Annotated in this window: 53 protein-coding genes and 1 tRNA gene (2 of these 54 only partly in view); 21 read left to right on the forward strand and 33 right to left on the reverse strand. The window is 66.5% G+C overall.

Going from position 1 to position 56,288, the window contains the following annotated elements:
- On the reverse strand, positions 1–869 hold the 5' portion of the coding sequence (locus ArtHe_RS14295) for a calcium:proton antiporter (RefSeq protein ID WP_248317560.1). 295 nt of this gene lie to the left of the window's left edge; 869 of the gene's 1,164 nt are visible here — the first part of the coding sequence; it begins with the start codon at positions 867–869; its stop codon lies beyond the left edge, outside the window.
- Between the two features lie 251 nt (positions 870–1,120).
- On the opposite strand from ArtHe_RS14295, the gene ArtHe_RS14300 reads away from it, so the two are divergent.
- On the forward strand, positions 1,121–1,531 hold the full coding sequence (locus ArtHe_RS14300) for a VOC family protein (protein ID WP_248317561.1): 411 nt from the start codon (positions 1,121–1,123) through the stop codon (positions 1,529–1,531).
- 50 nt (positions 1,532–1,581) lie between these two features.
- Here ArtHe_RS14300 and ArtHe_RS14305 read toward each other — a convergent pair whose 3' ends face one another.
- The 4 genes from ArtHe_RS14305 to ArtHe_RS14320 all read right to left on the reverse strand — a co-directional run bounded on the left by ArtHe_RS14305 (position 1,582) and on the right by ArtHe_RS14320 (position 7,301).
- A complete protein-coding gene (locus ArtHe_RS14305) occupies positions 1,582–3,117 on the reverse strand; it encodes a GMC family oxidoreductase (RefSeq protein WP_248317562.1) in 1,536 nt (511 codons plus the stop codon).
- A gap of 28 nt (positions 3,118–3,145) precedes the next feature.
- On the reverse strand, positions 3,146–4,570 hold the full coding sequence (locus ArtHe_RS14310) for an aldehyde dehydrogenase family protein (RefSeq protein WP_248317563.1): 1,425 nt from the start codon (positions 4,568–4,570) through the stop codon (positions 3,146–3,148).
- A 37-nt stretch (positions 4,571–4,607) separates the two neighbouring features.
- Positions 4,608–6,113 (reverse strand): APC family permease, encoded by a 1,506-nt coding sequence (locus ArtHe_RS14315; RefSeq protein ID WP_349238358.1) that lies wholly within the window; start codon positions 6,111–6,113, stop codon positions 4,608–4,610.
- A 150-nt stretch (positions 6,114–6,263) separates the two neighbouring features.
- Complete coding sequence (locus ArtHe_RS14320) at positions 6,264–7,301, reverse strand: helix-turn-helix domain-containing protein (RefSeq protein WP_248317564.1); 1,038 nt, start codon at positions 7,299–7,301, stop codon at positions 6,264–6,266.
- Between the two features lie 188 nt (positions 7,302–7,489).
- On the opposite strand from ArtHe_RS14320, the gene ArtHe_RS14325 reads away from it, so the two are divergent.
- Together ArtHe_RS14325 and ArtHe_RS14330 are read left to right on the forward strand one after the other, a co-directional pair.
- A tRNA-Met gene (locus ArtHe_RS14325) sits at positions 7,490–7,566 on the forward strand.
- Between the two features lie 299 nt (positions 7,567–7,865).
- Entirely contained in the window at positions 7,866–9,275 is a 1,410-nt protein-coding gene (locus ArtHe_RS14330; protein ID WP_248317565.1) for an APC family permease, read from the forward strand.
- 7 nt (positions 9,276–9,282) lie between these two features.
- Here ArtHe_RS14330 and ArtHe_RS14335 read toward each other — a convergent pair whose 3' ends face one another.
- Complete coding sequence (locus tag ArtHe_RS14335; RefSeq protein ID WP_248317566.1) at positions 9,283–9,900, reverse strand: TetR family transcriptional regulator C-terminal domain-containing protein; 618 nt, start codon at positions 9,898–9,900, stop codon at positions 9,283–9,285.
- Between the two features lie 133 nt (positions 9,901–10,033).
- On the opposite strand from ArtHe_RS14335, the gene ArtHe_RS14340 reads away from it, so the two are divergent.
- Positions 10,034–11,968, forward strand: coding sequence for a primary-amine oxidase (locus tag ArtHe_RS14340; protein WP_248317567.1), 1,935 nt, complete (start codon positions 10,034–10,036; stop codon positions 11,966–11,968).
- Positions 11,969–11,977: 9 nt separating this feature from the next.
- Positions 11,978–12,415 (forward strand): hypothetical protein, encoded by a 438-nt coding sequence (locus ArtHe_RS14345; protein WP_248317568.1) that lies wholly within the window; start codon positions 11,978–11,980, stop codon positions 12,413–12,415.
- Here ArtHe_RS14345 and ArtHe_RS14350 read toward each other — a convergent pair.
- Entirely contained in the window at positions 12,412–12,612 is a 201-nt protein-coding gene (locus tag ArtHe_RS14350; RefSeq protein WP_246168375.1) for a hypothetical protein, read from the reverse strand. The two genes, ArtHe_RS14345 and ArtHe_RS14350, sit on opposite strands and share 4 nt — an antisense overlap.
- Positions 12,613–12,710: 98 nt before the next feature.
- Positions 12,711–13,826 carry a phosphate ABC transporter substrate-binding protein PstS gene (pstS, locus tag ArtHe_RS14355; RefSeq protein WP_248317569.1) on the reverse strand — a complete coding sequence of 372 codons (1,116 nt, stop codon included), beginning with the start codon at positions 13,824–13,826 and terminating at the stop codon, positions 12,711–12,713.
- 241 nt (positions 13,827–14,067) lie between these two features.
- Here pstS and ArtHe_RS14360 point away from each other — a divergent pair, with 241 nt between their 5' ends.
- Positions 14,068–14,451 carry a DUF1304 domain-containing protein gene (locus ArtHe_RS14360; RefSeq protein WP_248317570.1) on the forward strand — a complete coding sequence of 128 codons (384 nt, stop codon included), beginning with the start codon at positions 14,068–14,070 and terminating at the stop codon, positions 14,449–14,451.
- Here ArtHe_RS14360 and ArtHe_RS14365 read toward each other — a convergent pair.
- From ArtHe_RS14365 to ArtHe_RS14405, 9 genes are all read right to left on the reverse strand, one after another.
- The gene (locus tag ArtHe_RS14365; RefSeq protein WP_248317571.1) at positions 14,448–15,410 is read right to left on the reverse strand and encodes an AlkA N-terminal domain-containing protein; all 963 of its coding nucleotides are present in this window, start codon (positions 15,408–15,410) and stop codon (positions 14,448–14,450) included. The genes ArtHe_RS14360 and ArtHe_RS14365 overlap by 4 nt on opposite strands.
- Positions 15,407–16,093, reverse strand: coding sequence for an alpha-ketoglutarate-dependent dioxygenase AlkB (locus ArtHe_RS14370; protein WP_248317572.1), 687 nt, complete (start codon positions 16,091–16,093; stop codon positions 15,407–15,409). The genes ArtHe_RS14365 and ArtHe_RS14370 overlap by 4 nt, the downstream gene beginning before the upstream one ends.
- Positions 16,090–16,713 carry a methylated-DNA--[protein]-cysteine S-methyltransferase gene (locus ArtHe_RS14375; RefSeq protein WP_248317573.1) on the reverse strand — a complete coding sequence of 208 codons (624 nt, stop codon included), beginning with the start codon at positions 16,711–16,713 and terminating at the stop codon, positions 16,090–16,092. The genes ArtHe_RS14370 and ArtHe_RS14375 overlap by 4 nt, the downstream gene beginning before the upstream one ends.
- Positions 16,710–17,189 (reverse strand): sigma-70 family RNA polymerase sigma factor, encoded by a 480-nt coding sequence (locus tag ArtHe_RS14380; RefSeq protein WP_066302065.1) that lies wholly within the window; start codon positions 17,187–17,189, stop codon positions 16,710–16,712. The genes ArtHe_RS14375 and ArtHe_RS14380 overlap by 4 nt, the downstream gene beginning before the upstream one ends.
- Before the next feature lie 42 nt (positions 17,190–17,231).
- Complete coding sequence (locus ArtHe_RS14385) at positions 17,232–18,710, reverse strand: ATP-binding protein (protein ID WP_248317574.1); 1,479 nt, start codon at positions 18,708–18,710, stop codon at positions 17,232–17,234.
- A 14-nt stretch (positions 18,711–18,724) separates the two neighbouring features.
- Positions 18,725–19,927, reverse strand: coding sequence for an acyl-CoA dehydrogenase family protein (locus ArtHe_RS14390; protein WP_248317575.1), 1,203 nt, complete (start codon positions 19,925–19,927; stop codon positions 18,725–18,727).
- Complete coding sequence (locus tag ArtHe_RS14395) at positions 19,924–20,808, reverse strand: amidohydrolase family protein (protein ID WP_248317576.1); 885 nt, start codon at positions 20,806–20,808, stop codon at positions 19,924–19,926. The genes ArtHe_RS14390 and ArtHe_RS14395 overlap by 4 nt, the downstream gene beginning before the upstream one ends.
- A gap of 3 nt (positions 20,809–20,811) precedes the next feature.
- Positions 20,812–21,741 carry an SDR family NAD(P)-dependent oxidoreductase gene (locus ArtHe_RS14400; protein WP_248317578.1) on the reverse strand — a complete coding sequence of 310 codons (930 nt, stop codon included), beginning with the start codon at positions 21,739–21,741 and terminating at the stop codon, positions 20,812–20,814.
- 396 nt (positions 21,742–22,137) lie between these two features.
- Positions 22,138–23,091 (reverse strand): YafY family protein, encoded by a 954-nt coding sequence (locus ArtHe_RS14405; protein ID WP_248317579.1) that lies wholly within the window; start codon positions 23,089–23,091, stop codon positions 22,138–22,140.
- 95 nt (positions 23,092–23,186) lie between these two features.
- Here ArtHe_RS14405 and ArtHe_RS14410 point away from each other — a divergent pair, with 95 nt between their 5' ends.
- Positions 23,187–23,552 carry a VOC family protein gene (locus ArtHe_RS14410; protein WP_066300278.1) on the forward strand — a complete coding sequence of 122 codons (366 nt, stop codon included), beginning with the start codon at positions 23,187–23,189 and terminating at the stop codon, positions 23,550–23,552.
- Positions 23,553–23,600: 48 nt separating this feature from the next.
- Here ArtHe_RS14410 and ArtHe_RS14415 read toward each other — a convergent pair whose 3' ends face one another.
- Positions 23,601–24,146 (reverse strand): dihydrofolate reductase family protein, encoded by a 546-nt coding sequence (locus ArtHe_RS14415; protein ID WP_248317580.1) that lies wholly within the window; start codon positions 24,144–24,146, stop codon positions 23,601–23,603.
- A 120-nt stretch (positions 24,147–24,266) separates the two neighbouring features.
- Positions 24,267–25,778 (reverse strand): SulP family inorganic anion transporter, encoded by a 1,512-nt coding sequence (locus tag ArtHe_RS14420; RefSeq protein ID WP_248317581.1) that lies wholly within the window; start codon positions 25,776–25,778, stop codon positions 24,267–24,269.
- 189 nt (positions 25,779–25,967) lie between these two features.
- Here ArtHe_RS14420 and ArtHe_RS14425 point away from each other — a divergent pair, with 189 nt between their 5' ends.
- The 4 genes from ArtHe_RS14425 (at position 25,968) to ArtHe_RS14440 (ending at position 30,255) form a co-directional block, all read left to right on the forward strand.
- Positions 25,968–26,480, forward strand: coding sequence for a hypothetical protein (locus ArtHe_RS14425; RefSeq protein WP_248317582.1), 513 nt, complete (start codon positions 25,968–25,970; stop codon positions 26,478–26,480).
- A gap of 54 nt (positions 26,481–26,534) precedes the next feature.
- Positions 26,535–27,548 (forward strand): 1-aminocyclopropane-1-carboxylate deaminase, encoded by a 1,014-nt coding sequence (locus tag ArtHe_RS14430; protein WP_248317583.1) that lies wholly within the window; start codon positions 26,535–26,537, stop codon positions 27,546–27,548.
- 41 nt (positions 27,549–27,589) lie between these two features.
- A complete protein-coding gene (locus ArtHe_RS14435) occupies positions 27,590–28,510 on the forward strand; it encodes a dihydrodipicolinate synthase family protein (protein WP_248317584.1) in 921 nt (306 codons plus the stop codon).
- 95 nt (positions 28,511–28,605) lie between these two features.
- A complete protein-coding gene (locus ArtHe_RS14440) occupies positions 28,606–30,255 on the forward strand; it encodes a RecQ family ATP-dependent DNA helicase (protein ID WP_248317585.1) in 1,650 nt (549 codons plus the stop codon).
- Between the two features lie 8 nt (positions 30,256–30,263).
- Here the strand turns inward: ArtHe_RS14440 and ArtHe_RS17890 are convergent, their stop codons facing one another.
- Positions 30,264–31,724: an ornithine decarboxylase gene (locus tag ArtHe_RS17890; protein WP_282568691.1), complete on the reverse strand. Its 1,461-nt coding sequence runs from the start codon at positions 31,722–31,724 to the stop codon at positions 30,264–30,266.
- A 41-nt stretch (positions 31,725–31,765) separates the two neighbouring features.
- Positions 31,766–32,245 (reverse strand): CinA family protein, encoded by a 480-nt coding sequence (locus ArtHe_RS14455; RefSeq protein WP_248317586.1) that lies wholly within the window; start codon positions 32,243–32,245, stop codon positions 31,766–31,768.
- Between the two features lie 134 nt (positions 32,246–32,379).
- Between ArtHe_RS14455 and ArtHe_RS14460 the strand changes: the two genes are divergently transcribed.
- From ArtHe_RS14460 to ArtHe_RS14475, 4 genes are read left to right on the forward strand one after another with little or no spacing between them, the layout of a single operon-like run.
- Positions 32,380–33,501 (forward strand): glycosyltransferase family 1 protein, encoded by a 1,122-nt coding sequence (locus ArtHe_RS14460; protein ID WP_248317587.1) that lies wholly within the window; start codon positions 32,380–32,382, stop codon positions 33,499–33,501.
- Complete coding sequence (locus ArtHe_RS14465; RefSeq protein WP_248317589.1) at positions 33,498–34,565, forward strand: glycosyltransferase; 1,068 nt, start codon at positions 33,498–33,500, stop codon at positions 34,563–34,565. The genes ArtHe_RS14460 and ArtHe_RS14465 overlap by 4 nt, the downstream gene beginning before the upstream one ends.
- Complete coding sequence (locus ArtHe_RS14470) at positions 34,562–35,581, forward strand: glycosyltransferase (protein ID WP_248317591.1); 1,020 nt, start codon at positions 34,562–34,564, stop codon at positions 35,579–35,581. The genes ArtHe_RS14465 and ArtHe_RS14470 overlap by 4 nt, the downstream gene beginning before the upstream one ends.
- Positions 35,578–36,426 carry a galactosyltransferase-related protein gene (locus ArtHe_RS14475; protein WP_248317593.1) on the forward strand — a complete coding sequence of 283 codons (849 nt, stop codon included), beginning with the start codon at positions 35,578–35,580 and terminating at the stop codon, positions 36,424–36,426. Before ArtHe_RS14470 ends, ArtHe_RS14475 begins: the two co-directional genes overlap by 4 nt.
- Here the strand turns inward: ArtHe_RS14475 and ArtHe_RS14480 are convergent.
- Positions 36,398–37,459 carry a glycosyltransferase gene (locus tag ArtHe_RS14480; RefSeq protein WP_248317595.1) on the reverse strand — a complete coding sequence of 354 codons (1,062 nt, stop codon included), beginning with the start codon at positions 37,457–37,459 and terminating at the stop codon, positions 36,398–36,400. The genes ArtHe_RS14475 and ArtHe_RS14480 overlap by 29 nt on opposite strands.
- 151 nt (positions 37,460–37,610) lie before the next feature.
- Between ArtHe_RS14480 and ArtHe_RS14485 the strand changes: the two genes are divergently transcribed.
- Complete coding sequence (locus tag ArtHe_RS14485) at positions 37,611–38,492, forward strand: manganese catalase family protein (RefSeq protein ID WP_248317596.1); 882 nt, start codon at positions 37,611–37,613, stop codon at positions 38,490–38,492.
- 52 nt (positions 38,493–38,544) lie between these two features.
- On the opposite strand, the gene ArtHe_RS14490 is transcribed toward ArtHe_RS14485, so the two are convergent.
- From ArtHe_RS14490 to ArtHe_RS14500, 3 genes are all read right to left on the reverse strand, one after another.
- A complete protein-coding gene (locus ArtHe_RS14490) occupies positions 38,545–39,894 on the reverse strand; it encodes a diaminopimelate decarboxylase (protein WP_248317598.1) in 1,350 nt (449 codons plus the stop codon).
- Positions 39,895–39,962: 68 nt separating this feature from the next.
- Entirely contained in the window at positions 39,963–41,531 is a 1,569-nt protein-coding gene (locus ArtHe_RS14495) for a D-aminoacylase (RefSeq protein ID WP_248317599.1), read from the reverse strand.
- Positions 41,532–41,538: 7 nt separating this feature from the next.
- Positions 41,539–43,014 carry a Na+/H+ antiporter NhaC family protein gene (locus ArtHe_RS14500; RefSeq protein WP_248317601.1) on the reverse strand — a complete coding sequence of 492 codons (1,476 nt, stop codon included), beginning with the start codon at positions 43,012–43,014 and terminating at the stop codon, positions 41,539–41,541.
- 250 nt (positions 43,015–43,264) lie between these two features.
- Here ArtHe_RS14500 and ArtHe_RS14505 point away from each other — a divergent pair, with 250 nt between their 5' ends.
- Positions 43,265–43,864 (forward strand): response regulator transcription factor, encoded by a 600-nt coding sequence (locus tag ArtHe_RS14505; protein ID WP_161599329.1) that lies wholly within the window; start codon positions 43,265–43,267, stop codon positions 43,862–43,864.
- A 23-nt stretch (positions 43,865–43,887) separates the two neighbouring features.
- On the opposite strand, the gene ArtHe_RS14510 is transcribed toward ArtHe_RS14505, so the two are convergent.
- The 6 genes from ArtHe_RS14510 to ArtHe_RS14535 are packed head-to-tail and all read right to left on the reverse strand — an operon-like array spanning position 43,888 to position 50,171.
- Complete coding sequence (locus ArtHe_RS14510; RefSeq protein WP_248317603.1) at positions 43,888–44,727, reverse strand: ATP-binding cassette domain-containing protein; 840 nt, start codon at positions 44,725–44,727, stop codon at positions 43,888–43,890.
- Positions 44,724–45,521: an ABC transporter ATP-binding protein gene (locus ArtHe_RS14515; protein WP_248317604.1), complete on the reverse strand. Its 798-nt coding sequence runs from the start codon at positions 45,519–45,521 to the stop codon at positions 44,724–44,726. Before ArtHe_RS14515 ends, ArtHe_RS14510 begins: the two co-directional genes overlap by 4 nt.
- A gap of 2 nt (positions 45,522–45,523) precedes the next feature.
- Positions 45,524–46,378, reverse strand: coding sequence for an ABC transporter permease (locus ArtHe_RS14520; protein WP_248317605.1), 855 nt, complete (start codon positions 46,376–46,378; stop codon positions 45,524–45,526).
- Positions 46,375–47,325, reverse strand: coding sequence for an ABC transporter permease (locus ArtHe_RS14525; protein WP_248317606.1), 951 nt, complete (start codon positions 47,323–47,325; stop codon positions 46,375–46,377). The genes ArtHe_RS14520 and ArtHe_RS14525 overlap by 4 nt, the downstream gene beginning before the upstream one ends.
- Before the next feature lie 3 nt (positions 47,326–47,328).
- Complete coding sequence (locus ArtHe_RS14530) at positions 47,329–48,984, reverse strand: ABC transporter substrate-binding protein (protein ID WP_248317607.1); 1,656 nt, start codon at positions 48,982–48,984, stop codon at positions 47,329–47,331.
- Positions 48,981–50,171 carry a C45 family peptidase gene (locus tag ArtHe_RS14535; protein WP_248317608.1) on the reverse strand — a complete coding sequence of 397 codons (1,191 nt, stop codon included), beginning with the start codon at positions 50,169–50,171 and terminating at the stop codon, positions 48,981–48,983. The genes ArtHe_RS14530 and ArtHe_RS14535 overlap by 4 nt, the downstream gene beginning before the upstream one ends.
- A gap of 118 nt (positions 50,172–50,289) precedes the next feature.
- On the opposite strand from ArtHe_RS14535, the gene ArtHe_RS14540 reads away from it, so the two are divergent.
- Positions 50,290–51,174 carry a MurR/RpiR family transcriptional regulator gene (locus ArtHe_RS14540; protein WP_246168370.1) on the forward strand — a complete coding sequence of 295 codons (885 nt, stop codon included), beginning with the start codon at positions 50,290–50,292 and terminating at the stop codon, positions 51,172–51,174.
- Between the two features lie 114 nt (positions 51,175–51,288).
- Positions 51,289–52,884, forward strand: a complete 1,596-nt coding sequence (locus tag ArtHe_RS14545; RefSeq protein ID WP_248317609.1) for a long-chain fatty acid--CoA ligase — start codon at positions 51,289–51,291, stop codon at positions 52,882–52,884.
- A 25-nt stretch (positions 52,885–52,909) separates the two neighbouring features.
- On the opposite strand, the gene ArtHe_RS14550 is transcribed toward ArtHe_RS14545, so the two are convergent.
- Complete coding sequence (locus ArtHe_RS14550; protein WP_248317610.1) at positions 52,910–53,836, reverse strand: cytochrome b/b6 domain-containing protein; 927 nt, start codon at positions 53,834–53,836, stop codon at positions 52,910–52,912.
- 160 nt (positions 53,837–53,996) lie between these two features.
- Entirely contained in the window at positions 53,997–55,013 is a 1,017-nt protein-coding gene (locus ArtHe_RS14555; RefSeq protein ID WP_174522134.1) for a DMT family transporter, read from the reverse strand.
- Between the two features lie 158 nt (positions 55,014–55,171).
- Between ArtHe_RS14555 and ArtHe_RS14560 the strand changes: the two genes are divergently transcribed.
- On the forward strand, positions 55,172–55,729 hold the full coding sequence (locus tag ArtHe_RS14560; protein WP_066300314.1) for a CGNR zinc finger domain-containing protein: 558 nt from the start codon (positions 55,172–55,174) through the stop codon (positions 55,727–55,729).
- Between the two features lie 164 nt (positions 55,730–55,893).
- On the forward strand, positions 55,894–56,288 hold the 5' portion of the coding sequence (locus ArtHe_RS14565) for a trypsin-like serine protease (RefSeq protein ID WP_248317611.1). The gene runs 2,134 nt beyond the window's last position; only the first 395 of its 2,529 coding nucleotides appear in the window; the start codon lies at positions 55,894–55,896; its stop codon lies off the right edge, out of view.

A 56,288-nucleotide genomic window follows, 5' to 3' on the forward strand; every position in this document is an offset into this window, starting at 1 on the left:
AGGAAGACAATCATCGCGATCAGGGTCCCCGCCAGCGCGGCTGGCGCTCCGACCCGCCCCAGCCCGTCGTCCAGCAGTGTAGCCATGTCGTGGGAGAGCAGCACGATGGGCAGGACCGTCACCAGCAGCACGGCAACGCGCAGCACCAGTTCGGTCCGGTGCCTGGCGATGACCTGTGTGACTCGGGGGCGGGCACTATCGTCCGCGGAGCGCTTTTCACCTGCTGCCGGGGCCTGATCCGGTGCGGTGGTGACTTCCCGGAAGTCAGCTGCCTGCCGGCCCATCTGCCGGAACAGGAAGAACACGTAGAGGGCCAGGGTCAGCACGATGATCGGAATTTCCTGCCCGGCGGTGTAGGACCCCCCGGTGCCGATAAGGGCGGGCAGGGCCAGCGCCAGCGCGGACAGGACAACCAGCAGGGATAGATAAGCCGAGGTGCCTGTGCGGTTGTGCCGCATGCCCCCATGTCTGAGCCCTCCCACAAGCAGGGACAGACCGATGACGGCGTTCAGGATGATCATGGACACGGCCATCACGGAGTCACGGGCGATGGTGGCGTGCTCACCCGGGCCGAGCATCACGGCCGCGATCAGGATGACTTCGATCATCACGATCGACAGTGTCAGGACCAGCGAACCGTAGGGGTCGCCGAGCCGGCGGGCCAGGTGCTCGGCCTCGTGGACCACGCCGAAGGCGCAGACCAGGATAACGCCGACAATGACCGTGAGGGCGGTGATCAGCACCGGAGCCGGAACCGGCGGTTCGAGCAGGGGCCCGGCGGCAACCAGGCCAAGGAACGTACCCCACCCCAGCACGATGCGGAGGATGGCGGAGGGGGTGATGATGGAACGGAGAGGAGCATGGCTCACAGCGGCGTCCTGTTCAACGGGGCCGTCCCCGTATCAAAGGAAAAGAGCGGGTCGTCCCGCCCATCAAGTTCGCGGCTGCTGTCCAGTCGTGCCGGTATCCGGTGTGGCGGCCGGACAGCGCGTGGGTGTTCCCAATTATAGCCAACTTCCGGCTGCCAGCTCGGGGCTCCCCCCGCAAGGGCCTTGACCCGGGAGGCTGGGCCGTTAGATTTGGGGCCATACACACGCCGTCCACCTGCATGGGAGCAGCCATGGAACGCATGATTTTCCCCAACCTGCCGGTCAGTGATCTGGCCGCGTCCACCAACTTCTACCTGGGACTCGGTTTCGAGAAGAATGATCTGTTCAGTGACGAGCGGGCCACTGCCGTCGTCATCTCGGATGCGATCGTAGTGATGCTCCTGGAAAAGAGCTTCTTCCAGAGCTTTTTGGCCGACGGCGATGCGGTCCATACGGATGCGTCCAGCAAGGCGGTCATCAACGGAATCAGCTGCGGCAGCCGCGCTGAGGTCGACGCCCTGCTGGCGAAGGTCGAGCCCGGAGGCGGGGCCATTTACTCCCCCGCCCGGGAAATGATGCCCGGTATGTATTCAGGCTCCTGCACCGATCCGGACGGGCATATCTGGGAATTCATGTGGATGGATCCGGCCAGCGCGCAGTGAGCGCGCCGGCCGGATCCGCCGGTTAACTGTCTGCCTCAGTCTCAGGACAGCTAGCCGGTGATCATTCCCGCGGCCCGCTCGGCGATCATCACCGTGGGTGCGTTGGTGTTGCCGGTGGTAACCATCGGCATGACCGAGGCATCGGCGATCCGGATCCCCGCCAGCCCGTGCACGCGGAGATCCGCGGGGTTCACCACGGCCAGATCGTCAGTGCCCATCCGGCAGGTCCCCACCTGGTGGTGGTAAGTCACCACGGAGTCGCGGACGTATTTGGCCAGGTCCTCATCGCTGTCCGAGACGGCCGGGCCGGGATGCAGTTCCTTGGGCTCCCAGCCGGCAAGTGCCTCCGACCGGCCGATTTCCCGGCACTGCCGCACGCTGGCGACCAGGGCATCGACGTCGGCCTGCTCACTCAGTGCGCCCAGATCGATCCGCAGCGGGTCTTCCGGCGAGGGGCCGGTCAGGGTGATTTCGCCGCGGCTCGCCGGACGGACCAGGCCGCCAAGCATCGAGAAGCCGTTCGCCGGGCCCGTCATCTCCCCCATGGCGTAGTCCTGCGAGTACATCGGCACGGAGAAGAAAATGGGCTGGGTGTCCGGCACCGGCAGCTCCGGCCGGGACTTCCAGAACAGGTGCACCTCCGCCGGTGCCACCTCGCCGTCCGGCACCGGCCGCGATCCGGAGGAGAAGACCACGGGGGCAAGCAGGTGGTCCTGCAGGTTCTTGCCCACGCCGGGCAGGTCCAGGACCGGTTCGACGCCGGCTGCCTCCAGTTCCGCGGCCGGCCCGATGCCGGAGCGCAGCAGCAGTTCGGCCGAGTTGATGGCCCCGGCACACAGGATGGTTTCCGCGGCCCGGACGCTGCACAGGGCACCCTCGTACTCGAATTCGACGCCGGCGACGGTGCCGTCCTCGAGCAGCAGCCGGCGCACGTGGGCGCCGGTGAGCAGGGTGAGGTTCGGGTGGTCCATGACCGGCTTGAGGTAGGCGTGCCAGGTGTTGAACCGTTTGCCGTCCCGGACGTTGAGCTGCATCCGGGAAACACCTTCGACGCTGCCGGAGTTGTAGTCCGGGTTCAGATCCAGGCCGATTTCCTGCGCTCCGGCCAGCATGTCCTCCTGGACCGGGTTGCGCGGGAAGTCCTGCACCACATCGAGCAGTCCGCCGGTGCCACGCGTGTCGGAGGCACCGCCGTCGTAGTCTTCGATGGCCTTGAAGACCGGGAGCACCTCGTCCCAGGACCAGCCCTCGCAGCCGGCCTCGGCCCAGGAATCGTAATCCCAGCGGTCCCCGCGCACCCAGATGGAGGCGTTGAGGGCGTGCGAGCCGCCCATGACCTTGCCGCGGGGCAGGTGCATGCGCCGCCCTGAGGCGCCGGCCTGCTCGGTGGTGTAGTAGTTCCAGTCCTGCGGACTGTGCCAGAGGGCGCCGAGGGTGTTGAGGTGGGCGATGTCCGGGTTGGTGTCCTGGTCCCCGGCTTCCAGGACCAGGACCTGTTTGCCGGCATCGAGCAGGCGGCGCGCGACGACGTTGCCGGCAGAGCCGGCTCCAATGACCAGATAGGGGGTTTCAACCGGAAGCTTCATTGCTCAGGCCTTTCGATCTCTGGGTGGATTAGTAGCTGATAACCTGCGGAGCGCCGAGCTGCTTGAGCCCTTCCACCCCGAACTCCAGGCCGTAGCCGGACTGCTTGGCACCGCCGAACGGCAGCCGCGGGTCCACGTTCCCGTGCTTGTTGATCCAGACCGTGCCGGCCTCGATCCGCGCAGCCACAGCCAGCGCCGCGTCCTTATCCGCAGACCACACCGACGCGCCGAGCCCCACATCCAGGCCGTTGGCCATCTCCACCGCCTCATCCACGGTGGAGTACTTGATGATCGGCAGCGCCGGACCGAACTGTTCCTGCGCCACCAGCGGATTATCGTTTCCGATGTCCGCCACCACGGTCGCCGGATAGAAATACCCCGGCTGGTTCTCCTCCGGGTTCCCGCCGGTCACGATCCGCGCCCCGGCATCCTTCGCCGCCTGCACCAGGTCAGCAACGATCCGGAACTGCGCCTTGTTCTGCAGCGGACCCAGGACATTGGCCTCGTCCAGGCCCACACCCATCGGCATCGCCGCCGCGACACCGGCCAGCGCGTCAACCACGCCGTCGTAAATGTCCTCATGCACGTACAGCCGCTTCAGTGCCGCGCAGGTCTGCCCGGTGTTGATGAACGCACCCCAGAACAGGTCCTCGGCAATCGCGGCAGGATCAGCATCGGGCAGCACAATGCCGGCGTCGTTGCCGCCGAGCTCCAGGGTCAGGCGCTTCACCGTGTCCGCGGAGGACCGGATGATCGCCTTGCCCGTGGCGGTGGAGCCGGTGAACATGACCTTCGCGATGCCCGGATGCGCAGACAAAGCCTCGCCTACGTCCCGGCCGCCGGAAACCACGTGCAGCACATCCGCGGGGAGGACCTGGTTCAGGACCGCGGCCAGGGCCAGCACGGACAGCGGCGTGTATTCGGAAGGCTTCATCACCACGGTGTTGCCCATGCGCAGCGAGGGGGCGAGCTGCCAGATGCTGATCATCATCGGCCAGTTCCACGGGCCGATCGCTCCCACCACGCCCAGGGGCCGGTAGTGCAGTTCGGCGCGGCCGCCGCCGTCGTCCACCAGCACCTCGGGCTCGAGCTCGAACGACGCCGTGGCCCGCAGCCACGACGCGCACGCCCCGACCTCGAAGCGGGCATTCGGCCCGTTCAGGGGTTTACCCTGCTCACGCGAGAGCAGCTCGGCCAGCCCTTCGGCAGCGGCCTCAACGGCGTCGGCGGCCTGGTTCAGGTACGCGGACCGCTCGACATGGCTCAGGCCGGCCCACGCCGGCTGGGCCTGCTCGGCAGCGGTCACCGCGGCTTCCAGGTCCGCGGTGGTATGCACCGGGGCGGCGGCCACTACCTCGCCGGTAGCCGGGTCCAGGATGTCCCGGGAATCACCGGGCGCCTTAATCGCGGCCAGCAGGTCCTGAAAGCTGATGAGGGTCACGGGGGTCTGCATGTACTGCTCCTTTTTTGAAGGGATGGACGGGAAAGTATCAGGGCCGGTTTCCGGCAGCTGCGGTATCGGCAGGCTCGGGGACGGAGTCCGCGCCGCCGATTCCGGCGTAGACCGCCGGGCGGGCCGAGCGGAGCCACAGCGCCCAGGCAATGCCGCCCAGGCCCGGCAGCACGCCGATCGCCGGCAGCAGCCAGCCGAGGACGCTTGCTTCCTCCAGGCCGATGAGGACGTCGAAGTTCACGACGATCAGCAGCCACAGCACGGTCAGGGCGAGGCCGGCGGCAGCCGGGGCAACCGTCCGCGTCCAGGTTCCGTGTCCGTGCGGGCTGCGGCGGAAATAGCCGACCACGGCGAAGGACGTCAGGGCCATCAGCAGCACCAGCCCGAACGCACCCAGGTTGGTGAGCCACGTGAACATGGTCAGGACCGGGAAGAGCGGACCGTACTCGTGGCCGGTCCCGGCGGCGGCAAACACGCCCAGCAGGACCAGGGCGAGAGCGGACTGGGCCAGGGATCCGGCCACCGGTGCCTGGCTGCGGGGATTGGTCCACGACAGTGCGGCGGGCAGCACCCCTTCACGGCCGAGCGAGAAGAAGTACCGGGCCACCACATTGTGGAAAGCCACCAGGGCGGCCAGCAGACTGGTGATGAAGAGCAGGTTGGCCAGGTCCACGAACCAGCCCGGCGCGTGTTCGCCCAGGAAGACGAAGATCAGGTCCGGCCCAAACTCGGCAGAGCGTGCCACCACCTGGCTGTCGCCCTCGCCCACGGCCATGGCCCAGGCGGAGAACGCATAGAAGCAGGCGATGATGAGGATGGCGATGAAGGTGGCGCGGCGGGCAGTGCTGCGCGGGTCCTTGACCTCTTCGTTGTAGATCGCTCCGGATTCGAAGCCCATAAACGCCGCGATGCTGAAGGCCAGCGCCGCGCCGACGCCGGCAGCGAAGAGGCTGCCGGGTTCCAGCGACTGGCCGCTGAGTCCTTCCGGCGCAACGTTGAGCGCGAGGACGTCATAGACCACCACGATCAGGAACTCGAGGACAACCAGCACGCCCAGGACCTTCGCCGAGAGGTCAACCTTGTTGATTCCGAGCAGGGCCACCACGATCCAGCCGGCGCCGGCGCACAGCCACCACGGCACTTCCGCCCCGGTGGCTCCGCCCACGAAGGAGGACAGGGCAAAGCCGAAGAGGCCGTAAATGCCGATCTGCATGGCGTTGTAGGCAATCAGGGCGACGACGGCGGCTCCCACCCCGGCGGGCTTGCCGAGTCCCCGGGAAATGTAGGCGTAGAACGCTCCGGCGTTGTGCACGTGCTGGCTCATGGCGGAGTAACCGACCGAGAACAGCACCAGCACCGCTCCCAGGATGACGAAGGACAACGGGATGCCCAGCAGCCCGGTCACGGCGTAGTTGCTGGTGACGCCCCCGGCTACGACTGTCAGCGGCGCGGACGCAGCGATGATCATAAAAACCAGGGCGGGAACGCCGAGCCGGCGGCTCCCAAGCGCTGCGCGCTGACTGCTCTGCTGGGTCAGTGACACGTGAGCCTCCAAGATTCGGGGCCGGAATCCGTGGGACGGACACGGGACCGGACGGGGTGCCTTCCCACTGTGTCCTGGAACACAGTGCCGGAGCTTGGCTTTGCGCGAGCAGTTGTTGACGAACCGTGCAGTGCTGTTTTCCCGGCCGGCTCAGCGGTGGAGGCGGTAGGCCGAGGGAGAGAGTCCGTAGGCGGCGCGGAACACCCGGCTGAAGTGCGCCGGATCCGGCAGCCCCCAGCGGGTGCCGATGCCTCCGACCGGAATGTCTGCCTGCAGCGGATCGGCGAGGTCCCGCCGGGCGCCTTCCAGCCGCCGGCCGCGGATCCAGGCAGCCACCGTGGTGCCCGAGTCCTCGAAGAGTTTGTGCAGGCTCCGCGTGGACATGAAGTGGGCCGCGGCAATGTAACCGGGCGACAGTTCGGGGTTGGCGAGCTGGCCGTCAATGAAGTGCTGGACGCGGCGGAGCAGCCGTTCATGGCCCCCGCTGTCCGCGCCTGGGCGGGCGTACGCCTCATCGGCCAGCAGGGTGGAGAGCAGGTCCACGGTGTTCAGGGCCAGCCGGTGGCCGATCGGGCCGTCCAAGTCGGGCAGCATCCCGGCAATCTGGGTCAGGAACGGCACGACGGCGCGGCCCAGCCGGTGCCCGCCGCCCAGGCGGACGGCGGTCAGCTCAGCCATGTCCTCCGCGGAGAGGCCCAGCAGCTGTTTGGGGAACATCAGGACCAGGGTGGTGAAATCCTCCTCGAAACTGAGCGTGTAGGGCTGCCCGGTGTCGTAAATCGCGAGGTCACCCGCCTCCAGGACTGCTTCCCGGCCGCCCTGCACCAGCACCCCGCACCCGGACATCTGCAGGCTGAGCTTGTAAAACCCTTCTCCGCCGCCGCTGATCAGCCCGGGGGTGCGTTCGACGCGGTGCGCCATGGCGTCAATCTGGACGATCGCCAGCTCGCGCAGGCGCCGGCCGGTGAGCCTGCCGGCGAAACGGGGGATGCCGGGACGCACGGGGGTGGCTTCAAGCGGGACAAAGGAATCGGAGACCAGCGTCCGCCATTCCGCGAAGCTGGCCGCTTCGGAGGTGTCCGGGCCCGGGCCGGAAACTGGCGGGCCATCCGGAACCTTGGTGCCCGCCGGCAGGCCGGCAGGTTCCGTGTCCGTACCGGGAGCCGGGGCGGCGGCTGCAGGACTCATGCTTCTCCCTCGAAGTAAGGTGCGTCACACGAGCCTGAATCTACGCCACCGAAACCGGAAAGTCATTATTTTTCTCCCCGCGTCGAACAACCTTCACCGATCGGTGAACGGCTGCAGGCGGAGCCAATTGTGACCGGAACCACGTGATTAGCAGCTCCGGCAGGGGTGCTGTAGAGTTCTAAATACGACGCGGGGTGGAGCAGTTCGGTAGCTCGCTGGGCTCATAACCCAGAGGTCGCAAGTTCAAATCTTGCCCCCGCAACCACTATGGAAATGGTCCTGAACCGGCATTAGCCGGCTCGGGACTATTTTTTTGCCCGGGCAGCGCATCCTTTCCGCTGATGCGGGCTCCCGCTACACCCGGCGGTTTCAAAAGCACCCGGAATCGGAACGCCACGAACGAAGAGATGTGACGTAGGCATTAAGGGCCGGTATCCAGGATTGACTATTATCAGCGGTGAGCCGACGGCATTCTGTTGCTCACCATTTAGGCAGTTCAGCGGTGCAAGCGTGCGCTTCGGCTAAGCAAGTGCGTCCATTCACCCCGTAGCAGTAAGGAACGTTTTGGAAACCACTCTGAACCGCCGGCTTGGGGTGCCCGGCATCGTCTTAATGGTGATTGCAGCGGCCGCTCCGATCACCGTAGTCGCGGCGAATTTTCCCATTATTATTACCGTTTCGGGGTCAATCGCGGTGCCGTTGATGGCTCTGACGGCAATGGTTATCCTGTTGCTGTTCTCGGTCGGATTCTCTTGGATGACACCCCATGTGCCGGACGCAGGCGCCTTCTACTCCTATGTGGACCGCGGGCTGGGCAGACGGGCAGGCCTTGGCACAGCTGCAATAGCCCTGTTCGCCTATGTACTGCTGACCGTCTCCATGACCTGTTACCTCGGCGTGCAGGCGGGAAACCTGATCCAGCTCTGGACGGGAATGGAACTGCCGTGGTGGTTAATCTCGGCCGTGATGCTGGTCCTTGTCGGATTCCTCGGATACCGCGACATCAATCTTTCGGCAAAGGTCCTCGGCATTGTCCTGGTGCTGGAAGTTGTCGCCGTACTCGCTATTGACCTCGGTGTGCTTTTTTCCGGGCGGGAACTGACTTCCACTCCGTTTAGCCCGGTGGAAGCGATGTCGGGAGCTCCGGGACTGGGCGTGCTGTTCGTCTTCCTGGGATTCTTCGGATTCGAAGCGACTGCGGTTTTCCGCAATGAAGCCCGCAATCCGGAACGCACCATTCCGCGCGCAACCTACATTGCCGTCCTCTCGATCGGAGGCCTGTACGCGCTTTCCTCCTGGCTGGTAATCAGCGGGCTCGGCGAAGGCAATGCGGTGACTGCCTCCAGCGAGAACCCGGACCAGGTGGTGATCGGCCTGGCTGGGCAGGTGGTGGCTCCCATCATGGCCGATCTAGTCCAGGTGCTGGTGGTCACGAGCATGTTCGCCTGCATGCTGGCGTTCCACAACATTGTGACCCGGTATCTATTCACCCTCGGCCAGCGGGGCGTACTGCCCGGAAGCCTGGCCCGGGTGCATCCCAGGCACCACGCACCTTCACGCGCGTCACTGTGGGTAAGCGCAGTGACATCGGCCGTCGTCGTCGTATCGGCGCTGGCGCAGCTGGATCCGGTGCTACAGATCTACACCTGGTACTCGGGAGCGGGGGCAATCGGAGTCATCGTGATGATGGCCCTGACCAGCTTCGCTGTGGTGGCGTTCGGTTCACGGGCTCGGAAGTCAGCCCGCCAGGCACCGTCCGGACTGGTCACGGCGGCAGCAGTACTGGGAGGCATCGGCCTGCTGCTGGTCCTGGCGCTCTCGATCTGGAACCTCCCGCTGCTCGTGGGCGGCAGCGTTGCGGCAATCGTCTGGGGAGCCGCCCTCGTTATCGTGTTTGCCGCAGGCGCGGCCCTGCCGCCCCGGGCCGGCACGGCGGCCGCTGAGGAACCAGCCGTCCTCGCACCCAAGGCCTAGGAACCCGTTAAGGCTCCCGCCCCGCACCCGGGGCGGGAGCGGCGCCGAGCGAGGCAAGCCAGCCATCCAGCTGTGCAGTCAGCTCGCGCGGCGAGCTGCCGGCGGGCAGCAGGACGGCGGCAACCTGGGCACCCAGCAGGTAATTCAGCAGGGCACCAGCCGCCTGCTCCGGGTCCGCCTGCCGCCGGGCATCACCGGATAATGCCTCTCCCACGTGCTTTTCCAGCGTCCGCCTCCACTGCTCCATCGACCGGGCGTGGATCCGGGCTTTCTCCGCGTCATGGGCTGCCGCCTGCCAGAACGGGATGACAATCCGGGCCTCATCCAGGCGCTCATCATCCAACGGCAGGACTTCCAGTCCGAACGCGCGCAGCGCCGCCATCCCCCGCAGCCCCCCGACAGCCTCCGCGATGCGGGCATTGGTCTGATCAAATACATAGCCGAACGCGTAGGTCAGGAGTTCGGACTTCGCCGGAAAATACGGCTTCAACGCTCCATTCGCGAACCCGGCTTCGGCAGCGATACCGCGCATCGTGGCGCGGTCGATTCCCTCCCGGGCAATAATCCGCCAGGTCGCCTGCACCAGTTCAACCCGGCGCTGGTCATGGTCAACAACTTTTGGCACCCGGTGATCCCCCATTTGTCCGTATCCGCCGGGCCCGGACGGGCCCAAACAATACAGCCCGGCCAAACCCTTGTGACCCAGCTTACTTCCCGCTATTCTCTACAGTCATAGAAAAACGACGCCGAGGAGCAGCATGAGTACGATCCCCACCGAGACCGCATCCGCCTATGCCCTGGCCACGGCAGAGGAGATCCAGGAGGTGCGCCGCCTCCTGGAGGACGCCGGCCTCGCGACCGGGAGCACCCGGTTCGCCTACCTGGGCCTGCTGGATCCGCAGCGCAGCATCAGCCCGGACACAGCGGCAGCGGTCCCTGCCGCCGACCGCCGCTTCCGCGCCTTCCTTCTCGACACCGCCGGCGCCGCACCCCGGGACGTCACGGTTTCCCTGACCCAGGGCGCCGTTCTGACCTCGGTGGAACTGGATACCTCGGCCACCGGCGAACTGCCGGTGCTGGAGGAAGAGTTCGAGGTGGTGGAACAGATCCTCGCGGCGGACCCGGACTGGCTGGCCGCGCTGGAGCGCCGGGGGCTCGACGTGGCGAAGGTCCGGGTGGCGCCGCTCTCCGCCGGGGTCTTCGAATACCCCGAAGAGAAGGGCCGCCGGATCCTGCGCGGACTCGCTTTCCTGCAGAACTTCCCCGAAGACAGCGCCTGGGCGCACCCGATCGACGGCCTGGTGGGTTACGTCGACATCGTGAACCGCTCCGTGGACCAGGTCCTGGACTTCGGCGTTATGCCGGTTCCCGAGGAGCACGGCAACTACACCGATCCGGAGCTGACCGGGGAACTGCGCACCACGCAGAAGCCGATCGAAATCACCCAGCCGGAGGGACCCTCCTTCACCGTCACCGGCGGCAACCATGTGGAATGGGAAAAGTGGAGCGTGGACATCGGTTTCGATGCCCGCGAAGGGGTGGTGCTGCACAATCTGGCATTCCAGGACGGCGGCCGCAGGCGCTCCATCATCAACCGTGCGTCCATCGCCGAGATGGTTGTGCCGTACGGCGACCCGGCACCGGTGCGCTCCTGGCAGAACTACTTCGACACCGGTGAGTACCTGGTGGGGCAGTATGCCAACTCGCTGGAACTGGGCTGCGACTGCCTGGGTGAAATCACCTACCTCAGCCCGGTGATTGCGGACGGCTTCGGGAACCCGCGCACCATCCGCAACGGCATCTGCATGCACGAGGAAGACTGGTCCATCCTGGCCAAGCACTCGGACCTGTGGACCGGCATCAACTACACCCGGCGCAACCGGCGCCTGGTGATCTCCTTCTTCACCACGATCGGCAACTACGACTACGGGTTCTACTGGTACCTCTACCTCGACGGCACCATCGAATTCGAGGCGAAAGCCACCGGCATCGTCTTTACCAGCGCGTATCCCGGCAAGGACTACCCCTACGCTTCGGAGCTCGCTCCCGGCCTGGGCGCCCCCTTCCACCAGCACCTCTTCGGCGCGCGGCTGGAAATGGCCCTGGACGGGACAACCAACCGGGTGGAGGAAGAGGACGCGGTCCGGGTTCCCATGGGCCCGGGCAACGAACGCGGCAACGCCTTTACCCGCAAGCGCACCCTGCTGGCCCGCGAATCCGAGGCCATCCGCCGTGCCGATCCCGCCGTCGGGCGCACCTGGCACATCTCCAACCCGGAATCGCTGAACCGGCTCGGGGAACCCGTGGCATACAAGCTGATCTCCGAGGGCCAGCCGATGCTCCTGGCCGATCCCGGGTCCTCAGTGGCCAAGCGGGCGGCCTTCGCCACCAAGGACCTGTGGGTGACCCGGTATGCCGAGGAGGAGCGCTATCCCACCGGCGACTTCGTGAACCAGCACTCCGGCGGAGCCGGCCTCCCCGCTTACACCGCTCAGGACCGCAGCATCGACGGCGAGCATATTGTCCTCTGGCACACCTTCGGGTTGACGCACTACCCGCGGATAGAGGACTGGCCGATCATGCCGGTGGACACCGCCGGGTTCAAGCTCCGTCCGGACGGGTTCTTCGACCGCAGCCCGGTGCTGGACGTGCCGGCCAGCACCCCGGCCGCCGGTGGCCACTGCCACAGCTAAGGCGCGCCAATGGTGGACACTGCGGTCACCGGCGCAGGCCCGGGCACGCGGCTTCGTGTGCACGCCCGGGCCTGCGCTGCGGTTGGCGTGCTGGGTGCACTGGCCCACCTGTGGCTGGCGCCGGGGCACGGCTGGGCACTTGGCGCCGGCATGGTGGTTATGGCCGCGGTTTGTCTTCCCTGCGCTGCGGGACTCTGGCGGCAGACCGGGATGCGGGCTGCCCGGACCATGATGTCCGCAGCCCTTGCCATGGCCGTGCTGCACGCGGTCCTGCTGCTTGGCGGCAGCCCGGTGCATGCGGGGCATGAAGCAGCGGCTGCGGTGGTCCGGGCAGGCCGGGACGGACATGCCTCCGCCATGCTGCTGCTGACCGTTCTGGAGCTTGCTGCAGCGTTTGCCGCGGCCACCCTGATCAGCAGGGTGCGCCGCGCGGGGCGCAGCGGCTAATCCACCAGCTCTGACTGCGTTTCGATGAAGTCCCAATCCCCAACACCGAGGATCGGGTCAATAACCGGCCCGCCGGCTTCGGCAATCCGGTCCTGGATTTTCGCCGGAATACCGTCGTGGCGGAGGTTCTCCCGAAGCCATTGCTTGGCCGTGGTGTCCAGATACGGCCACCACCGTTCGATCCTGATAGGTTGCACGGCAGCCCCCTTTCCTTCGCGGTAGGTCCACCGTGCCACCGGCCCCTCAGGGGCGCAAGGGGGGCACTAAAGACCATCCCGGACGGACCCGCTTCGGCCTACGGGCGGACGGTGATGCTCTCGATGGCAGCGCGGGCCTGCACAGCCAGGCTGTCCGGAATCGGCGCACTCTTGGCGGCTTCGGCGGAGGCCTGCTGGCCTTCTTCGCTCACCACATACTGCCCGAACGTCTTCACGAGCTCCGTGGTGTCAGCATCTTCGTAGCTGCTGCAGAAAATCTGGTAGGAGATCAGAACCAGCGGGTAAGCGCCGGGCGCGGTGGTGGTGCGGTCCAGATGCAGGGCGATGTCATGTTCGCCGCGGTCCTGGACGCGGGTGGCCTGCTCGACCGCGATCGAGGCTCCCTCGGCGCTGATCGGCACGTACTCCTCACCCACCTTCAGGTTTACGGTTCCCAGGGAATCGTCGACGACGGAGTCGTCCGAGTAGGCAACAGCGCCTTCGGTGCGGGTCACGGTGCTGATCACACCGGCGCTGCCCTGCGCGTTTTCTCCGCCCAGGCCGCCGGGCCAGGAGCCGGAGGGATCATTCGGCCATTCCTCCGGGGCGGCCTCGTGCAGGTATTCGGTGAAGTTTTCGGTGGTACCGGAATCATCCGCGCGGCTGACGGCGGTGATCCGCGTCTGCGGCAGCTCCACGCCCGGGTTCTGCGCGGCAATCACGGGATCGTTCCAGAACTCGATCTCGCCGCGGAACAGCTTGGCGATGGTTCCGGCATCCATATTCAGGGACTCGATGCCCGGCAGGTTGAAGGCCACCGCGATGGGGGAAATGTAGGCAGGAATGTCCAGCGCGCCGTCGGGCCCGCACACCTCGCGCGCTTCGCCGAGTTCCTCGTCCTGCAGGAACGCGTCCGAGCCGGCGAATTGCACGGCGCCGGCGAGCAGCGCGTTGCGCCCTGCGCCCGAGCCGTCCGGGGAGTACTGCACCTGGGCCTTGGGATGCAGCACCCGGAAGCCGCCGATCCAGGCATCCATCGCCGGCCCCTGTGCCGTCGAGCCGGAGCCGGAGATGATGCCGGAGAGAGTGGAGGTGCTGTTCTCCGCCGCCTTCCGCTGTTCCTCACCCAACGGATAGTCGGAGCCGCAGGCTGAGAGCGCAAGCACTGCGGCGGCTGCGGCTGCCAGGGTACGAAGCGGACGGGAAGTGCGCACGTTGGTGGGCTCCTTTGGGGGAAATGGCATCGGGCGTCCGGGTGGCAGCGCAATGTGCACTGCGCTTCCCCTCGCAACTTCAAGGCTAGCCGCCGATTAGTCTTCACCGCCAACTGGGAGTGCCCGCTGCCCTTGGCTCTCCGGTTGCAGGATGGGAGGATGATCGGCACCGCAGACCACAGCTGCAGAACGTATGCCGCGATGTCCGGTCCGCCAGTGTCCCAGCCCCGAGGGGGTTGCAGTGCTGATTGCCGCCACCGTATTCACTCTGGTTGCCGCCGCCGTCCACTTCTACTTCTTTGCGCTCGAGTCACTGCACTGGACCGCGGCCGAAACCATGGAAGCCTATGGAATCACGTCCCCGCAGGACGCCGAGGCAACGCAGCCGCTGGCCTACACCCAGGGTTTTTACAATTTGTTCCTCGGCGTTGGCGCCGTCCTGGGTGTGCTGCTGCTCGGCGTGAGCAATCCGGTGGCGGGGCTGACCCTCATGAGCTTTTCCACTGCCTGCATGGCTCTTGCGTCGGTGGTGCTGCTGGCCGGGAAATGGCCCCTGGGACGGATTGCCCTGATCCGTGGAATCCCCGCCCTGCTCGCCCTGCTGCTGACACTGATGGGGTCTTAGGATCCGGGCTGCGCCGGTGGCAGCGGAGCGCCGTCGTACACGTGGGATGTCCAGAGGTGGAAGAGGGCATAGGCCCGCCAGGGCCGCCAAGGTTCAGCCAGGGCTTCCGCTTCGCGGGCCGCTGCCACGCCAAGGGCGCGCCGCAGGATGAGGTCGCCGGGAACAAACGCATCCCGGTCCCCGCCGGCCCGGACGGCCAGATAGTCGGCGGTCCAGGGGCCGATGCCCGGCAGCGCCAGCAGCGCAGCGCGCGGACCGTTCCCCAGGTCGAGGCCGTCCCCGGCGGCACCAGCCAGGGCCTGGATGGTCCGGGCCCTGGCGCCGGTGATGCGGACGGCGGCCTGCAGCTCCTCCGCTGAAACCGCTGCCAGCACAGCGGCCTGCGGGAACATCCGGTACCCGCCGGGCCCGGGTGTTCCGTACGCGGAAACCAGCCGGGCGCCAAAGGTCCTGGCAGCAGCGAGGGAGACCTGCTGCCCCAGGACGGTCAGCACTGCGGTCTCGAACAGATTCACGGCGCCGGGAATCCGCAGGCCGGGGTACCGGGCCACCAGTGGGGCCAAGCGCGGGAAGGACGCCAAAAAGCCGTCCACCGCGGAGGTGTCCGCGTCCAGGTCCAGCCAGCGGCGGACCAGGGCACGGCTCGCGGCATCACCTGCGGAGCCGCCGCCGTCGAAACGCACGGTCACTCCCTCCGCTGAGCCAAACTCCACCCTGGCCAGCACCGGACCCTCCGGGGTCGGCAGCAGCCGGGTCAGGGCGGCGCCTGCGGCGGTGCTTTCCACGGCCTCCAGTCCGGGAACTGCGTGCGCGGCCAGGCTGCGCACCAGTGGCTGCCAGGGGAACGGCCCGCTGGTTTCCAGCTGGAGGGTCCGGCCTGACGGTTCCTCCCCCGCTGGCTGCGCCGCCGGAACCCCAGGAAGGCTCAGCCCCTCTGCCTGCATACCCGGGCCGCTCATTCCAGTCCGGTCATGCGCAGGGTGATGTTGATCCGGCCGTGGGACAGTCCGGTCTCCGGGTCCGCTGTGCCGGGCAGCGTCTTGGGTACGCCGTGGTACGCGAAACGTGACGGGCCGCCGAACACGAAGAGGTCGCCGGAAAGCAGTTCAAGATCGGTATAGGGCTTGGTGCGGGTTTGTGCATTCCCGAATCGGAATATACAGCTGTCTCCGATGCTGAGCGAGACCACCGGGGCGCTGGATTTCTCGTCCTTGTCCTGGTGCATGCCCATGTGCGCGCCGTCGGCGTAGTAGTTGATCAGCGCCGTGTCAGGCGTGTAGTCCGCCGGGTCAAAGACCTCCGGGTCGTAGCCGGCCTGCTCCTCCGCGAAGTAGGCGGCACGGAGCGCGTCGCGGCCCAGCTGAATCAGCCAGTCCGGGACGTCCGCCACCCGGCCGCCGCCGGCGTCGTCGGCTGTGCGCGTGTACTTGTAGGGCTGCCAGTGCCAGCCCAGGCAGACCGTCTGCACCGACATTTTGTGCCCGCCGGGCAGGACGGCGGAGCGCATCGGCACGGGTCCGACTGCCCAGGCCCGGCAGGCCTCCACGACGCTTCGCTGCGCGGCGGTATCCAGCCAGTCGGGAACATGGACGGCGCCGGCGGACGGAGCGGAACGTTCCCGCGCGAAAAGCTGTCCGGTCATGCGGCGGCTTCCATTGCGAGCAGGGTCCGCTTTACGTCGCTGCCGCCGAGGTAGTTGCCGATGGTCCCGTCCGAGCGGACTACCCGGTGGCAGGGCACCACCACGGGCAGCGGGTTGCGGGCGCAGGCAGTTCCGGCGGCGCGGACCGCTCCGGGGTTCCCTGCCAGGGCGGCGAGGGCCGCGTAGCTGGCGGTGGATCCGTAAGTGATTTCGGAGAGGTGCTCGACGACGGTGCGGCGGAAGCCGGTGGCCAGCCGCAGGTCCAGGGGAAGGTCGAACACCTGCCGGGTGCCGGCGAAGTACTCGCCCAGCTGGCGGACCGGTTCGGCCAGCCGGTCCGGAGCTTCCAGGATCCGCGGGCTGATCCGCAGGGACAGGTCGGCGAGGACGGCGTCGTGGCCTTCCCTGCCGAAGGCCACACGGGCCAGGCCGGCGGGGGTGGCGGCGAGCAGCAGCTCACCAATGGGGGTATTGACCACGGTGTAGGCAAGGTCGAGCAGATCCTGCTCCTGCGCACCGACGGTGAGCCGGGCATGCAGCCGGTCGAGGGCTTGGTCTTCGCCGGCGGTCAGGGCGGAGTTCAGTCCGGCTTCCAGCACGGTGTCCGTAGACGGGGTCATCGGAGGTCCTCTCCATCCATGGTTCTCAGCTTCTTCATGCCGTCCGCGGCAGAGCGGCGAACGGCTGCTTCGGTTCCCCCCAGCAGCACGGCTACCTCGGCGAAAGGCAGCCCGGCGAGGTGGTGGTAGGCCAGTGCCTCCCGTTGGCGCTGAGGCAGGGACCGCAGCGCGGCCCACAGCCCGTCATGCTCACCGGGACCGGGTCCGGGTCGTTGTTCGGGCTCGGGGAGTTCGGGCACCAGCACCGGGCGGCGGGCCGCGGCGCGGTGCACGTCAATGGCCTTGCGCTTGGCAATCGTGACCAGCCAGGCCTGGACGTTGGCTCCGGCCGGCAGCTCCGGGTAAGCGCGCAGGGCCGCGAGGAACGTCTCCGACCAGGCGTCTTCGGCGTCGTCCGGGCCCAGCACGGCACGGCAGACCCGCAGCACGGCGGCGCCGTGTTCCCTGACGATCACTTCGAACGGTTTCACTTCCACATACTGTAGACGCGCGGCGGGTGGGTTTTGTGAGGTCCCGGCCTAGTCCAGGCCCCCGGACGGCAGTGGAGACCAGCCGAAACCGGCGCGCGGTCCTGCGGCGAAACCGCCTGCAACATCGGACTCTGCGGGCTCCGCGCCGTCCGTATCCGGCCCGGCGCCCAGCAGGCTGCGGGTGAGCGCTTCCCGCTGCCCCGAGAGGCTCTCGGCCGCACCGAGCAGGTGCCCGTCGGCGGGGTCCTCCCCCGCTTCCGCTGCTGCCAGCACGGCACGGCGCACCAGTTCCCGGGCGAACGACGCGGTTGCCCCCTCGGCCTGTTCCGCCACCTGTGCCAGCGCGGCGGGAGAGAAGGTGCCGGAGGGTGCGTACAGTTCCAGCAGCCGGGCGCGGTCGGCTGCATCCGGCAGCGGAATTTCAACGGCTAGGTCCACGCGGCCGGGCCGCTGGGCCAGGGCCCGTTCCAGGACATCCACCCGGTTGGTGGTCATGATGAACGCGATGTCCGCATCGGCGTCGAGACCGTCCAGGGCATCGAGGACTTCGAAGAGCAGCGGCTGCGGTCCGTGGCCCATGCTCCGGTCCTCGGCGATCAGGTCAATATCCTCCAGCACCACCAGGGACGGGGACATGGCCCGCGCGAGTTTCGCGGCGTGGGAGACGGCGGCGAGGGAACCGCCGGAGAGGAGCACCGCCGTCGTTCCCGGGCTCTCGCTGAGCAGGTGCCGGACGGTGTGCGTTTTCCCCGTGCCGGGCGGCCCGTAGAGCAGCACCCCGCGTTTGAGGTGCTGCCCGGCGGCCTTCAACCTGCCCCTGTGCTCTGCGATGCCGAGGACGTTGCTGCGGACCCGTTCCAGCACACCGTCGGGCAGGATCACTTCGCTGCGGGGAAGCCGGGGGCGGGGCAGGAACGTAACGCCGGCGCCGTTTTGGCCATAGGGGTCAAAACCAAGCGACACCACCTGTCCGCGCAGGACGCTGTTGGTCCGCAGGTCGTCCTGGATAGCTGCCAGCACGGCGGCCGCCGCGGGACGCTCCGCTGCCATCACGGCGATGCTCGCGTCCGGGCTGCCGGTCTGCGGATCCCCGCTGCGCTGCATCACAGCAACGGGAACCCCGCCGTGGCGGAAAAGCCGGATACCCAGGGCGAGGGCTTCGCGGCTGGAATCGGGGCCGATGGCAACGTTGGCGAAGTCGGGCTGGCCCACCGGAACGTTGCTGTAGCCCTCCTCCTGCACCACATCGGAGAGGGTCAGGTGCCGTCGCTGCTGGCCGCCGCCCATCCCGATCAGCGCGTTTTCCGGGTCCGCAGCGCCCAGCCGTTCCAGGGCAATATCCAGGTCCGCGAAGCGGTGGAAGGGGATTGTCTCGGTCACGATCGGCACGTCCATGGCGGGACGTCCCAGGTAACGGCTGATCGTATCCCGCAGCCGCTCCCGGCCCGGGGACTGGAACCGCTGCTGCTGCGCCAGGTCGACGGCCGTGTTGAAGCTGGCCAGGAAATCCGCGAGATTCTTCTCCATGGCCGCCGACCCTATCAGCGGAAGGCGCCCGTCCCGGTCAGGGCGCGGCCCAGGATCAGGGCGTTGATGTCATGCGTGCCCTCGTAGGAGTAGACCGCTTCAGCATCGGCATGGAAACGCGCGACGCCGGTGTCCAGGGTGATGCCGTTGCCGCCCACCACTTCGCGGGCCAGCGCGACGGTCTGGCGCATCGCGGTGCAGGTGAACATCTTGGCCATGGCCGAGTCCTCGTCCCGGAAGATGCCCGCTTCCTGGCGCTGGGTCAGTCGGACCACCATGCCCAGGGAGGCCGTGACGTTGGCGGCCATGGTGGCCAGCTTCTGCTGGGTGAGCTGGAAGGAGGCCAGTGGCCGGCCGAACTGCTGCCGTTCCAGGGTGTAGCGCAGGGCAGCCTCGTAGGCGCCGGCCTGCAGCCCGGTGGCGATCCACGCGACGTCGGAGCGCAGCCGCCGCATCAGCGCCGCAACGTCCTTGAACGAGTTGATGTTGGTCAGCCGGGCGGAATCGGGCACCCGGACGGCACGGAGTTCAATGTCCGCGTTCTGCATCATCCGCAGCGAGGTTTTGCGCAGGATTTTACTCATCGAGACGCCGGGGGTTTCGCGCGGGACCAGGAAGGCCTTGACCTGGCCATCGGCTTCGTCCCGGGCGAAGACGGCCAGCACGTCAGCGGTGAACGCCCCGCCGATCCAGCGCTTGGCGCCGTCGATAATCCAGTCGCCGCCGTCGCGCCGGGCGGAGGTTTCCAGGCCGCCGGCAATATCCGAGCCGTGGTCCGGTTCGGTGAGCGCGAAGACGCCGGTGTACTCGAAGGAGCGGATCTTGGGATCCAGGTCCGCCGCCTGTTCGGGGCTGCCGCCTTCCAAGACGGTGGTGCGGAACAGGCCGGACTGGGCGTTGTAGAACGTGGCCACGGATGCATCCGTGCGGGCCAGCTCAAAGTTCCGGAAGCCGGTGTACAGCCCGGAAGTGCGTCCTTGGCTGTCGGTTGCGCCCTCGGGTGCCATGAGGTTCAGGTCCACCAGCGGCTGGCGGATCTGGTACGGGAATTCACCGGCTTCCCAGTACTCTCCCAGCAGCGGGCTGATCTGCTTGTCCAGCACGGTCCGCAGCTGGCCCAGGGCCCCGAGTTCGGCGCTGCTCAGGAGTTCGGAGTAGCCGTAGCGGTCGGAGGGGTAGAACGCTGCCGCTTCCTGGGTGCCGTCTCTGGTGCTCATGAGCCGAGTCCCAGCAGCCGCACGGCGTTTTCCTTGAGGATCTTGGGCCGCACCGCGTCCTTGATCTCCAGGGCATCGAAGTCCCGGCGCCACCGGTCGGGGGTGATCAGCGGGTAGTCGGAGCCGAAGAGCACCTTGTCCTGGAGCAGGGAGTTGGCATGGCGCACCAGGTTGGCCGGGAAGTATTTCGGCGACCAGCCGGAGAGGTCGATCCATACGTTGGACTTGTGCGTTGCCACGGCAATGGCTTCGTCCTGCCAGGGCACCGACGGGTGGGCCATGATGATCTGCAGCTCGGGGAAGTCCGCGGCGACGGCGTCGAGCAGGATCGGGTTGGAGAGCCCCAGTTTCAGGCCGAAGCCGCCGGGCAGGCCGGATCCGATGCCGGTCTGGCCGGTGTGGAACAGGGCCGGGACGCCCAGGTCCTGGAGCAGGGCCCAGAGTGGATAGAACGCGCGGTCGCTGGGGTCGAAGTTCTGCACCGTGGGGTGGAACTTGAAGCCGCGCACCCCGTAGTCACCGGCGAGGACCTTGGCCCGGGCCAGCGCCTCGGTTCCGGAGGTGGGGTCCACGGAGCCGAAGGGAATCAGCACGTCATTGTTGCGGGCCGCGCCCTCCGCGATTTCCTCGCTGGAGTTCGGCGAGTGGCCCAGGGACCTGGACGCATCCACGGTGAAGACGACGGCGGCGGTTTTCCGCTCGCGGTAGTACGCGGCGATTTCGTCCAGGCCGGGGCGGGGACCGTCGGTCTTGAAGTGCTTGGAGGCGGCGTCAACGAGTTCCTGCGGGAGCGCATTGTGTCCGTGGTCGTCCACCTCGATGTGGACGTGGGTGTCGATGGCGTCCAGGGCCGCGACGTCGAGGCCGAGTGTGTAGACCATGGTTTATTTGCTTTCCGTGGTCTGGGGCTGGAGTTCGGCGGGCAGCGGCGGGAACTTCTCCCCCACACCCTGCAGGTTCCCCGCGAACGGGAACGCCGCAACCAGGTCCTTAAAGGTCCAGCCGCCGTCCCGGTACTCGGTACCCACCGCTTCGGGATGGGACCACAGCTGCAGCCGGTCCCCGCCCACCCCAATGGCCTGCCCGGTAATCCCGGCAGCGTCCTCCGACGCCAGGAACGCGATCAAACCGGCCACATCCTCCGCCGTACCGAAACCCAGCTCCTTGCGGAAGAAGTCCGGCATCACCTCACCACGCTCCTCAGCCTCCACAGCGGCAGCGAAGTACGGGACAGTCTTCGTCATTGCGGTCGCGGCCACGGGAATGACGGCGTTCGCCGTGACGCCGGCCTTCTTCATCTCCAGTGCCCAGGTCCGGACCATGCCCACGATCCCGGCCTTCGCCGCGGCGTAGTTGGTCTGTCCGAAGTTTCCGCGCTGCCCGGTCGGGGAACCGATCGTGATGATCCGGCCCGCCACATTGTTCTCCTTGAAGTACGCGTACGCCTCCCGGACACAGGTGAAGGTGCCGCGCAGGTGCACGTTGATGACCAGATCAAAGTCCTCATCCGTCATCTTCAGCAAGCTCTTATCCCGCAGCACCCCGGCATTGGTCACCAGGATGTCCAGGCCGCCGAAGTTCTCAACCGCAGCAGCCACCAGGGCCTTCGCCGTCTCCGTGGAACCCACCGGAGCGACCACCGCAACCGCGCGGCCGCCATCGGCCTGGATCACGGCAACCGCTTCATCAGCGACAGCCTGATCGACGTCGTTCACCACCACCGCCGCGCCCTGCCGGGCCAGCTCCCGGGCGTAGGCCAGGCCCAGCCCCCGCCCGCTGCCGGTAACAATCGCGGTTTTGCCGTCCAAGGACATGGTGGCTCCTTTTCTGCCGGCAGTGCCGGGCGCCGTTGACCTGCTCTTTCGTTCCATCCTTGTCGGAATAGTTGAAAAAGTCAACGGTTTAGGAGCGCATCTATCCCTGGCGCAGCGCCTCTGTTCGTTTGCCTTCCTCTTCTACGGAATCTGCGGCCTGCACCAGAACTGTGATCTCCGCAAGCGGCCCCCACACCCCTTCCTCGGAGTTGGAAACCAGCGCCAACGTCACACCCGCACCGGGATAATAGCCCAGGAGGGCACTGACCCCCGCGTTGATGCCTTCTTTGTAAATCAGACCCGCCTGCCCCTCCGCATCCGGCCGGAAGACCAGCCCATAGCCGTAGTGGAGCTCCCCGGCATCGATCTGGACTTACCGGCCCACGCCCTGGATAGCTACTCCGACCGGTGGCGCTGCGCGATGTCAGACGCGAGCTCATAAAAGCGCCGGCGCGCCTCCGGCGGCGAAAGCACCTCAATATGGTCTCCGAACTGCAGCAGTTGCCGCACCGATTCGGTATCGGGATAGCTGATCTCCGCCGAGCACCACCCCCGGCTGGCCGGTCCGGTGTTTATGAGCCGTGATCCCAGGATCCGGGCCGCCAGATCAAGGCGGTCTGCCCGTAAACGCGCGTGAAGGACAACCGGACCGAGGGTCTCCGTCCGTTGCTTGAGGTCCACCCAGACCGTGCGCAGGTCTTGGCCCGTACGGGTCTTCGCGGCGTCGGGCAGCACCTCATAATTTTCGAGACGATCGAGATTGAAAAGCCTGGGTTCCTGCTCACAATCGGCCACCAGGTACCACCGGCCCGCTTTGGACGCCAGGCCATACGGGTCCACCACCATCCCGGCAGCCTGCCGGGTTCCGCTGTGCCGATACCGAACCCGGAGCCGGTTCCCGACGCGCAGGTCGAGTGCCAGGGCAGCCACATCCGTGGCCTGCCCGGCGGCGGAAAGCCAGCTGGCGTTATCAACGATGACAAGGTCTGCCAGCCCCGGTTTCGAGGCGGCAACTGTGGCCTGACGCGCGGCGATCTTGTGAGTTGCCATTTCGTGGGCGGCTGCCAGACCAAGCTCTTCCCGCTGTGCCCTGTCCAGGCCAGCTAGGGACAGAGCTTCCATCTCGGGCGGTTCAAGGTGAGAGGCGTTCAACCGGCTGCCCGGGAGCAAAACGATGCCGCCCCGCCTGCCCCGCTCTGCGTAGACGGGAACCCCAGCGGCTGACAGTGCTTCCACGTCACGAAGAACCGTTCGCTGGGACACTTCCAGCCGTTCGGCCAGTTCGCGGGTGGTCATCCGGTTCCGCGTTTGCAGGACCAGAAGCATGGCCAGTAGGCGGGAGTCTCTCATGATTCACCATCATGGCGTAAAACATGACAGGTTCTGTCGGGATTCACCGCTTGAGTCAGTCTGAAGTGTTTTTCCCCGTCGTTTGAGGAGACCCCATGACTGCGCCCAACTTGTTCCTGATCTATGTCCGGGAGGCTGAAGCTGCCACGGCGTTCTATCGTTCGCTGTTCGACATTGAGCCTGTGTTCACCAGCCCCCGGTACGTCGCTTTCGAGGCTGCGCCGGGAGTGCTCTTCGCTTTGTGGACCGGACGCAGCGACCACGCGGAGCCCGCCATGCCGCGGACCTCCGAAATCGGCCTGATGATTCCAGGGGCCGCATCTGCGGTAGACGAGGTCTTTGCGGAGTGGGAAGCCAAGGGGGTCACGGTGCTGGAGCGACCCCACAATGATGTCTTCGGCCGCACGTTCGTGGTCGCCGATCCGGATGGGAACCTCATCCGGGTCTCACCCATGGACTGATGTTCAGGAGCGAACTGACGCGGCGGGATCAGCGCGGCCTTTGGGCACCTATCCCGGCGTTAACACCCGGAACCGCAGGTGGATCCCACCGGCAAAGGCCTCGGTCTCCAGTCGTTCCAGCTTCACCGGGTGCTCCAGTCCGCTGAACAGGGAAATGCCCTGGCCCAGCAGGATGGGCACCACATGCAGCTGGATTTCATCCACGAGCCCCAGCTCGAGGCACTGCCGGGAAATGCTGCCGCCGAGGAGGGCTACGCACTTGTCCCCTGACGCGGCCTGCGCCAGGTCGACGGCCTGCCGGATGTCATCAACGAACGTGTACGTTGTGCCGTCTTTGTCGACCGGTCCGCGGAGCGAATGCGTCATCAGGAACACCGGAACCTTCAGCATGCCGCCGTAGGGTTCCTCCCCCTCTTCGATGGTCTGGGTTTTGTTGGCGCCGCCCACCACCGCGCCGATTTCCTGGACAACGCGGTTCACCAGCGCCGTATCCGCCTCCACCGACTCGACGTCGAACATCCAGTCGACGCCGCCCTCGCGGTCCGCCATAAAACCGTCCACGGTCACCGTTGCGTGAATCAGGACTTTTCCCATGTTTCCGCCCGCCTGCTCGCTGTTGGTCCCGGCGTTGGCCCGGTGAAGTTCCAGGCGGTCCGCGGGGTTCAGGCTATTTCTAGCGTGCGGGCGGCAGCCGCACCAGAGGTCGAATCCCGGTCAGCCGCCCAACTCTCCGGAAAGCCGGTCCTGCAGGGAGAGCGAGGAGTCGTTCAGCCCCGTGATCCGCACCGTCTTACCCCGGCTGCGGTACTTCTCGGTGATCGCGTCCAGCGCGGCAACCGTAGACGCATCCCAGACATGCGAAGCGCTCATGTCGATGACTATCTCCTCCGGATCCAGGGCGTACTCGAACTGGGTATACAGGTCATTTGAGGAGGCGAAGAACAACTCGCCCTGCACCGCGTAGGTGACCGTTCCGCCGTCGTCCGCCAGGGTCCGCTGAACGGTGACGAAGTGCGCGACCCGCCGGGCGAACAGCACCATGGCCGCCAGCACACCGGCCCCGACGCCGATCGCAAGGTTGTGCGTTATGACGGTGGCCAGCACGGTGATCAGCATGACCGCGGTTTCCGACTTGGGCATGCGCCGCAGGGTGGAGGGGCGGACGCTGTGCCAGTCGAACGCGGCCCAGGCCACGAAGATCATCACCGCAACCAGCGCCGCCATGGGAATCAGCGCCACGATGTCGCCCAGCACCACCACCAGGATCAGCAGGAAAACTCCGGCCAGGAACGTGGAAATCCGGGTCCGGGCGCCGGAGGCCTTCACGTTCATCATGGTCTGCCCGACGACTGCACAGCCGCCCATCCCACCGAAGAACCCCGTGACAATATTGGCGATGCCCTGCCCGGCGGCCTCGCGGGGCTTGGAGGACCGGGTGTCGGTGATGTCGTCAACCAGCTTGGCGGTCAGCAGCGATTCGAGCAGGCCCACGAACGCCATGGCCACGGCGAAGGGGGCAATGATCTGCAGGGTTTCCAGGGTCAGCGGAACATCGGGGAAGAGCAGGGCGGGCAGGCTGTCGGGCAGCTCGCCCTTGTCCCCCACGGTCGGAACGTTCCAGCCGGCAGCAGCGGCGGCAACCGTCAGCAGGACGATCGCGACCAGCGGCGCGGGCACCGCCGTCGTCAGCCGGGGCAGGCCGAAAACGATCAGCAGCCCGACGGCGACAATCGGGTAAACCAGCCACGGCACGCCGATGAGCTCGGGCAGCTGGGAGGAAAACACCAGGATGGCCAGGGCGTTCACGAACCCCACCATCACCGACCGCGGAATAAAGCGCATCAGCTTGGCAACGCCTGCGAGCGCGAGCAGGATCTGGATAACCCCGGCCAGAATCACGGTGGGCACCAGATACTCGACGCCGTGGTTCGCCACGACCGGGGCAATGACCAGGGCGACGGCGCCGGTGGCAGCGGAGATCATCGCCGGCCGGCCGCCCACAAAAGCAATGGTCACGGCCATGGTGAAGGAGGCGAACAGGCCCATCCGCGGGTCGACGCCGGCGATGACCGAGAAGGCAATGGCCTCCGGGATCAGGGCCAGGGCCACCACCAGGCCGGCCAGCACCTCGGTCTTCAGCAGCCGCGGCGAGCGCAGCGTGGAGAGCACGGTCTGCCTTGCGGCGGGGGCAGTTGCTGGAGCGGGGCTCGGGACAGGACGGGACAAGGCGGTTCCATTCGGGTGTGCGGGATATTCGTCGGCCGGGACGGAGTGCCGGGGCCGTGCGTCGAATCCGGTTCCAGAATACCGCCGCCGGTCCAGCTGCTGGTGCAGCCAAGGGTTCCACCAGCAGACTGTAACGGCTCGTATGAGAGGGTCGAAACAGAAACAGCAGCCAGTGAAAAGCAGGGGGACATGGAGAACGAACCATCATTCGTGCCGGGCGTCAGCAGGTGGCGGGCGGACGGCAGCAAGCTCACCGGGGCCTTCGGAACCTGGCGCGGCAGCGAATACGAGCTTCGGGATGTCCGACCGAGTCAGTACGGAACCCTGACGCTGGTCAGCAGGGCCGATTTGGCTCCCGGCCCTGAATGGAAAACGTGCCGCCGGCATCCGAATAATTTCGCCGCAACCCCGGTCGACCACATCCTCCGGGTGCCCGCTGACGAAGTATCAGGTGTTCAGGAGGTCGAAGTAACAGGAGACATGGGCCGGGGACGGCAGGTCCGAATCCTTGCCGAAGACGCGGAGGGAAGACTCGCGGTCATGCAGTCGAGCCGCTGGGAGGAAGCGGACCAGCGCAGGCTCATCAGCTCTTACGGTTTCCGTCCCTTCTCTGACAACGAGCCGTTGTCGCACCAGAGCGTCGCCGGCTGGATCCCGGCCGAGCGGGTTCATGACATCCGGAGCACAATCGAAAAGTTCTGAGGACCTGCTCCTGGTTCCGCACCCCGGCCGCAGGCGTGGGGCATACTCGTCCCCATGGCCATCACAGACTTTGAGCGCTATCCGCTGACCTTCGGGCCGAGCCCGGTTCACCCGCTCCCCCGCCTGAGCCAGCACCTGGGCGGCGGCGTCGAGATCTGGGCGAAGCGGGAGGATGTCAACAGCGGCCTGGCCTTCGGCGGCAACAAGACCCGCAAGCTGGAGTACCTGGTGCCGGACGCGCTGGCGCAGGGTGCGGACACGCTGGTCTCCATCGGCGGCTACCAGTCCAACCACACCCGGCAGGTGGCCGCCGTTGCAGCGAAGCTGGGCCTGAAAGCGCGGCTGGTGCAGGAAAACTGGGTGGACTGGCCGGACCCGCTCTCGGACCGCGTGGGCAACATCCAGCTCTCCCGGCTCATGGGAGCCGACGTCCGGCTGGACAGCGCGGGCTTCGACATCGGCATCCGCAGCAGCTGGGAGGCCGCCATCGACGAGGTAAAGGCCGACGGCGGCACCCCCTATGCGATTCCGGCCGGCGCGTCGGACCATCCGCTGGGCGGTCTGGGGTTCGCCAACTGGGCGTACGAAGTCCAGCAGCAGGAACGTGAGCTCGGCATCTTCTTCGACACCATCATTGTCTGCACCGTCACCGGCTCCACGCACGCCGGCATGATCGCCGGTTTCGCAGGCCAGGAGCGGCCGCGCCGGGTGATCGGCATCGATGCCTCCGCCACTTTGCAGAAGACCCGCAGCCAGGTGGAGCGCATCGCGCGGAACACTGCGGAGCTGATCGGTCTGGACCGGGACCTGCGCGCGGATGAGATCACCGTCTTGGAGGGCTGGGCCGGGGATCTCTACGGCATTCCGGTCGAGTCCACGCTGGAAGCGATCCGGCTCGGAGCATCGCTCGAGGCCATGATCACCGACCCGGTTTATGAGGGGAAGTCCCTGGCCGGCCTGATCGACCTGGTGACCAGCGGCGGCATCCCGGCCGGCAGCAGGGTGCTGTATGCGCATCTCGGCGGACAGCTGGCACTCAACGCCTACAGCGGGCTGTTCCGTTCGTAATACTTGCCGGGCCCGCCGGAGTGCTGGGTTAAAGTCAGCACATGTTCACCGGCCTCAGCGCATTTCCCCTGACCCCGCTTAAAGACGATGCCGTTGATGAGGCGGCCTTCACCGGCCTCATCAAGCGGCTCGCAGCTTCCGGCGTCGACTCCATTACTGCTCTCGGGTCCACCGGCTCCTACGCGTACCTCACTGCCGGCGAACGTGCCCGGGTTGCCCAGCTGACCGTGGAACACGCCGGTGGAACACCTGTGTTCGTGGGCGTCGGAGCTCTGCGGACCTCCCGCGTCCTGGCCAATGTACAGTCCGCGGAGGCGGCGGGCGCAGCGGGGGTACTGCTGGCACCCATGAGCTACCAGCCGCTGACCGACGACGACGTGTTCGGCCTTTTCCAGGCCGTCACCGCGGGCACGGACCTGCCGGTGATCGTCTATGACAACCCCGCCACCACGCATTTCTCCTTCAGCACCGGACTCTACGCACGGATCGCGGAGCTGCCCGGGATCGCGTCAGTCAAAATCCCCGGTGTTCCGGCCGACCCGGCGCAGGCGCGTGAACGGGTCGAGGGGATTCGTGCGGTTCTGCCGGCGCGCATCACCATCGGTGTCTCGGGGGATGCGACGGCGGCGGATGGCCTCACCGCTGGCTGCGACACCTGGTACTCGGTCATTGCCGGCACCCTCCCTGTCCCCGCCCTGCGGATACTGCACGCCGCCCAGGCGGGCCGGATGTCCGACGCCGCAGCCGAATCCGCGCGGTTGGCCCCGCTCTGGCAGCTCTTCGCCGAATTCGGCAGCCTCCGAGCCACCGCCGCCATTGCCGAGCAGCTCGGCCTGGCGCCCGAGGGCTGCCTGCCGCTTCCGATTCGGGGGTTGGACCTCGCGCAGCGCCGGCGTGTGGCCGCAGTGGTGGAAGAACTTGGCTTAACGGAGCAGGAGCCGCGCTCGCTCCGAGAGACGTGACCCCAGCCACGACATTCGATGAACTGACCTAAACATCAGTAGGCTTAGTTCCGCGAAAACGTCCGTTTCGCAGTTTGCTGCCAGGAGGATTGCCCATGTCACCGTCCCGCGCCGACCTTCAGCGCACGGCCGCCGAGGTTTTTGGCTGGGCAGACTTCCGTCCCGGCCAGCTGGAAGCCATGGAGGCCGCATCCAACGGACGGGATGTGCTCTGCGTGATGCCCACCGGTGCCGGAAAATCCGCCGTCTACCAGGTGCCAGCCATGGCAATGCCGGGCACCGCCGTCGTGATTTCGCCGTTGATTGCGCTGCAGCAGGACCAGGCAGATGCCATCAACGAAGCTGTGGGCCGCACGGTCGCCTACGTGTTGAACTCCGGCCAGCCGCAGGGGTACTGGGATGAGGCATGGGCTGCCGCCGAGGCAGCCGAGGACGCCGGAAAGGCGAAGTTCCTGTTCCTCGGGCCGGAGCAGGTGGCCCGGGAGGAAGTGGCAGAGCGGTTGCGCGCCCTGGAGGTTTCACTGGTGGTGATCGATGAAGCACACTGCGTTTCCGCGTGGGGACATGATTTCCGGCCCGATTATCTGCAGCTGGATTTATTGGTCAAGGCGTTGGGTCGGCCCGTCGCGGCACTGACCGCTACGGCGGCTCCTCCGGTCCAGGCGGAAATAATCGAGCAGCTTGGCATGCGTGATCCGGTGCAAATCTCACTCGGCTTCGACCGTCCCAATCTGCACCTTGCCGGGACCCGGCATGAAGACCCCGAGGACAAGCGGCGCGCGATCCTGGAGCAGGTGGCGGAACTGCGTGGCCCCGGGCTGGTTTACGTCGCCACCCGAAGGGAGACCGAGGAATATGCCGAGGCGCTGCAGCAGAAGGGCCTGAGCGCGGACGCGTACCATTCTGGCCGGCGCCACGATGACCGGCAGCTGATACATGAGCAGTTCCTCGCAGATCAGCTGGACGTAGTCGTCGCGACCACCGCCTTCGGGATGGGCATCGACAAGCCCAACGTGCGTTTCGTGGTGCATGCCGACGTGCCGGACTCGGTGGACAGTTATTACCAGGAGATTGGCCGGGGCGGGCGCGACGGCGAACCCACGGAGATCTTCCTCCACTACCGGCCCGAAGACCTGGGGTTGCGCCGGTTCTTCGCCGCAAAGTCCCCCAACGAGGAGGCTCTGCGCCAGGTCTTCAAGGTGTTGAAGCGCCAGAACGGACCGGTTTCCGCGGAGGTGCTGCGGCAGGACCTCGGAATCAGTGCCCGCCGTCTCTCCGGCCAGCTGAGCCTGCTGGAACAGTCCGGATCGGTCCGGGCTGGTGGGGCCGGTTACTCCGCGCTCCCGGTCAGTGCCGAAGAGGCCGTGCAGTCCGCCGTGGAGTTTGCTGGGAAGCGGGAGACGATCGACTCATCCCGGCTGGAAATGATGCGCCAGTACGCCGAAACCAGTGACTGCCGCCGGCGGTTCCTGCTGAACTACTTCGGCGAGGACGCCCCGGGCACATGCGGGTACTGCGACAACTGCGAGGGCGCGGAAGATCAGGGCCGGGAGCCGGGACCCCAGGAGCCCGCTCGGGACCAGCCCTTTCCCCTGCAGTCCGAGGTGACCCACGCTGAGTGGGGGCGCGGCATGGTGATGAGCTACGACGACGGCACGGTCACCGTCCTCTTCGAATCCGAAGGCTACAAAACGCTGTCCGTGGGCCTTGTCCTGGAAAAGGAGCTGCTCACGCGGCAAGCCTGACCCAGAGGCTATTCCTGGACGACGCGAATGGTCTGGAGTCCCGGATCGGCGGGGTCAGGAAGCACCATGCCTGCCTCGACCCCGGACCGAAGGTAGTCGATCACCCGGGCGTTGATACGTTCCCCGGGAAGGATCGCCGGGATGCCCGGCGGATAGGGCGTGACCTGCTCTGCTGCGATCCTGCCAGCCGCCTCGGAGGCGGGAACCACTTCCACCGGGCCGAAGAACGCTTCCCGGGGCAGCTGGACGGTCTCCATCTCCAAGTCCTCCGGTGCCGGGAGCCGGACGGTCGGGGGCACGGGCAGTCCCGGTGCGGCCTCGACGAGCGCCTCGAGGGCGCCAAGCAGCCGGCCGGAGGTTTCCCGGTCGTCGGACACCGAGAAGGTGGCCTCGATCCGGCGGTGGTCGTTGAGCCCGACGTCAATCCGGTGGTTCCCACGCAGCCAGTCAGCAGCCTGGTAACCGCTGACCCCCAGCTGCTGCACGTCGATCAGCACATGCAGGGGGTCAAAGTCGTGGGAGGCCTCTTCCCGGATGAGCTCATCGTGCAGGACATGGAGACCAGGCAGATCGTTGACGGCCTCCCGGACACTGCCTACGAGTTCGAGTACTGCTGCCAGCTGCTTTTCGCCGCGGCTCACCATCTGCCGGCGCCAGCCGTCCATCCCGGCATACATCAGGACGTTGGAGCTGGTGGTCGCCAGCAAATCAGCACACTGTTTGAGCCGGATGGGGTCGACCCTGGGCCCCTGTAGGTGGTAGACGGAGCCCTGCTCGAATCCCAGCCCCATTTTGTGGACGCTCACCACACAGATGTCCGCCCCCGCGTCCATGGCCCACGTGGGCAGGGACGCATGGAACGGCAGGTGCGCGCCCCAGGCTTCGTCCACGATCAGCGGCTTATTGCGACTGTGGCAGATGTCCGCAATCGCGGCTATGTCGGCACAGGTGCCGTAGGGCGTGGGGCTGACGATCAGGCACGCGGCGGCGTCAGGGTGCCGCTGCCACATCTGTTCCACGGACTCAGGCGACGGCGGATGCGCCAGGTGCAGCTCTTCATCCCAGCGCGGACGAATCCAGCGCGGCTGCAGCCCGGAGAGGATAAGTCCGGCTGTGACGGATTTATGGGCATCCCGCCCGATCAGGATGTCCCCGGTTCCGCGGGTTACCGCCAGGATCGCTGCCTTGACCGAGAGTGAACTGCCGCAGGTGGAGAAAAACGCCTGCTCAGCCCCTACTGCTTCGGCCATCAGCTGCTGCGCAGAGGCCAGATATCCATTGGATGACGAGCGGTCGTCGAGCCCTGCGGAGGCCAGCACATCGTTCCTGAACGTGTCGGCACCGAGTACGTCCAACGTGCGTTTGTCCACGCCCCGGCCCTGCCGGTGTCCCGGCGGCGTGTATCCGTAGCGGCCCAGCCGGTGGTACTCCTCGAGGGCATCCAGAATTGGTGCAGTGCGCTGGTCCACGGGTCTCCTATTCGAAAAGACAGTATGCGGTCAGGGGCAGCTCAGGCCTCCTGGGCGAGCTGATACAGACGCTGAAGCGCCGCCACCACCGTCTGCTCCAGGATCTCTGCCGGTTCGCCGTCGAAATGATGCTGAGAACTGCCTGTTGTGCCGTGCAGACTCCAGCCGATAAAGACGGTTCCCGCAGGCTGGCCCTCCAGGGGGCCGGGTCCGCCGGCACCCGTCGTGGACACTGTGAGACCAGCACCGAAGAGCTTGGCTGCGCCGGCGGCCATCTCCTCGGCACATCTGGCGCTGACCACCGGACCCGGGCTGACGTTGAGGATTGATTGCTTGACCTCCGTGAGATAAGCGGTAATGCTGCCGCACAGCCACTGCGAGCTGTCACCGCCTTTCCCCAGGACCCCTGTCAGGTTTCCGCAGGTCAGCGACTCTGCCAAAGCCACCTTGAGTCCGGCACGCTCCACTTCCGCAGCGATTCGGTGCGGGAGTTCATCCTGAAGCCCATTCATGGCGTCCATCCTAGGATCCTGCCCCCTTTTGTCCCTTCATATGCTATTGATTACTAACGGTACTTACTATTTACCACTAGGGCTGCACCTGCTTCGAATCAGGGGCTCCGCCAAAAGTGAGAAAAGTGAAAAGAGGTCAATAATTGCAGCGGCCGAACACCATCCGGGTAGCCAGTGTTCCTTCGGGTCATGTGTACATCCGGCATTTGGAACCCGTCCCGGGGACGGCAGCGGGCCTCCCTGACGTCATCCGCCTGCCCGACCCGGATCCGGATTCACCGGACAATCCGGCGACGGGCAAATGGTGGCCGCCGGTCATGCTGCACGCGGACTGGATCGAGGCGAACGCGGACTCTTTCGACGTTTTCCACCTTCACTTCGGCTTTGATGCCCAGGATCCCCAGGACCTCCAGGATGCCGTAACGGCACTGCGGCGGCACGGCAAACCACTGATCTACACGGTGCACGACCTGCGCAACCCGCACCACACCACCCCAGCGGCACACAACGCCCACCTCGACGTACTGATCCCGGGCGCCGACGCACTGATCACCCTCACGAAGGGCGCCGCTGCCGAGATCGAACACCGCTGGGGTCGGTCCGCCCAGGTAATTCCGCATCCCCACGTCGTTGAATTGGACACCATGGAGCAGTACGCGGGCCGTGCCGCGCAGACCCGGCCCGGGACGCCATTCCGGGTGGGCGTCCACCTCAAGAGCCTGCGGGCCAGCATGGATCCGCTGCCAGTGGTCCAGACACTGCTGGACGCCGCCGCCGAGGACAGCGGCCTGGTGGTGCAGGTGAACGGTCACAGGGACGTCCTGGAACCTGACGGCGCCCGCTATGACGCCGAACTCGCGGAGTTCCTGAGCGCCCGCTCGCGTGCCGGGGAACTCGAACTGCACATCCATGACTTCCTGCCTGATGATGAGCTGTGGGAGTATCTCTTCCGCTTGGACCTCTCGGTGCTGCCCTACCGCTTCGGCACCCACTCCGGCTGGCTGGAAGCCTGCCGGGACCTCGGTACCGCCGTTGCCGCTCCCGACTGCGGCTTCTACGCGGATCAGGGACCGGTTTTCAGCTATCACCACAACGAGGCCGGGCTGGATGCCGAGTCCCTGAAGGAAGCCGTCCGGGCGGCGCGGCGTGCTGGCCCTTCACAGCCTCTTTCCGCCAAGGCGCGCGCAGAACAGCGCACCGTGGTCGCGGTCCAGCACGCCGAACTCTATGCGGCCCTGTTAGACCGCAGCGGGGTGCTGCAATGAGGCTGTGCATTATCGGTCCGTCCCGGTTCCCGATCAGTGAACCGTTTGCCGGTGGGCTCGAAGCCCATACGCACGCCCTGGTCTCCGCACTGACAGCCCGCGGACACGAAATCACCCTCTTCGCTGCGGCAGGCTCCGACTCTGGGCTGCAGGTCGAGTTCCTTGACGTTCCTTCCTTTCAGATGAGCGACGCCGCCCGCCGCGACGTCGGTGCACAGCCGGAGCAGTGGATGGGTGAGCACCACGCGTACCTTTCCCTCATGCTGGACCTCGCCGAGCACGGGCACGAAAAGTACGACGCCGTCCTGAACACCAGCATTCACCATCTGCCCATCGCCATGTCCCGGCTGCTGCGCATCCCGCTGATCACCACACTGCATACCCCACCGGTGGGGTGGATCGAATCGGCTATCCGGGTCCGCGGTGAGCTCACCCGGTTCATCGCCGTCAGTGCGCACACCCGTGCCGCCTGGTCCGGTCTGGTGGACAGCACGGCTATTCTCAACGGAGTTGATACCACGCGGTGGCAACAGGGATCAGGTGGCGGTCCAGCAATTTGGTTCGGACGTATCGTTCCGGAGAAGGGAACGGACCTGGCCATCCAGGCAGCAAAAAAGGCGGGAATGGCACTCGATTTAGCCGGCCCCATCCACGACCGCGGATACTTCAACGCCGAAGTCCGCCCCCACTTGGGTGAAGGCATCAGGTATTTGGGCCATCTGGACCACTCAGCGCTCCGGCGGGCCGTGCAGGGTGCCTGTGCCGCCCTGGTCACACCGCGCTGGGACGAGCCTTACGGTTTGGTCGCGGCCGAGGCGCTGGCGGCGGGAACCCCGGTCGCGGCGTTCCACCGGGGTGCGCTGCCGGAGATCCTCACCAAGGACTGCGGCCGGCTGGTGCCGCCGGACGACGTCGGCGCCCTAGCCGCGGCATTGCCGCAGGCAGCGGCGCTCTCCCGTGACACAGCGCGCCAGCGGGCGGAAGCATTCTGCTCGCACGAGCGGATGGTCGACGAGTACGAGGCGCTGCTCGTTTCGGCAGCCAGCATGCAGGCCACCGCATGATCGGCTATTACATCCACCATCACGGAATGGGGCACCTGCGACGTGCCCAGGCCATTGCTGCGGAGCTGCCCCCGGGCAGCATCACGGGACTGTCCTCCTTGCCTTGTCCTGCAGAGTGGCATGGCCCGTGGGTCCAGCTGGAGCGGGACGATGCCGGCGGGCAGCCACAGGACGCCGGTGCCAACGGTTTCCTCCATTGGGTTCCGCTCGCTGACGCCGGCCTGCGGGGGCGGATGGCCCGGTTGTCAGCATGGATCCGGGACGCTGCGCCGTCCGCCCTGGTGGCGGACGTGTCGGTGGAGGTTGCCCTCTTAGCCCGGCTGCACGGCGTCCCAGTGGTTTCGGTGGCACTGCCTGGCGTCAGGGAGGATCCTGCGCACACGCTGGGTTTTGGGATTTCCTCCGCCGTGCTTGCGGCCTGGCCCGCGGGTTCCCCCCAGATGCTGCGCACTGCGGTCCCGGGCCTGGAAGCGAAGCTGCATGCGGTAGGTGCGATCTCCGGGCTGCCGGTCCTGCCGGGCCGTCCGCCCGGTCCCATCACGCAGGTGCTGGTCCTCGGCGGCGCCGGCGGAGGCGGAATGACCGCCGCCGAGATGGCGGAGGCACGCAGCCAGACGCCGGACGTGGAATGGGTGGCTGTGGGGACCACTCCGGAAAACCGGACCAGCGACCCCCTCCCTCACCTGCAGGAGGCCTCATTCGTGGTGACGCACGCTGGGCAGGGCGCTCTCGCGGACGTGGCAGCGGCGGGAGTCCCGGCGCTGATCGTGCCGCAGGAACGACCGCACCAGGAACAGTTCTCCACTGCAGAGGCACTGGACCGCCTGCAGGATTTGCCCGTCATCATTTCTCCGACCTTCGCCCGGACAGACTGGCGGGACGTTCTGGACCGTGCCGGGAGGCTGGACGGACGGCAGTGGTACCTCTGGAACGACGGCCGCGGCGCCTCCCGCGCGGCGCAGGTTCTGACCGCGGTGGCGGACCGTGCGGGCATTCAGGCTGGAGCGGGGGCATGATAGTCACGGTTATCACCCTGGTGCATCGCCGCAGCCGGCATCTGAGTGCCCAGCAGCAGGCCCTGCTGCGCTCTTCACGGCCCCTGGACGACTACGTGGTGGTCGCGATGGACGACCCGGACGTCTCGGCCCGGTTTCGAGAATCACGGCTGCCGGGGACCGTCCTGGACGTCCACAGCACCGGCAGCAATCTTCCGCTGGCCCGAGCCCGGAACGCCGGCGCCATAGCAGCATTGGAACGCGGAGCAGAGCTGCTGGTCTTCCTGGACGTGGACTGCCTTCCCGGCCCGGACCTCATTGCCGGATATGCCGCCGCAGCCACCGATCCTGCCGCCGCCGGACGGCTCCTGTGCGGGCCGGTCACCTACCTGGATCCGCCCGGACCGGACGGCTATGACCTGTCCAGGCTGGAGACGCTGGACGCACCTCACCCGGTACGTCCCGCCCCGCGCCCCGGACAGGTTATCCCCGACGACAACCCCGATCTGTTCTGGTCCCTCTCCTTCGCCCTAACGGCCGAAACCTGGCAGCGGATTGGTGGTTTCTGCGAGGACTACACCGGCTACGGCGGTGAGGACACCGACTTCGCCCGGCTGGCCCAGCGCGCCGGCGTCGGGCTGGCTTGGGTAGGTGGCGCCCGCGCCTATCATCAGTGGCATCCCACCCAGGACCCACCGGTACAGCACCTGGCTGACATCGTCCGCAATGCCAACCTGTTCCATCAACGATGGGGCACCTGGCCCATGGGGGGCTGGCTGGAAACATTCCGAAAGAGCGGGCTGATTCAGGGCGGAACCGGTACGGAGCCGTGCCGGCTTACGGAGTCGGTACCGGCATCTGCCTGAGGCTGCCTGTGGCGAAAGGGTCCGGTATGCGTCCAGCTGCTGCTTTGTGCCGAAGCCGGCGGCGGAGCACCCTCGTGGAGTGCCCCGCCGTCGTTATCCACTCCCCCGCATAAGGCACACCACCGGTGAGCCTGCAGTACAGCGCCGCCCAGGCGCCTAGTGACCTTTCCAGCACCCAGAGCGGGGCCCACAGCGCCGACGACGCCGGAAACACCGACCTGCCGCTGTTCCTCCGCCTGCCCAGCTCTGCCAGTCCGACGGCCAGCACCGCGGCTGCAGGGGTTGATACGCCACGCCCTCCCTTCCAGGCGAGAAGCAGGGCCGGGAGGAGCAACAGTTCAGCAGCCATCCGGGCGGGCTGGGCAAAGCCGTCGTAGGCCTGCCGGACACGCTGTTTCCAGAAGTGCCGCGCGCTGCACGGCTGGCGCCGAACAAACAGAGAGGGAGCCACCACCTCCCGGCCTCCAGCTGCACGGACTGTCCGGATGAGTTCCAGGTTCTCGAACAGCACGTCCCCGCTGTAACCGCCCGCGGACGCCAGGATCGAGCGCCGGACGCCCAGTGTTCCGGGGTAGTCCGCGCCCAGGGCACGGTTGATCAGCGTGCGGGCGGTATCCCACCGGGCATGCCAGGGCAGCGGCTCGAAGTAGTTCTGTGGCCGGACCAGCTCGGCGTCCGCCAACAGGTCCGTCAGCCATTTGAAAGAGGCAGCGCTGTAACGGACGTCGTCGTCGGCAATCACCAATAACTCCGTGCGGGCCCGCGCCAGGCCGGTGAGGACACCCGATACCTTGCCGTTCCGGCAGAAGAACTCCGGCGGCACGTGCTCAACGCCGGCAGGGAGGAGCCGCGCGTGGCTGGCAAACACAGGTGGCGGGGAACCATCCACCACCACCACGGCAGCCCAGGACAGGACTTCGTGCAGATAGGACGGAAGATCGCCCAGGCCGCCCGGGTCTTCCCTGCGCAACGGGAGAAGGTACGTTGCCGCCGTGGGGTCAGGTCCGGCCGACGGCTCCACATCGTCAGTCATGCCATGCAGTGTAGACCTAAACAATAAGTCTGCTTAGCACTTCACAGGAGATGGAATTCCGGTTACGTTTTTGGGGCAGCGGTCCGACACTCCGGCTCACACCGACGAGCCGGTGGCCCGTGCCGGACCTGACGGTTTGGAGTGATTGCAGATGTTCTTTCACAAACAGGAATTGCAGTTCAAAGCCACACCGGAACAGCCCGATGCCGTCTACGCCCGGAAGCTCCAGGAAGTCCTGGGCGGGCAGTACGGCGAAATTACCGTTGCCCTCCAGTACAGCTTCCAGGCCTGGAACTCCCACGTCCCCGGGAAGTACCGGGATCTGCTCTTCGGTATCGGTTCGGAAGAGTTTGGGCACGTGGAAATGCTCGCGACCATGATTTCGCAGCTGCTGGAGAAAGCACCGCTGGGGATCACCGATGACGCCGTGCAGTCAGACCCCGCGGTCGCTGCCGTCATTGGCGGAACGGACATGCAGCAGGCCATCGTCGCCGGCGCCGGCGCACGGGCTGTTGACAGCAACGGCAACCCCTGGCAGGGCAGCTACATCACGGCCAGCGGCAACCTTCTGGCTGACTTCACCGCTAATGCGAATGCGGAAATGCAGGGCCGGGTCCAGGTGGCCAGGCTCTACCATATGACCGATGACCACGGGGTCCGGGACCTGCTGTCTTTCCTGCTGGCGCGGGACACCATGCACCAGAACCAGTGGCTCGCGGCTGCGCGGGAGCTGCAGGAGGAAGGCGCCGAAAACCTGCCGGTTCCCAGCAACTTCCCGATCAAGAAGGAAGAACGTTCGGTGTCCTACCAGTATCTGAACTTCTCCGATGGAGCTGCAGCCGCAGACGGTTCCTGGGCTTCGGGACCCACGCCGGACGGCAAAGGCGAGTTCAGCTACCACGACGGGCCAACGACGTCGGCCCCCATGCCGCCTCCCACCCACCCGGACTCGCGGTTCTACGGCACCACTGAGTTGCCGAACACGGTGGAAAAGGCCGCTGGATCCGTGCAGGACAAACTGCGCAAGGAATAGGAACCGGTCCGGCACGCAGGCGCCCGGTCCGACGCCGGACGCCTGCGCGCCATCAGCCCGCCCGCTGCGAGTCAGCCCGGGACCAGGGAACCCGGTCCGCGCCGTGCAGCCCGCCGCCGCTGGCCGCCAGTAGCCCGTTCATGGACTGCTGCTCACGCAGCAGTGTGAAACTGACGGTGCCGCTGCCATCGACAGCTGCCCCGTAGACCGGCGGCTGCTGGATCGAGTTGTAGGTGAACGGGGTGCTGGCGTAGTAGGCGCCGGTGTCGAGCAGGGCCACCAGGTCCCCCGGTTCCAGCAGGGGCAGGTCCCGGTTACGGGCAACGACGTCACCGGCGAAGCAGCAGGGACCGGCCACATCCTGGCCAACCTCCGCGCCGGTCTTCCGGCTGCCGTCCGCGGTGTGGGCGGAGACCCGGAGCGGCCAGGCTTCCGGCATAAACACCGTGCGCGTGGCGACCTGCGCACCGGCATGGGTGATGGCGATGTGCTGGCCGCCGGACACCTTGGTGTACTCCACGAAGGCCGCAGTGAACCCCGCCTTGGCCAGGATGCTGCGGCCGAACTCGGTCACTACGGAGTAGGAGCCGTTGAAGAGGGCGGGAGCGCTTTCCTGAAGCTGGGCAACGTACGCATCGAAGGCAGCCACCGGCTCATCGGACTCAAAGTCGACCGGCAGGCCGCCGCCAATGTCGATCGTCCTGATCTGCTGGAAACCGGCCCGCCGGTTCACTTCCTCCGCCAGGTCCACCACCTTGGCAATGCCCGAACCGATGAGCGGCAGGGGGCAGCCCTGCGATCCCACGTGGGTATGGATCCGGTTCATCGCGGGGTCCGCCGCGTAGGCAGCCAGGATCTGCTCCCGCAGCCCCGGGTCCTGGAGCGGCACACCGAACTTGGAGGACGCGCCGGCCGTACTCATCGCGGCGATGCCGCCCAGACCGATCTGCGGATTGATCCGCAGGCCCAGGGAAGATCCGCTGGGGCTCTGCGTCCGGAGCGCGTTGATCCGCTCCAGTTCCTGGAAGTTGTCAATGTTCAGGGCGATGCCGGCGGCCAGCGCCTGGCGCAGTTCCCTGGCGGTCTTTGCGGGGGAATCGAAAACGATTTCCTGCGGGGAGAACCCGGCGGCCAGCGCCTGGGCCAGTTCCCCCTCACTGGCCACCTCACAGCCCATGCCGAGGTCACGCAGCCCGGCCAGGACCGGAACAATGGAGTTCGCTTTCGCGGCAAACGCGTGCAGCACCGGAACCCCGCCCGGGAAGGCGCGCATCAGGGCAGCGACGTTCTCAGCGGCCAGGTCAAGATCCAGGAACGCGGCCAGCGGAAATTCCTCCGGCTCAAGCAGCCCCCCGGCCACCGCTGCCTGCAGAATTTTCTCCCGCCGTGCAGGCCCACTCATTGCTTCCAAAATCCCGATCCCAACTTTCGTTTCGTGTACTGTTCCAGGCCCGTGCACTGTCACGGGTCCTAAAGGACGCGTCCGGCCCGGACGCCCGTCGCGGCGCCGTCGGCCCAGACTGTTTCCCCACCCACAACAACGTGTGTGATGCCGGTGGACAGCTGCCAGGGCTCGCTGTAGGTGGAGTGGTCCGCGACTGTTTCCGGGTCAAAGACCGTCAGGTCCGCCACCTTTCCGACGCCGATGGTTCCGCGGTCCGTCAGGCCGGCCCGGCCGGCGGGCAGCGAGGTCATCTTGCGCACTGCCTCCTCCAGGGAAATGGTTCCGAGTTCCCGGACGTAGCGGCCCAGCACCCGGGTAAAGGTGCCGAAGCTGCGCGGGTGCGGTGTTCCCGCACCGGACTCCGTCATGATCCAGCCGTCGCTGGCGACTGAAACGAACGGATCCCGCAGTGCCTCCTCCACATCGGCGTCGGCCATTGCGTGATTAACGATCGCCACGGTCGCCCGGTGCTCCGCGAGAACATCCAGGGCCGCGTCTTCCGGGGAAAGTCCGGCTGCGGACGCGACGTCCGTCAGCGGGTGACCGATCCACGGCGAGTATTTCCCCTGCGGCATGCTGGCCAGGACGATTCCTGCCGGGTCGATTTCGCCTTCGAAGCGCTGTGCGAGCGCGGTGCTGATCCGCCGGCGTTCGTCCGGATCGGCGAGCCGGGCCAGCAGCGCCGGCCCGCCGCCGTCGAGGCTCCAGTCCGGAAGCCGTGAGTTGAGCGTGGTGCTGGAGGCGGTGTAGGGATACACGTCTGCCATGACGTCCAGGCCTTCAGCCCGGGCATCTGCCATCAGCTGCAGGGCTTCAGCGACTTTGCCGTGGTTCCGCGGACCCATGGCCTTGATGTGGGAGATTTCCAGCCGCACGCCGGTGGCCCGGGCGACGGCGATGGCTTCCGCCACGGCTTCGAGCAGGTGGTCCGTCTCATTGCGCATGTGGGTGGAGTACAGCATCCCGCAGTCGGCGGCTGTCTGCGCCAGCGCGGTGACCTCCTCGGTGCTGGCGTAGGAACACGGTGCGTAGATCAGCCCGGTGGAATAACCCTTCACCCCCTGGGCAGCAGCCTCGCGGAGCAGGTCCTGCATCTGCTCCAGTTCACCCGGCTTCGGTGCCCGCTGTTCGTCACCGATCACTGCCAGCCGGAGGGCGCTGTGGCCCACCTGCAGCGCGGCGTTGACGGCAGGCCGGGCAGCGGCCAGGCTGCCGGCAAAACCGGCGGCGTCCTGCCAGTCCCAGGGCAGCACGGGTTCGAGGAACGACGCCGCGCTCTTCAGTGCGTCTACATCCTTCAACGGAAACGGTGAGCTCCCGCAGTTGCCGGTCAGCAGGGTGGTGACGCCCTGGCTGATCTGGGTGAGGGCCTGCGGGTCGGTTCCCAGCGTGAAGTCCGCGTGCGAGTGCAGGTCAATGAAGCCGGGGGCCAGCACCTGCCCGCCGGCGTTGAGGACGGCGGCAGCCTGCAGGTCCGTATCGGAGACGGCGGCGATCCTGCCGCCGCGGATCCCGACGGCACCGCGCCGGGCCGGGGCTCCGGTGCCGTCGATGATGCGTGCGTTGTTGATGGCCAGGTCAAACGTGGTGGTCATGGGGTCCCTATCGAGTCTGGATGAAGAGCATGATGCCGTACATCAGGCAGGCCGGGATCAGCAGCATCCAGCCGGTGATCATCATGTTCTTCAGGTTTTGGGAGCGGGCCAGTCCCATCACGCCCACCATGTTGGCGTTGGGGAACGGACCGTAGGTGTCCGCCTTCGAGGCGAAGAGCAGGATGATGATCCAGCTCGCCGGGGTGATGCCGAGGCTGGTGCCCAGGGCGCCGAAGACCTTGTGCAGCAGGACCACCTGCGCGGCGGTGGCTCCCGGCACCCCTACCCAGCCGAGCAGGGCGATCAGCACGGCGAAGACGAAGGCGGAGCTGCCGGCCAGTCCCACCTCGAAGTATCCGAGGACGACGTCGAACGGGGCCAGCCTGTCGATGATGATGAACAGTGCCGCCAACAGCCAGAACAGGATGAACATGCTGACCATCGACGCTGCACCCTTGTACATCAGGGCCATGGTCTGGGTAATGCCCAGCCGTCCGGCGAGTCCGGTAGCGATGCCGATGAGGGGCAGGGCCAGCAGCGGGAAGGCGGTGCCCGCTGCCGTGACAATGGCATAGGCCACGCTGGCAGCCAGCACCAGGGCAAACACGATGGTGGTGAAGCCGGCCCGGGCCGGCACGGCGGCGTCTTCCACTCCGGCCTCGTCTGCCTGATAGTGGTCGCCCGTGTTTTCGGTGCGCCGCTGCATCCACTGGACGATGAACGGGCCCAGCGCCAGGGACAGCAGGGCCAGCGGTCCGGCACCGTAAAGCAGGTAGTCAAGGTAGCCGACGCCGGCCGCGGACATGATGGCGACGTTTGAGCCGGCGAACGGGGCCACGGCCAAGCCGGCGCAGCCGCCAATGAACATCATCGACGCCGTGGCGGAGCGGGTGAAGCCCAGCCGGGCGGCAATCGGCAGCAGGATCGGGGCAGCGATCGCCAGGGCCCCGGCAAGCGTACCCAGGCTGGCCACCAGCAGGCCGGTGGAGATCATCACCCCGAAAATCACGGCCACCGGGTTGTTCTCCCCGACCGCCCGCATGACTCCCCGGACGATCATGGTGGCCACACCGGTCTTCTTCAGCACCTCGCCAACACCGGCGCCCAGCATGATGATCAGACCGATCATGGTGACCAGGTCCGCCAGGGAGTCCCCCAGCAGGACACTGAATTCCACCGGGGTGGGGTGCAGGACCAGGACGCCGGAGAGGAGCGCCACGAGCGTGGCAACCACAATGTCCATGCCGAGCAGGCAGAGAACGGCGTACAGGGCAATGGGAAGCAGGCCCCACAGCGTGGGGGCTCCCGCAGTCAGGCCGCCCACCAGGGAAGCGAGCAGTCCCGCGGCCGCCAGTGACCAGAGGAGCCGCGTCCGTGCCGGTGTATTGCCGGTACCGGCGGAGGAGGCTGCGGCAGCGCGGGAGGTCTCCGGCCCGCTGCCGTCCTGCCCCGGCGGCGGTTCAACGTGTGTCTGCGTGTTCATCTGAACCCTTCGTCTTTGAACCGGACCGCGGGAAGTCTGTCCGCCGGGTCCGGTATTCCTGTTACGACGCTAAGTGGGATGCCCGGGGAAAAGATCAGTCTTAGGGGATGAGATTCCGCGTAAAACTGCGTGCCGATTAGTGCAGGGGCGGGTCTGGGCGGAAACTTATCCGGTGACACGTTCCACGCTCCAGACAACCGCACCGGCTCCCGGCGGTCCGCAGCGCCCCGGAATCCCGCCAGGGGAAACGGTGACAAAAATCCTGCTGGTGGAAGACCACCCCATTGTCCGGCTCGGTCTGCGGACCGTCCTGGAAGCGCAGCCGGACATGCAGATTACCGGCGAAACCTCATCGGAATCCCAGGCCCTGGCAGCCGTGAAGGCGGCCCGGCCCGACGTCGTTATTCTTCCCCTGCGGCTGGGCGGGGAGCTGCGCGGCGTGGAACTCTGCCGGGAGATCAAGAACGCTCCGGATGCTCCCCATGTCCTGATCTACACGTCCTACAATTCCCGGGAAGACGCCTCGTCCGCGTATCTCTCCGGTGCCGACAGTTTCCTGCACAAGGGCGAAAAGGCGAGCCGGCTGCTGGACACCGTGCGGGCGATTGCCGCCGGACGGCGGGTCTGGATCCTGGGCACAGAGAGCTCCGAACAGCTCGAAAGCCTGGAACAGCGGGTGCAGAAATCCCGGATCACTTCCCGCGAACGCGAAATCCTTGGCTTTATGCTGCAGCGTTTCACGAATGCGGAAATCGCCAACGAACTGTTCATTGAAATTCCCACGGTGAAGTCACATGTGAGCAGCATCCTGCAAAAACTCGGGCTCCGCAGCCGCCAGGACCTCTTCTAGGGAACGCAGCGGCGTTCCCCGGATCAGGCCTGCGACGCTGCCTCGAACACCCGGCGCCGTTCAATCACCGTGTGCGGATCCCATCCGGGACCGGGCACCGAAGACACCAGGAGCTGGGTGTAGGCATGCTGCGGCCGGTCCAGGACAGCCTGGGTTGGCCCCTCTTCCAGGACGGATCCGCGGTACATCACCAGGACGTCATCCGTAACCCGCCGGACCACGGCCAGGTCATGGCTGACGAACAGCAGCGCAATACCCGAGTCCTGTCGAATCTGGTTCAGCAGGTCCAGGATCTGGGCCTGAACTGAAACGTCCAGGGCCGATACTGCTTCGTCGAGTACCAGGACAGCCGGCTCCACGGCCAGTGCCCGGGCGATCGCCACCCGCTGGCGCTGCCCGCCGCTGAGCTGGTGCGGCTTCGACGCCGCGTGGCCGCTGCTCAGCCCCACCTGCTCCAGCAGGCCCTTGACCCGGCCCGGGAATTCAGCGGAGGTGCCCAGGCCGTGCAGCGCCATGGCCTGGCGGAGGCACTGCTCCACTGTCAGCCGGCGGTCCAGGGAACCATAGGGGTCCTGGAACACCATCTGAACGGCCCTCGCACGGGCGAGGCGTTCCCGCCGTCCACGCGGTTTGCCGGACAGATCCTGCCCCTGGATCGTCATCGTTCCCGCATCCGGCCGTTCCAGGCCCACAAGCATGCGGGCTACCGTGGTTTTTCCGGAGCCAGACTCCCCCACCAGCCCCAGGGATTGTCCCGCGGCGAGGACAAAACTCACGTTCTCCGCAGCGACAACCGGCGGCTCGTGACTGCCCATGCCAAAGCTCTTGTGCAGCCCCTGGGCCGCAAGCACCTGCTGGTTCATACCGAGTCCTCCTTCAGGGACGTGGGTTCGCTGAGCGAGGGGACCGCGGCCAGGAGCCGGCGGGTGTACTCGTGCCCCGCGGCACCGAACAAGTCGCTGCCGGCCAGTTCCTCGACAACGGATCCCTGGTACATCACGTAAACCCGGTCGCAGTAGGCAGCGGCGAGGTGCAGGTCATGAGTGATGAACAGGACCCCCAGTCCGCGCTTTTCCTGCAGGTCCCGCAGGATTGCCAGAACCTCGGCCTGGGTCGTTACGTCCAGGGCCGAGGTGGGTTCATCCGCAAGCAGCAGCTCCGGCTCAGTGGTCAGGGCGGCCGCGATCATCACCCGCTGCAGCATGCCGCCGGAGAGTTCATGCGGGTACTGCCGCATCCGCTTTTCCGGCTGCCGGATTCCGACGGCGTCCAGCAGGCCAAGCGCCTGCGCCGCCGCGGCCTTTCGGTCCCGGCCATGGACGTGCACCAGCCGTTCGGTCAGGGAGTCACCGATCCTCCGGACCGGGTTCAGGGCAGCGCGGGGATCCTGATGGATCATCGCGGCAGCAGCGGTCCGGACCCTGCGGACGTCCTCGGGTGAGCCGGGCAGTACCTGCGTTCCAGCCACCGAAATACGGCCGGCCACGCTGGCGGTGCCCGGGTACAGGCGCAGCACGGCCCGGGCTGTCGTGGACTTGCCCGAACCGGATTCACCCACCAGCCCCACGACCTCACCGGCCTTAACGCTCAGGCTGACCTGGTTCAAAATCCGTTTGCTGCCGATGGACAGATCGAGGTTCTCAATTTCCAGCAGCATTTCTATCCCTCAAACCTGGAGTTCAGGCGGTCGGCCAAACGCACGCCGACCACGTTAACAGCAACCACCACGGCAGCGATGGCCGCGCCCGGGACCAGCGTGGGCCAGAACTGGCCCTGGATAATTCCGGCCTGTCCCTGCTGGACCATCAGGCCCCACTCCGAGCTCGGCGGCTGTGCCCCAAAGCCCAGGAAGCTGAGTGTCGCCAGGCTCATGAGCCCCTCGCCGAAGAGCACCACCAGGTAACCCAGCAGCGGTGGTGCCAGGTTCGGCACGATATACCGGACGCAGAGCATCAAACCGCCTACGCCCTGCACGCGGTAGGCGTCAACATAGGGTTTGGCCATTTCCGCCAGGGCCAGGGAGCGGGTGAACTTGGCGATGACCGGCGCGTACGCCAGTGCCAGCGCGGCGATCGCCGTCAGCGGCCCCTTGCCGAACACGGCGATGACCAGCACCACGAACAACAGCCCCGGGAAGGCGAACATCACGTCGGTGATCCGGGCCAGCAGGACGTCGATCCAGCCCCCGTTCCACGCCGCGATGGTCCCGATCGCGACTCCGAGGATGGTGGCCAGCGTCAGAAGAACCAGCGGCCCGATCAGGGATTCCCGTGCACCGTGAACCACCCGGGACAGCAGGTCCTGCCCCACCTGGTCGGTCCCCAGCAGATGGGCGCTGCCGGGTGCCTGCCAGATCGCAGTGAAGTCCACCGCGCCCGGCGGATAGGGGGCGATCCACGGTGCCAGCACTGCCGCCAGCACCATCAGGGCGAGGAAACCGAGGCTGACCAGGTAGGGAAGGTCGGACTTCCGGGGCAGCGCCGGGGCAGGGGCGGTCGCTTGAACGGTGCTCATGCTTTTTTGTCCTTTGCCTTCAGCCGCGGATCGAGCAGGGGGTGGACCAGGTCAACCAGTGTGGTCACCACCATGTAGGTGATGACCATGTACAGCAGCACCGCCTGCACCACCGGGAAGTCATGTGTGTTGATCGCATCCACGAGCAGCTTGCCGACCCCGCTGATGCCGAACACGCTTTCGACGACGACGGTTCCGGCCAGCATGCTGGCCACAACCAGCGCGATCATGGTGAGGATGGGACCCCAGGAGTTGCGCAGGACATGCCGCACAACGACTTTGCTGCCGGACAGGCCGAAGCTGCGGGCAGCTTCGACATGGTCCAGCGAAAACTGCTCAACCATTGACTGGCGGGTAACGCGGCTGACGATTGCCACGGCTCCCACCGCGAGTGCGCTGGCGGGAAGGACCAGGTGGTGCAGCCGGTCCGCCAGCCCCTCCCCTGCTCCCGACACCGGGAACATCCCCAGCTGGACCGCGAAAACGGAGACCAGCACCAGTCCGATGACGAAGGAGGGCACGGATGAGGCGAACGTGGTCAGGGCGGTGATGGCCGAATCGGTCCGGCGGCCCTGCCGCAGGGCCGAGAGGATTCCCAGTCCAATGCCGGCCACGATGAAGAACACCGAGGAAAGGGCCACCAGGCCCAGCGTGGCCGGCAGCCGGCTGGCCATCAGCGCAGCCACCGGCTGGTGGTACTGGAAGGAGACCCCCAGATTCCCGGTGACTGCACTGGATGCCCAGAGCCAGTACTGCACCAGCAGCGGCTGGTCCAGGTTGTACTGGGCGCGTACTTCGGCGACCCGCTCCGGAGTGATGTTCTCCGGGTTGCCGATCAGGAAGGTCACGGGATCGCCGGGGGCCGCGTACATGGCCGCGAAGATGATGAAGGAGCTCACCACCAGGGTCACGGCCATGCCCGCCAATCGATAGGCTGTGCGTTTCATGGCCTACTTCTTGGTGCTGCCGATGTCGGCCGCCCACGGGTAGTACAGGAACGCAGCCGACGACGGTGCTCCCGTGACTGTGCCGGCGAGCGCGAGGGTGGTGGGTGTCTGGACAACCGGGACCCATACGGCTGCTTCGACCCACTGCTCCTGGAGTCCGATCGCCAGCGCGGCGCGCGCGGCGTCATCGGTGGTGGCCTGTGCTTCCTTGACGGCCTCGTCGTACCCCTCACCGGAGAACTGCACAAAGTTCACCTTGGCGGTTGAAGCACCGTTTTTGTAGAAGCCAACGGGGTCATTCTTGGAGATGTAGTACTCATCGGAGAACAGGTCGGCCTGGGCCCGCAGTTCGGCATCCGAATAGAAGTCCCCGTACTGCTGGCGGGGGATGGTGATGATTTCAGCCTTTAGGCCAATCGATTCCGCTGCTGCCACCACGGCGCTGGAGACCACGTTCCGGATCGAGTCGCCGCTGTTGGCAACGATGAGGGGTTCCGTCGGGGAGCCGGCCTCTTCCACGAGCTTCCGGGCCTGCGCCAGGTCATCCTCGGAGGGTGTGGCCGGAGCGCCGGCCAGTGCATCGTAGGCGTCAGAGAAGGTTTCACGCTCGTATCCCCAGGCGCCGGACCCAACCGGCGTCTTCCACGGCTGGGCCAGGCCGCCGAAAGCGGCGTCAGCGATTCCCTGCCGGTTCAGCGCCAGGGAAAGCGCCTGCCGGATCTTTTCGTCCTTGAGCAGACCACGCTCCGTTGCCATCAGCGACCACACATTGGTGGCAGGGCCCTGGGCAACCGTCACGTTTCCGCTCTTCTGCAGCGGAACGGCCGAGGCAGGGCTGTCCAGGTAGGCGCCCTGTGCGTCTCCGCTGGTCAGCGAATTAACGATCGCGTTTTCGTCGGCCCATTTGAAGGTGACGGAACCGGCCAGGGAGGCGTTTTCAGCGTCCCAGTAGTCCGCCGCCTTGGCCAGGGTCACGCTGGAACCGGAGGTCCAGCTTTCCAGCTGAAGCGGTCCTGAGCAGGCATCGGGGCTGGACGGCGTCCCGTAGGCCGCACCCTGTGCCTCCACGACCTTACGGTTCAGCACGATTCCGCCGTTGCCGGCCATCGCCTGCAGGAAGATCGCATCGCGCTGTTTGAGCGTCACGGTGATCTCGTTCTCACCGGTCTTGGCCATGTCCGTGACGTTCGCGTACTCATCGGACTCGTCAGCTCCCTCGGCCGCATGGCGCTGCATGCTCCAAAGCACGTCCTCCGCCGTCATGGCTGTTCCGTCGTGGAAGGTGACGTCCGGGCGGAGGGTGAACACCACGGTGGTGTCGCTGGTCCACTCTGCGGTCTCGGCAAGATGCGGCACGGTGGTCAGGTCAGGCTGCACCTGCATCAGGCGTTCGCAGACGTTGGAGAGGATGGTGTTCTCCGCCGTTCCGCTGTCGACGTCCAGATCAAAGGTTGCCGGTTCCTGCGGCAGCATCCAGGTAACGGACTCTGTTCCGGTGGCTGCCGCCGCGGTGGTCGGGCCGAAGGGAACGCCGGTTCCGGCGGGTTCCTCCGAGGCTGGCGCCCCGGCACAGCCGGAAAGTCCCAGGGCTAGAAGGACGGTGGCGCTGAGGACGGCTTGGCGCGGGCGGATCCGGGACGGTGAAACAAACGCATTCATTCGGTGATCTCCATCAGGGAAGGGGCGGTCATGGATTCGTGTGCGGACCCCGGGCCGTCAAAGACGTTCCAGGGCATCAGTTCGTAGCTGTGGTCACAGGGCGTCCCGTTGGTAACGAGGTACTCCCCGGTGGTGAGGTCCACACAGCTGGAGAGGATCGTGGACCACTGGCGGCTGGCCGGACGGCGGGTATCCGGGTGGGTGCAGACCGACTCGGGGAATCCGAGGTGATCGGACATCGCCGTGCGGATGAGTTTCCTGGCTTCCTCGGTGGAGGCGGCGCTGCGGACTTTTTCCAGGCCACGCTGGGCCTGGGGAACGCGGAAAAGGGAATCGACCGAGACCGGCCGGTAGCTCTCGGCGAGCTGCGGGGGGATAAAGGCCTGGTAGTGGTTCCCGTGTACCAGCAGCCCGTCCTGGGGGTACATCCATCCGTTTCGGCTGGGGGTTGTTTCCACGTCGATGGCGAACCCGGATGCGTGGGAGAGCACGGCATTGCTCGCGATGTGAGGTTTGGTGCGGAACAGCACGTTGAGCGCATCGGGAAGCTCCGCCTGGTTCAGCACCAGACGCCGGATGAACGTCTGGGGCAGCCCGACCCCTCCGCCGAAGCGCCCGCCAAGTCCGTTGGCGTTCAACGCAATGCCCGCTGAGTTGGCTCCCTGGCGGCCGATCTGGCCTGCCTCCGCCTGCATGATGACAGTTGGCAGCGGGTCCTGGACCACGCGCAGGATGACGGCGGTTTCCTGGGTGCCGTAGCGCCAGTCCCAGTTCTGCCCGACGTACATATGGCCGTCGCCCGCGGCCCCGTCGGTGAGGACGAACGTGGTGCAGCCGTCGACGTCGTCGCGCTCCTCCGGCACAGGGGCCGGCGGTGTCGCACCGGCGTCGTAAATGATCTCGCCGCGGACATTGAGCACCATGATGTCCAGGACATCCCTGCCGCTGCCTGCCGCGAGGCCTTCGACCTCCTGCATCAGGTCCGGGGCGGTGGAGGTGCACAGCTCAAGCCAGCCCCGGGCCTTGGCGCGCAGCTGGTCCCAGGTGAGTCCCGTCTGGGCTGCGAGGGCTTCGCTGTAGTAGCCGATCGAGCGGGTAATCAGGTCTTCCGCAGCGGTGCCGTACTGCCTGCCCCGTTCGAAGGGACTGCCCGAGACTTCAATAACCCGCAGTGCGGAGCGACTCATGTGTACTGCCTGCCTTCCGAACGGCACCTGCAAGCCGTTACAATGTGTTACAAAAATTGGACGATACGGGATGGACCGTTACTTGGATTCACATCTTGGAATGAATGATACACAGGCCGTGACGGAAGTAACAGAAGTTACAACCAACTCGGGGCTGACCCAGCTGCGCATGCGGGTCCGCAACCTCTGGGCGGATCTGTCGCGGGCCGAGCGCACTGTCGGCACTTTCCTGGCCAACTGCAGCCCCGAGCGGCTGCTGTACGCCAGCGCGCAGGAGCTGGGTGCGGACAGCGGCACCAGCAGCGCCACCGTGGTGCGGACGGTTCAGTCCCTGGGTTACGCGGGCCTGCAGGAACTCAAACGGGACATCGCCACAGTGTTTGGCTCCAGCGTGGCGCCTGAGGTCCGGCTGCAGCAGCGCATCGACCACATGGGTGCGGGGCTGGCCGACATCTCAGACCGCGTCTGGGCAGAGGCGTCAGACCGCATCGCCCTCGGGGCGCAGACGGCCCAGCTGGACAACCTCGCCGCCGCTGTGGAGCTTCTTATGCGCGGGGAGCTCATCCTGACCTACGGAATCGGTACGTCCGGAATCGCGGCCTCCAATCTGGCCCTTCGGCTCAACCGCATTGGACGCAGCGCGCGGGCCGTCGCCAATGACGGATTCCGGCTGGCGGACGATCTCCTGCAGCTGCGCGGCAAGGACGTGGTGGTGGTCTTCGCCCCTGGGCGGGTGACGCGGGACGCGGAAGTGCTGATGCAGCGTGCTGCCACCGTCGGCGCGGCCGCCATCCTGGTGACCGACGAGCCGGACTCCCGCCTGGGTGCCCGCGCGAGCGTGCTTCTGCTGGCACCCCACACGCCCACCGGCATGACCAGCGAGGCGCTGCTTTCCATCATTGTCAGCGACATTCTGGTGCAGGCACTGGCCTCCGTGGACCGGGAACTCGCCGTGGAATCCTCCCACCAGCTCACGAACCTGCGCGAGGAACTTGGCTATTAGGGACGCTCCGGGCACCGTCTTCAATCCGGCTGCGGGCGTTCACATCCGTCCGCAGGCTGTGTAACCTCGGGTGCACCGCAGCCAAAGCTGGCCCCTGATCAAAGGAGATCACCCGTGCCCAACCTCGCCGGAATCCTGACCGACACCGCTGCCCGCGTACCCGGAAACACCGCCCTGAAACTCGATGACACAGTGATCAGCTATTCGATGCTGAACGCGATGAGTTCCAAGGTGGCCGGCCTCCTGCGCGCCCGCGGCGTGCAGCGCGGGGACCGGGTGGCACTCATGATGCCCAACATCCCCCCGATGGCATCGGTCTATTACGGGGTGCTGCGCTACGGAGCCGTCGTCGTACCGATGAATCCCCTGCTCAAGACCCGCGAGGTGGCCTACACGCTGCAGGATTCCGGTGCGGCCCTGCTGTTTGCCTTTGAACTGATGCTTCCGGAAGCCTCTGCGGGGGCCGGGGAAGCCGGCGGGGTGGACGTGATCCCGGTTAACGCGGGCAGCTTCCGGCAGCTGCTGGCGGACACCGACGCGGACGACGCGGTGGCGGAAGTCGACGGCGGGGACGTCGCCGTCGTGCTCTACACCTCCGGCACCACCGGCCGGCCCAAGGGTGCGGCACTGACGCACAACAACCTGCGCAGCAACGCCGAGGTGGCCCGGGATCTGCTGGGCATCAAGGAATCGGACGTGATCTTCGGCGGCCTGCCTTTCTTCCACGTCTTCGGGCAGACCGCCGCCCTGAACGCGGCCGTGTTGGCCGGCGCCGCCATCAGCCTGCTCCCCCGGTTCGACGCCGGGCAGGCACTGGACATCATCGAGCGTGACGCGGTGACGCTCTTTGAGGGGGTGCCCACCATGTATATCGGCATGCTGCGCCACCCGGCTGTGGCAACCAGGAACCTCGCCTCCCTGCGCCAGGCCATTACCGGCGGAGCAGCGATGCCGCTGGAGGTCCTCCGGGAGTTTGAGGAGGTGTTTGGCGCGGAGCTGCTGGAAGGCTACGGCCTGTCCGAGACCTCTCCGATTGTGTCCTTCAACCTTCCCGGCGGCGAGCGCCGTCCCGGCTCCATCGGCAGGCCCGTCTACGGGATGGAGGTGCGGATGCTCGACGACGCGGGCCACGACGTGCCGATCGGCAGCATCGGTGAGCTCTCGGTCCGCGGACTCGGCGTGATGAAGGAGTACTGGAACAATCCCGAGGCAACGGCTGCTGCCATTCCGGATGGCTGGTTCCGCACCGGTGACCTCGCCCGGTTCGATGAGGAGGGCAACATCTACATCGTCGACCGGAAGAAGGACATGATCCTGCGCGGCGGCTACAACGTGTATCCGCGCGAGGTGGAGGAGATCCTGTACGAACATCCCGCGGTTGCGGAGGCCGCCGTCGTCGGGGTGCCGGATGAGCTCAACGGCGAGGAAGTTGCTGCCGTCATCGGGCTCAAGGAGGAGGCGGTTCCGCAGGACGACGCCGGCCGGGAGGCGCTGGCTGCCGAAATCCTGGAGTTTGCCAAGGACCGCCTGGCAGCGTACAAATACCCCCGCCGGATTGTGTTCACCGGCGAGCTGCCCAAGGGACCGACCGGCAAGATCCTCAAACGCGAAATCCAGGTAGAGCCGACACAACCGGTACAGCCAGTTCAGCCGGTACAGCCAGCCCGGCAGGGAGCCGGTGAAGCGCAGGCGGACGCCCTGGACGCCTAGGCTCCTGCCGGACGCATCCCGGACCCTAGCGGCCGACCTTCCCCATCAGCCCGGCGACTGGACGGAGGAACACCGGCCGGGCAGCAACCCAGGCCACCACCATCAGGACCACCGAGGCCGCGAAGAACCAGAATCCGGTCCAGCCGGTCCCGTCTGAGGCCGCGTACATGTGGTTCAGGTTCCGCAGCGCGCCGGTAGTGAGCACCAGCGTGACGTGGACGATGATGAACAGCACAAAAAAGAGCATCACGGGGAAGTGCACTGCCCGGGCAGTTTCGATGCGGAAGTAGCGGTTGATCCGGGATTTGGCCGGCCAGGACGGAGACATCCGCAGTCCGGAGATGATGGCCAGCGGGGCGGCAATAAACACGACCGCGAAGTAGGAGAGCAGCTGCAGGCTGTTGTAGTTCACCCAGCCGTTCTCCGTCGGCCACTCCAGCGACGCGTACTGCAGTGCGGTGGAGGCGGCGTTGGGGAACACATCCCAGCTGGTGGGCACCAGCCGCATCCAGTGGCCGGTGGCGAAAATCAGGACGTAGAAGATCAGACCGTTCAGGACCCAGAGGACGTCCAGGCTGAGGTGGAACCACAGATCCAGGCTCATCTTCTTCGGCTGGTTCCGGGTGCGGATCAGCCCCTTGTTGTTCCGGGTCCACGACCCCACCGGCCGCTGGCGGGTCCGGATCAGCCAGCCGGAGCGCACAATCAGCAGGATGAGCAGCGAATTGAGGAAATGCTGCCACCCGACCCAGGCCGGTATCCCCACCGGAGCACCGCCCGGCAGAGCAGAGGACCCCGGGTACTGGGCGAGGAAGTCCTGCAGTGCGGGGGTGTCCCGGAGCCAGCGGGCAGCCAGGACGACGCCGGCAAGGACCAGGAGCGCTGCGGGCACCATCCACACCAGCTTCAACCACCGGGACCGCGGCGCGGTTTTAGCTGCGCTGCGGCTCATGCGGTGCCTGCCGGCGTCGTCCGGCGCGTGGCTGCGCCGTTGCCGGCGGTTCCCCGCCGGATCCCAGCCATCCCAGCCATCCCAGCATGGTCAGTCTTCACGGTTCCCCCGTTGGTCTTTGAGCCGCTTTCGTTGCCGGTGAGCCTACCGGAAACGGAACCTAGGATCGCCGCCGGACGGATATTTGATCCGGCGCTGCGCCGGGCCCGGCTTCCGCTCCGACATCCGGCAGGTCCGTGTGCTTGTCCGACCGGACCAGGACCAGCCCGGTGACGATCAGGGCGCCGCCGAGCAGCTGGATGGTGCGGGGCAGTTCAGAGAGAAGCAGCCACGCCCACAGCACGGCAAAAAGCACTTCGGTGAGGGAGACGAAAGAGGCAATCCGCGGCCCGAGCGCGCGGGCGGCGATGATGCCGGTGACGTAGGCCAGCACGGTGGAAAGCAACACCAGGCCAATCAGCGGAACCCACCAGCGGGTCACCCAGCCGGCCAGTTCCACATCCGCCGTGCTGAAGCCGGTGGGCAGGAGTCCCGTCAGGCCGAGCAGCAGCATGGTTCCGGCACCAACCAGCAGCCCGCCGGTGGTCAGCACCAGGGGCGGAAGCGTGTCATTCTGCTTGGCGGTAATAAAGAAGTACATCGCCAAGCAGACGGCGGCTGCCAGGCCCCACGCGACGCCGAGGGGATCAACCCGCAGGTCACCACCCAGGTCAAGCACCAGGACCAGCCCGACGACGGCGGCCGCGGCACCGAGGATGGTGGCGGTCCCGGGGCGGCGGCGGCTGCGGAACCACATCCACAGCACCATCAGCACCGGCGCCAGGAATTCCAGCAGCAGGGCCACGCCGACGGAGAGGCGTTCCACGGCATTGAAGTAGAAAAACTGGCAACCGGCAACGCCCACCAGGCCGAACAGCCCAATGGTCTTCCAGTTCTGCCGGACCTGGTACCAGCGGCCGTGAAGCGCGATGAGGGCCGGGACCAGCAGTACCAGGGCGGCTCCGCCCATGCGGAAGGCGACGGCGGTGGCGGGCGTCCAGCCGGCCTCCATCAGCGACTTGGCGAACGATCCGGAGAGGCCAAAGACGGCGGATGAAAGGAGGGCGATCAGGATCCCGGACGCACCGGCCGCCGCAGCGGGCGGGAGCGGACGTGCCGCGGATGTGGACTTTTCCATGACGGACCTTTCGAGGAAGACGGCCCGCCCCCATGGACAGTGTCACGAGCAGTGTCACGAGCAGTGTCACGAGCAGTGTCACGAGCAGATCAAAAGCTTGTCACGAGCTAAATGGGCCTATGCTTGTGACACTAAGGTGGTCTATGTCAGGAGTCAAGATGGTTTTCACTTATGACACTGAAGTGGCACTGGCCAGTGCTGCGGCTCTTGTGAACACTGCTTCCGAGGACCCCGATCCGCTCTCCGGTGACGCCGGCCTTACCCGGTTCCTGGACCAGGAGGGCTTCTCCGGGTCCCGGACCCACACCGCCGCGGAGCTGAAGGCGGTGCTCCGGCTCCGCGAAACCCTGCGGGACCTTTGGGCTGCCGGCGAAGAAGCCCTGGTTGAAGGCATCAACCGGCTCCTGCGCACCTCCCGCGCGCTGCCCCAGCTGGTCCGGCATGACGGCTGGGACTGGCACCTGCACTGCACTCCCCCGGAGGCTGCCCTGGCTGACCGGATGGCGACGGAGGCAGCCATGGCGCTTGCCGACGTCGTCCGCGCACGGGAACTGGAACGGCTTCGGGTGTGTGCGGCTTCCGACTGCAGCGATGTGCTCATTGACCTCTCCCGCAACCGCTCCCGCAGATACTGCGGAACAGGAAACTGCGGCAACCGCGAAAACGTCCGGGCGTACCGTCTTCGGCAGTCCTCTTCCCTGATGGACACAAAGTAACCTTACGAATTGCCAGAAGCGCATTTACCCGCTAAGCTCCGGGCAGTTCCGGGACCCTTCTATGTCTCCGGAATGCCAACTAAGTCTCGGATTCCCGGCGCTGGTCCAGCAAGACGCACGCCCCGGGCAGCATGAGCGTGGCTCACGTCTGATGGGGGTATTCAATGAGGAGAACGTCACTAGTACGGTCCGGTCCGGCACGCGCCGTGGCCGTCACCGCCGCCCTGGTGGTCGGAGGCGCCTTGATCGGTGTGCCGGCCCAGGCTGCACCCGGCGCCGGCGATCAAAAGGAGCCGGCTGCATCCCGGCTGGCCACAGCTCCGGAGACTGCAGGAACCGCGGAAACCGCCGGGGCCCTGCCCCCCGGTCTCGCCGAAGCACTGCAGCGGGACCTCGGCCTCACCGAGGAACAGTTCCGCGAATCCGGTGAACTCGGCCAGCGTGCCGCCGCCGCACTGCCGCGGCTCCAAACCACCGAGGGCTTCACCGGACTGGCCCTGGAAGACGGGGAAATCGTCGTCTACGGATCCGGTACGGCACTGGAAGCACTGGCCAAGGA

This window comes from Arthrobacter sp. Helios, assembly GCF_023167125.1.
GTDB classification, from domain to species: domain Bacteria; phylum Actinomycetota; class Actinomycetes; order Actinomycetales; family Micrococcaceae; genus Arthrobacter_B; species Arthrobacter_B luteolus.

Bases quoted from the DNA above. Each gene is read 5' to 3' on its own strand.
- ArtHe_RS14300 (WP_248317561.1), top strand. From the start codon at position 1,121: ATGGAACGCATGATTTTCCCCAACCTGCCGGTCAGTGATCTGGCCGCG.
- ArtHe_RS14305 (WP_248317562.1), bottom strand. From the start codon at position 3,117: ATGAAGCTTCCGGTTGAAACCCCCTATCTGGTCATTGGAGCCGGCTCT.
- ArtHe_RS14310 (WP_248317563.1), bottom strand. From the start codon at position 4,570: ATGCAGACCCCCGTGACCCTCATCAGCTTTCAGGACCTGCTGGCCGCG.
- ArtHe_RS14320 (WP_248317564.1), bottom strand. From the start codon at position 7,301: ATGAGTCCTGCAGCCGCCGCCCCGGCTCCCGGTACGGACACGGAACCT.
- ArtHe_RS14340 (WP_248317567.1), top strand. From the start codon at position 10,034: ATGAGTACGATCCCCACCGAGACCGCATCCGCCTATGCCCTGGCCACG.
- ArtHe_RS14345 (WP_248317568.1), top strand. From the start codon at position 11,978: ATGGTGGACACTGCGGTCACCGGCGCAGGCCCGGGCACGCGGCTTCGT.
- ArtHe_RS14365 (WP_248317571.1), bottom strand. From the start codon at position 15,410: ATGAGCGGCCCGGGTATGCAGGCAGAGGGGCTGAGCCTTCCTGGGGTT.
- ArtHe_RS14370 (WP_248317572.1), bottom strand. From the start codon at position 16,093: ATGACCGGACAGCTTTTCGCGCGGGAACGTTCCGCTCCGTCCGCCGGC.
- ArtHe_RS14375 (WP_248317573.1), bottom strand. From the start codon at position 16,713: ATGACCCCGTCTACGGACACCGTGCTGGAAGCCGGACTGAACTCCGCC.
- ArtHe_RS14385 (WP_248317574.1), bottom strand. From the start codon at position 18,710: ATGGAGAAGAATCTCGCGGATTTCCTGGCCAGCTTCAACACGGCCGTC.
- ArtHe_RS14390 (WP_248317575.1), bottom strand. From the start codon at position 19,927: ATGAGCACCAGAGACGGCACCCAGGAAGCGGCAGCGTTCTACCCCTCC.
- ArtHe_RS14395 (WP_248317576.1), bottom strand. From the start codon at position 20,808: ATGGTCTACACACTCGGCCTCGACGTCGCGGCCCTGGACGCCATCGAC.
- ArtHe_RS14400 (WP_248317578.1), bottom strand. From the start codon at position 21,741: ATGTCCTTGGACGGCAAAACCGCGATTGTTACCGGCAGCGGGCGGGGG.
- ArtHe_RS14405 (WP_248317579.1), bottom strand. From the start codon at position 23,091: ATGAGAGACTCCCGCCTACTGGCCATGCTTCTGGTCCTGCAAACGCGG.
- ArtHe_RS14410 (WP_066300278.1), top strand. From the start codon at position 23,187: ATGACTGCGCCCAACTTGTTCCTGATCTATGTCCGGGAGGCTGAAGCT.
- ArtHe_RS14415 (WP_248317580.1), bottom strand. From the start codon at position 24,146: ATGGGAAAAGTCCTGATTCACGCAACGGTGACCGTGGACGGTTTTATG.
- ArtHe_RS14425 (WP_248317582.1), top strand. From the start codon at position 25,968: ATGGAGAACGAACCATCATTCGTGCCGGGCGTCAGCAGGTGGCGGGCG.
- ArtHe_RS14430 (WP_248317583.1), top strand. From the start codon at position 26,535: ATGGCCATCACAGACTTTGAGCGCTATCCGCTGACCTTCGGGCCGAGC.
- ArtHe_RS14435 (WP_248317584.1), top strand. From the start codon at position 27,590: ATGTTCACCGGCCTCAGCGCATTTCCCCTGACCCCGCTTAAAGACGAT.
- ArtHe_RS14440 (WP_248317585.1), top strand. From the start codon at position 28,606: ATGTCACCGTCCCGCGCCGACCTTCAGCGCACGGCCGCCGAGGTTTTT.
- ArtHe_RS14455 (WP_248317586.1), bottom strand. From the start codon at position 32,245: ATGGACGCCATGAATGGGCTTCAGGATGAACTCCCGCACCGAATCGCT.
- ArtHe_RS14465 (WP_248317589.1), top strand. From the start codon at position 33,498: ATGAGGCTGTGCATTATCGGTCCGTCCCGGTTCCCGATCAGTGAACCG.
- ArtHe_RS14470 (WP_248317591.1), top strand. From the start codon at position 34,562: ATGATCGGCTATTACATCCACCATCACGGAATGGGGCACCTGCGACGT.
- ArtHe_RS14475 (WP_248317593.1), top strand. From the start codon at position 35,578: ATGATAGTCACGGTTATCACCCTGGTGCATCGCCGCAGCCGGCATCTG.
- ArtHe_RS14480 (WP_248317595.1), bottom strand. From the start codon at position 37,459: ATGACTGACGATGTGGAGCCGTCGGCCGGACCTGACCCCACGGCGGCA.
- ArtHe_RS14485 (WP_248317596.1), top strand. From the start codon at position 37,611: ATGTTCTTTCACAAACAGGAATTGCAGTTCAAAGCCACACCGGAACAG.
- ArtHe_RS14490 (WP_248317598.1), bottom strand. From the start codon at position 39,894: ATGAGTGGGCCTGCACGGCGGGAGAAAATTCTGCAGGCAGCGGTGGCC.
- ArtHe_RS14495 (WP_248317599.1), bottom strand. From the start codon at position 41,531: ATGACCACCACGTTTGACCTGGCCATCAACAACGCACGCATCATCGAC.
- ArtHe_RS14500 (WP_248317601.1), bottom strand. From the start codon at position 43,014: ATGAACACGCAGACACACGTTGAACCGCCGCCGGGGCAGGACGGCAGC.
- ArtHe_RS14510 (WP_248317603.1), bottom strand. From the start codon at position 44,727: ATGAACCAGCAGGTGCTTGCGGCCCAGGGGCTGCACAAGAGCTTTGGC.
- ArtHe_RS14515 (WP_248317604.1), bottom strand. From the start codon at position 45,521: ATGCTGCTGGAAATTGAGAACCTCGATCTGTCCATCGGCAGCAAACGG.
- ArtHe_RS14520 (WP_248317605.1), bottom strand. From the start codon at position 46,378: ATGAGCACCGTTCAAGCGACCGCCCCTGCCCCGGCGCTGCCCCGGAAG.
- ArtHe_RS14525 (WP_248317606.1), bottom strand. From the start codon at position 47,325: ATGAAACGCACAGCCTATCGATTGGCGGGCATGGCCGTGACCCTGGTG.
- ArtHe_RS14530 (WP_248317607.1), bottom strand. From the start codon at position 48,984: ATGAATGCGTTTGTTTCACCGTCCCGGATCCGCCCGCGCCAAGCCGTC.
- ArtHe_RS14535 (WP_248317608.1), bottom strand. From the start codon at position 50,171: ATGAGTCGCTCCGCACTGCGGGTTATTGAAGTCTCGGGCAGTCCCTTC.
- ArtHe_RS14550 (WP_248317610.1), bottom strand. From the start codon at position 53,836: ATGAGCCGCAGCGCAGCTAAAACCGCGCCGCGGTCCCGGTGGTTGAAG.
- ArtHe_RS14555 (WP_174522134.1), bottom strand. From the start codon at position 55,013: ATGGAAAAGTCCACATCCGCGGCACGTCCGCTCCCGCCCGCTGCGGCG.
- ArtHe_RS14560 (WP_066300314.1), top strand. From the start codon at position 55,172: ATGGTTTTCACTTATGACACTGAAGTGGCACTGGCCAGTGCTGCGGCT.